Source organism: Hydrogenophaga sp. GW456-12-10-14-TSB4 (assembly GCF_059424305.1).
In genome coordinates this window covers 1-54010 of the sequence record NZ_JBWKZH010000001.1, presented here as the reverse complement: position 1 = coordinate 54010, position 54010 = coordinate 1, and the positions used below count along the sequence as shown (strand labels likewise).

Sequence of the window (54010 nt, the reverse complement as noted above, 5' to 3'; positions counted from 1 at the left end):
ACGCCGCCGAGTTGGCGATGTTCTGGCAATGCACTGGAAACAGCATGCGCTTGCGCGGGTTCTCGATCATGCCCGCACCATGGCCGTCTTCGAGCGCTGGCGAGCCCGGACCCCAGCGCGGCTCGGCATCCCAGATGTAGCTCATCGCCACCGCGTTGACGCGAATGCCGTCGCGCCCCTGTTCACGTGCCAGCACGCGGCACATTTGCATCATGCCGCCTGTGGCACCGCCAATGAAAGATTCGCCGACCGTGGCCACGCGGCCCGCGGCGGTACCCACCGCGACGATCTTGCCGCGACCGTGCAGTGCCATGACGCGGGCGGCCGCCTGGATCGCATACACGCGGGTGAGCCAGTGGGCGCGGATGTAGTTGTCGAAGCCGCCGTCGCGCATTTCCTTGAAAAGGCGAAAGAACGGCAAGTCGGCACTGGCATCTGCGCCGCTGGCCACCAGGATGTCAAGGCGACCGTGGCGCTCGGCAACTCGATCCACCATGGCATGAACCGCATCGCTATTGGTCAGGTCGGCTTGTTCAAACGTGGCGCTGTAGCCGTTCGCAGCGATCTCGTTGATCACCGCCTGCCCGGCTTCGGGATTGCGGCCGTTGACGACCACGTGCGCGCCGCGCCGCGCCAACTCCAGCGCTATGGCACGACCGATGAAGGCCGTGGCACCGGTGACGAGGGCGATCTGGCCCTGAAGTGGACCGCCAGTCAAGGGTGCTGGGTTCATCCGCTGTTCTCCGGCGCTGGATACATAAAAACCCGACTTTGTCAAAACAGCGGGACAGGCCGATCGAGGGATTGCCCGCAGAGGACCACTTTCATCCATCACCACCCCCCATCCATCACCGGACTTCAAAATGACCAAGCTGACCGACAGTGCCAAGTCGCATCATTTCAAGACGCACCGGCGCACCATCAGCGAAACCGACATCGTCACCTTCGTCAATGTGGTCGGCTTGCATGAACCATTTTTCATCGACATGGAGTACATCCGGGAGAACATGACCGGATCGCATCGCAGCCGCTTTGCGCCCGGCCCGATGGTCATCTCGCTAGGCATGGGGCTGCTGGCGACTTACGTGGCGGGCATCATCAAGGGCACGCTCAAAGGCCACGAAGTCGGCCCGTTCGGCGGTATGACCGGCGTACAGGCGCGCCTGCGCGGTGCGCTGTTTCCGGGCGACACCATTCATGTCGAAGGGGAGGCCCGGTTGCTCCCCACGACCTCGCGCGGCTACACCCTGATGGAGTTGCAACATTTGGTGATCAATCAGCGTGGCGAGACCATTGCCGACTTCACTGAAACCATTACTTTTTTGCCTGCTGCTCCGGCTCCATGAATTTTGAACTTTCGTGAGTCGTTTGCCTGTGGCAGCCCGTCTACGACTCGCGACGTCAAAGGGCCGGATCAACAGTACAGACCGGGTGGACCGGGATATTCAACACTAGGAAACTTCCAACTATGACAAAACGAGAAGCTGTGATCGTCGGCGTTGCCGACCTGCCACTGAAGGACGGCAAGGTCCTTGCGCCCATGTCGGTCCTGCAGGCCCAGGCGCTGGTCGCCCGCGACGCCTTGAAGGACGCCGGCATCGCCATGCACGAAGTCGATGGGTTGCTGACCGCCGGTATGTGGGGGGTGCCCGGTCCGGGCCAGTTGCCGACCGTGACGCTGTCGGAGTACCTGGGGATTACGCCGCGCTTCGTCGACGGCACCAACATCGGCGGCTCGGCCTTCGAGGCGCATGTGGCGCATGCCGCCACCGCCATCGAGGCTGGCCGCTGCGAGGTGGCGCTGATCACTTACGGTAGCCTGCAGAAGAGCGAGATGAGCCGCAACCTCGCCGGGCGCCCGGCGGTGCTGACCATGCAGTACGAGACGCCTTGGGGCATGCCCACGCCGGTGGGCGGCTATGCGATGGCGGCCAAGCGCCACATGCACGAATATGGCACCACCTCCGAGAACCTGGCCGAGATCGCGGTGGCCACGCGCAAGTGGGCGGCGCTCAATCCGGCGGCCACCATGCGCGAGCCGCTGTCGATCGAGGATGTGCTCCAGAGCACGATGATCTCCGACCCGCTGCACCTGCTCGATATCTGTCTGGTCACCGACGGTGGTGGCGCGTTGGTCATGACCACCGCCGAGCACGCCAAGGCGCTCGGTCGCAAGCCGGTGTTCGTGCGCGGTTACGGCGAATCACACACCCACTGGACCATCGCCGCCATGCCCGACCTAGCGCGCCTGACGGCCGCCGAAGTGGCCGGTCGGGACGCCTTTGCCATGGCGGGCATCCGGCATGACGCCATTGACGTGGTTGAGGTCTATGACTCGTTCACCATCACCGTGCTGCTGACGCTCGAAGCGCTGGGCTTTTGCAAGCGTGGCGAGGGTGGAGCCTTTGTCGCCAACCAGCGCACCGCGCCGGGCGGTGTATTCCCGCTTAACACCAACGGCGGCGGTCTGTCTTACGCACACCCCGGCATGTACGGCATCTTCCTGCTGATCGAGGCGGTGCGCCAGTTGCGCGGTGAATGCGGCCCGCGCCAGATCCAGGACGCCGTGACCGCGCTGGTCCACGGCACCGGCGGCACGCTCTCCAGCGGTGCCACTTGCATTCTCTCCACCCGGTGAACACCATGTACGACAAACCCCTGCCCGTCATCGATGGCGAGAGCCGCTCCTATTGGGACGCCCTGAAACAACATCGCCTGACACTCAAGCGCTGCCATGACTGTGGCAAGCACCATTTCTATCCGCGCGTCCTGTGCCCGCACTGCCATTCCGACGCCGTCGAATGGGTCGATGCGCGCGGCACCGGCACCATTTACAGCTACACCATCGCGCGCCGGCCGGCCGGTCCGGCCTTCAAGGCCGACACCCCCTACGTGGTGGCGGTGATCGACCTCGACGAGGGCGCGCGCATGATGACCAACATCGTCACCGACGATGTGGAGGCGGTGCGCATCGGCCAGCGTGTGACGGTGCAGTACGACGACGTGACCGACGAGGTCACGCTGCCGAAGTTCCGGCTGTTGTAGCGCCGAGGTTTCCCATATGGACTTCACCATCGATCCCGATACCGTGGCGATTGCCGAGGCAGTGCTGCGCTTCGTGGAGCGCGAAGTGCTGCCACTGCAGCAGCGCCACCACGATCTGCTGGGCAGCGAACGCACTTTGTTCGACGCCAGCGGCCGTTATGTGCCCGAGGCGCTGGCGCTGCGCCAGCAGGTGCGCAAGCGCTCCGCGGAACTGGGCTTCTACACCTTGTTCGGCGACGAAAAACTGGGTGGTGGCGGGCAGGGCGCGCAGGTCATGGCCCATGTGCAGGAGAGCCTCAACCACTGCGTGGGTCCGGCCCAGCCGCTGGTGCAGACGGTGGTGCTGCCCTCGCCCTTCACCAACGGTCTGTCGCCTGTGCTGCGGCATCTGAAGCCGGACATCTTCGCGCAGTACCGCGACGACATCGCCAGCGGCGACAAGACCCTGTGTTTTGGTCTGAGCGAGCCCGATGCGGGCTCCGATGTATTCGGCATGCAAACCCGCGCCGTGCGCGACGGTGACGAATGGGTGCTCACCGGCACCAAGCAGTGGATAACCAACTCGCCCTACGCCGATTACGCCATGGTGTTCGCGCTGACCGACCCCGAAGCCGCAGCGCGCCACAAGGGTGGTGTCACCGGTTTCTTCGTCGACACGCGCGCGTCAGGTTTTTCAGTGCCGCGCATCATCAACACCATGGGTCACCTAGGCGGCGACACCGGCGTCATCGTGCTCGACGGCGTGCGTGTGCGCGACGACCACCGGCTCGGCGACGTCGGGCACGGCTTGGCGGTGGCCATGGACGGCGTCAACGCCGGGCGCATGGGCATGGCTGCATCCTGCCTGGGCTTGGCCCGCTGGGCGCTGGACCAGGCGGTGGACTACGCCAAGGTGCGAAAAACCTTTGGCGTGCCCATTGCCGAGCACCAGGCCATCCAGCTCATGCTGGCCGACAGCGCGATGGACATCTACGCTGCCAAGACCATGATTCAGAACTGTGCCTGGCGCCTGGACAGCGGCCGCTCAGCCAACGCACAGGTCAGTATGGTCAAGGCATTTTCGACCGAGATGCTGGGGCGCGTGATGGACCGCAGCATCCAGATCCACGGCGGCATGGGCCTGACCAACGAACTGCGCCTGGAAGAGGGCTACCGCTTCGCCCGCGTGATGCGTATACCCGACGGTACGGGCGAAATCCAGCGCCGCACCGTCGCGCGCCAACTGCTGACTGGACAGGCCGACCTGTAGGCTGTGTGGATCCTCTGCAATGCCCAACCCGGAGGCAGATTGACATGATGAAAAAGAACGAAATGAAGGAACACGAACTGTTTGCGGGAGGCCATCGGCTGGCCGCCACCACCTGGGGTGATGTGGGCAACGGGCAGCCGACCATCGTGATGATGCATGGCGGTCTGGACTGCATCACCACCTGGAAAGACCTGCCTCAGGTGTTGGCCGAAGCCAGCGGCTGGCCGGTGCTGGCCTATGACCGGTATGGTTATGGGCGATCCGAGAGTCTGGTGGGTGGGCGCGAGCCCAGCTACCGGCGTGAAGAGGCTGGGCCGGTGCTTGGCGAGGTGTTGCGCCACTTTGGAATCCACAAGGCGTTGATGTTCGGCCACAGTGATGGAGGAGCCATGTCGGTGCTGGCTGCGGCGGCGCATCCTGAGCTGGTATGCGGCGTTTTTGCCTGCTCGCCAACCATGGCTGTGGATCAGTTCATGGTGGACGCCATGGCCGTCGCGCGGCGCGCGTTTGAGCAAGACGGCTTGCGCGAAAAACTTCGTCGCCACCATGGCGACAACACCGACACCATGTTCTGGGGCTGGTACGAGCCCTGGGCCAGCCCGCAGGCACTTCAATGGGACATGAGCGTCGAGCTTGCCGCAGTGCGTTGTCCGGTCTCCGTGTTGTTCGGCAATGACGATGAATATGGCTGGCGGCCCAGCGCGATTGCATTGTTTCGCCACGGTCTGATGCCGCTTGAAGTGACGGCGCTGCCTGGAGTTGGTCACCATCCGCAGCAGCTGGCCCGTGGGGAGACCAGGAGCATGTTGCAGCGCTTGTTTTGCCGCATTGGGCGCAGCCCTTCCGCGGAGAGCAAAAACGCCGACCAATGAGGGGTATTGCACGTCTCTTTTTTTTCCGCACGCCAGCCTGCCCGCACCAATAAACGCTGTTAGTGTCGATCAGCGCACGCTTGGCGAGCCAGCATGCCTGCCAGCGGCGAGAGGTCGGTCAGTTCGTCGAGCCGTGCCACCAGGTCTATCAGCTCGTCGCACTCGTCAGGTATGAGCACAGACTTGACCAGCAGGCGAAACTTTTCCTCCAGGCGCTGCTGCTGCTCCAGCAGGTCGCTGGCTGGGCGCCCACTGTCGTAGCGTTGGCGCAGCACTGTGCCGCTCTGAGTCTCGATCACCACCTCGCTGAGGGTGAGGTCCGGGCATTGAGGTGCGAGCAAAACCTGCACCCGATCACGCAGCGCCACCACCTCGGGCGCGTATACGGCTTCGTCACTGAACGCGTCCAATCCGGCGGTGTCGACCCCGGCCAGCGCCATCGCTACCGTGTGACGGAGACTGAACTTGGCCTCCAGCCCGGTGCGCGGCTCCGCGATGTTGCATACACCCTCGCAGGCGGAACTGGCACGCACCGTCACGCGGCACACGTCATCAACCCGCAGTGCGTGTTGCAGGCGCAAGTGGCTCGCGGCCTCAATGGCGGCATGTGTGCCATAACAGGCGGCGTGGAACTTGAACAGGTTGTGGCGCAGATGCCAGCCGCCGTTCGGCGTGGCCACCGCAGCTCCCAGCGACGCGGTACCACCGTGCGTGGCGATGAGGCCTTGCGGACATTCAATCGCATCGGCACGGCTGGTGAAGCCGCGTGCGGCCAACTGGGCCGCCTGCAGGCCGTCGGCACTGGCCCGCCCGGCATGCAAGGGTTTGCACATGGTGCCGAACATCGATTTCAGCCCAGCCGCCATGGTGCTGGCGATGCCCAGCGCGGTCGCGGTGTCGTCGGCATCGAGTTGCAGCAAGCGTGCGCAGGCGGCGGCCGCACCGAGCGTGCCTAGCGTGGCTGTGGTGTGGAAGCCGTTGGAATACTGTGCGTCGCCGCACACCAACCCCAACTGGCACATGGTTTCGTAGCCGGCGGCGAAGGCCGTCATGAAGTCGCGTCCGCTGGCGCCGCGCGATTCGGCCAGGGCGAGCAAGGCCGGGATCAGGACCACCGAGGGGTGGCCGGTGCAGGCCATGTTGACGTCGTCATAGTCGAGTGCGTGCGAGGCCGAGCCATTGATCAATGCCGCCTGCCGGCTGGAGGTCGTCATGGCGTGCCCGACGACGGTGGCCTGGGCATGCCCACCCTGTTCACGGGCTTCTTCGGCCAGCATGTGAACCAGTGGCTCGCACGCGCCAGCCAGCGTCACCCCGATCCAGTCGAGCAGGCATTGCCGGACCCGCAGGCGCACGTCCTCCGGGAGATCGGTGTAGCACAGGTCAGCGCAGCGCGCGGCCAGTTCCCGCGTGATGTCAGCGATTTGGATAGCGGACGACGGTGCGGGTTTTCTGGTTGTGGTCATGCTCATTTCAGTGCCCCTTCCAGACCGGTTTGCGCTTTTCCCGGAAAGATTGCGGGCCTTCCAGGGCATCTTCACTGAGGTAGACGGCATCAAACGCTCGGTTGGAGGCGCGCAGCGCGGCGGTGCGGCCCATCTCGGTGGACAGGCGCACCATTTCTTTGGCCGCGCGCACCGTCAGTGGCGCATTGGCCATGAGCCGGGTCGCCAGCTCTTTGGCCCCTTGCAATGCTTGCCCCTTGGGCATCAGGCGGTTGATGTAGCCGAGTTCGTAGGCGCGCTGCGCTGACAGCGGGTCGCCGGTCATCGCGACTTCCATCAGAATGCGCTGCGGCAGCATGTGGATGACCGGCGAGGCCCACGGCATGCCGCGCCCGACCTTGGCCTCCGTGATGGCGAATTTGGCGGTTTGGTCGGCCACGCACAGGTCGCACATCTGCGAGAGCAGCCAACCGCCTGCATAGGCATAGCCCTGCACGGCAGCGATGACGGGCTTGGTGACCTCGATGTTGTCGCCGAGCACGGCGATGAAGCCCGCTGGCGGGATGCGCAGTTGAGTGTCTGCGGCTTCCACCAGGTCCATGCCGGCGCAGAAATTGTCACCGGCGCCGGTGAGGATGGCCACCTGCGCCTGCCCGTCAGCTTCGAAGCGGCGCCAGACCTCAAAAAAGCCTTCGCGCACGGCGCGATTCAGCGCATTGCGGCGCTCGGGCCGGTTGATGGTGATGACGGCAATGCCGTCGTTCACTTCGTAAAGCAGTTCATTGTTCATGGGGGTGTCTCCTTTTGAAGTTTGTGCCTGTTACCGCGAGCGGCGGGTCTGGGGCATTGGTCTGGCTTGATTCGTTGCCACCTCACGCGATTCCGGTCCCGCACGGTAGCCGAGTGCCCCCGAGATGCTTGCGGCGAGTTCCATCACCAGGTGCTGCAGCGCATCGGCGACGGCGCGACCGCGCTCGATCGGCGCGGCGATGATCAGCGCTGCGTTCACGCGCCCGTCAGGTTCGAAGATCGGGGCCGAAAAGCCGGCAACGTCAGGTGTCACTTCTCCGAATGTGACCGCCACCCCTCTCACCCGGGCTTCCTCGATGATCCGCGCCAGTTGCGCCGGGTCGGTGACCGAGTGCTCGGTCATGGCCCGCAGATCGGCCCGGCGCAGGTAGTCACGCCGCCATGCCTCTTCCTGGAACGCGAGCAGCACGCGCCCGGCGGACGAGGCAAACAGCGGCCGTGTCGTGCCGACTGGCACGGCGTATCGAATCGTCCGGGTGCTCTCGAAGATCGGGTTGTAGACGAGCCGATCTGCGGTGCGGTCGATTCTGGCGATCAGGGCGGTCTCGCCGGATCGCGCCACTGCCTCCCGCAGGAAGGGCAGGGCCACAACGTCGAGCGAGCGGGCCGACACCAGAGATGCCCCTAGTGAGAACGCCTCGGGGCCCAGTTCATACAGGTCATTGCTGCGCTGCAGGTAGCCATGCGCCGTGAGGCCGCGCAACAGCGAGAGTACGCTGGTTTTTGGTGCATTCAACGCCAAGCACAACGGGGTCAGGGCCAAGCCAGCAGGGCGGTCGGCCAGTATCCGCAGCAGCCGCAGCACGCGGGTCACGGCCATGGGAGAAGCCTCCGCGCGGGTATTGATGCCTGTGCATTCGCGCAAGCTGGCCGTGGGCATGTTCATAGAATCGAAGCCTCCTTGTGTTCTGATATGGGAACATTTGTTTGGTAATCAGAATATCGTTAGGATGGACGGTCGTCAATCCGGTTTTTCCTCAGCACTCGGCGCTGAGGCAGCCTGGCATCGAGAAATCAGAGGAGACACAGATGACAAGCCAACACAAGCAGGCAGCACCCGCCGGGCCACTCGAGGGCGTGCGGGTGATCGACCTCAGCGCGGTGCTGATGGGGCCCTACGCCACCCAGATCTTTGGCGACCATGGCGCGGACGTGATCAAGATTGAATCCCCTGAGGGCGACTCGACACGCTGGATCGGCCCCGGACGCCATCCCGGCATGGGTCCGCTGTTCCTGCACCTGAACCGCAACAAGCGCAGCGTGGCGCTTGACCTCAAATCGCCGGAGGGCGCGGCTGCGATGCGGCGCCTGATCGAAGGCGCCGATGTCTTCGTGCACAACCTCCGCCCGGCCTCCATCGCCCGGCTCGGGCTGGACTACGAGAGCATCTCGATGATCAATCCACGCATCATCTGGTGCGGCGTGTACGGTTACGGCGAGGACGGTCCCTACGCCGGCCGCCCGGCCTATGACGACCTGATCCAGGGCGCGGTCGGCATCGCCGCCTTACAGCAGCAAAGCGGGGCGAGCGAGCCGCGCTACGTGCCGCTGACGATTGCCGACCGCATGGTCGGCCTGCATGCAGCGCACAGCGTGGCCATGGCGCTGTACGGGCGCGAGCGCAACGGACGCGGCTGCCGTATCGATGTGCCGATGTTCGAAACCATGGCCAGCGTGGTGCTTTCGGACCACCTATATGGGCGCACCTTCGAGCCGCCCAGTGGTGACGCTGGCTACGTGCGGCTGTTGTCGCCCGGGCGCCGGCCATACGAAACCAGCGACGGCTACATCTGCGCGCTGGTATACAACGACGGCCACTGGCAGCGTTTTCTGCATGCCATCGAGCGCGACGATTTGCGGGTCGATCCGCGCTTCGCCGACTTGGCCAGCCGCACCCGCCACATTGACGAGGTGTACGGCTTTCTGGGCCAGACGCTATGCGTGCAAAGCACCGCGCACTGGTTGGAGCTGTTCGAAGACATCGACGTGCCGGCGGTGCCTCTGAACACCGTCGAATCACTGTTGGATGACCCACACTTGGCGGCGGTGGGCTTCTTCCGTCAGGTCGAGCACCCGAGCGAAGGAGCGATGCGTACCTTTGGCGCGCCAGCGCGCTGGGTGGGTTACGACGTCAGCAAGCTGGCGCCCGCGCCGCGATTGGGGGAGCACACCGAATCGGTGCTGCGCGAATGCGGCTTTGATGCAGTTGCGCTGGCGTCCTTGCTGGTCGGTGGCGCAGCGGTTCCACTCCTCGCCGATGCGGAGGTGTCAGAATGAGGCTTCCGGCATCAAACGCGACTCGACTGGTCAGCGCGTTGGGCCCCAATTCCGTGGATGGGCAAATGCATGGATAGCGTTGATGAAGCGGGCTGGAAGATGTTTTTTTGACCATTGATGACCCTGCCCGTATCGCGTTCATCGACATCCACCCCGACCAGAAGGCGCTCAACGCGGTGCAGTTCTCGTGCAACGCCCACGCCTACTACGCCAGTCTGGGTGTGCGCATCTAGCTCCCGCTCATCGACAACGGAGCGGCCTTCCGCTTAAGAGACTTCGCACAGGCCTGCCAAGATTTGGGTATTTGTGACCGATTCCCAGCTCGTGGCGGTCCCAAACCAGCGGCAAGGTCGAGCGCTTCATCCAGTCGGATCTGAGCGAATGGGCCTATGGCTTCGCTTACCAGAACTCCAGCGAGCACACCGCTGCGTCGGACCATTGGAATCACCACCACAACTGGCACCTTGGAGTTGGAGTTGACCCGATTTCGTGACCTGCTCGGCGGTGTGTTCAAACCGGCCAAGCGCGCAACCTATCCAAACAACACCGGTCTTAGAGATCCAGTACCAACAAATTGGAACGACAACCCGACACACAGATCATCATCGACTTGTTGGCTGCTCGCTCTTGCTGTGTCAGGATGCTGTCCCGGTGATCCACCTCGCCAGCCAGAACTTTGGTTTCGCAGGCACCGCAGATCCCCTCCTTGCAGCTGTAGCTAGGAATGATGCCCGCATCCATCATGGCGTCGAGAATGGTCGAACCAGCCGGCACTTGAATGATCCTCTGACTTCGGCGCAGTTCTACGGTGCAGCCATTGGCGTTGAAGGGCGGCGTCCCCACAGGTTCCACGGCGGCGAACCGTTCCAGATGCACGTGGGTGTATCCCAGACCGTCGCACGCCTTCTGGAACGCGTCCAGCATGGGGCCGGGGCCGCAGCCATAGAAATGGGTATCGGCCGGATACGCTGCCAGCAGTGTTGGCAGGTCGGGAGACGCACCGACTTCGTCATCGAAGTGGTACCGCACTTTGAGCTGGCCTGACTCCATCGATTCCAGCACTTGCAAGAACGCAGCATCCCGGCGGGAACGAGCGAAATAGAGCAGCTCGGCAGATCGACCCAGCGAAGCCAGTCGATTGAGCATGCACAGCATAGGTGTGATGCCGATGCCACCTGCAACCAGCACGGACTGCTGAGCACGTTCTTCCATCGGAAAATTGTTGCGAGGCACCGAGATGTCCAGAACATCGCCCACGCGAACCTTCTCGTGGACATACTTCGACCCCCCACGGCTCTGACGATCCTTGAGAACGCCCACCACGTAGCGTTGCTTATCGGTGATCGGGTTCATCAGCGAGTAGCTGCGAACCAAGCCGTTTCCCAGATGAAGGTCGATATGTGAGCCAGCGGCATGAGGTGGGAAGACAGTGTCTGGTGTGGCTGGCCTAAATTCGACACTAACAACGCCGGGGGCTTCAAGCCTCATGTTGTAGACAAGTGCAGAAAGCTTGGATGCTGACATTGCGGAGTTGTAGACAAGAACCTTGGGGAACATGTCCCCAATAGCTACATGATGTGCAAGCCACCGTCGACCATCAGCGTGGTACCGGTGATGAAGGAGGCCTCGCTGGACGCTAGCCACACGATGGGCCAGGCAATCTCTTCCGGCGAGGCCCAGCGCCCGATCAGCGAAGTATCCTTGCGCTCGGTCCTGAGCTGCTCGACGCTCTTGCCCGAGCCCTGCGCGCGGCCGACGTGAAAATCCGTCAGCGTGGAACCGGGGCACACCGCGTTGGCGCGCACGCCGTGCGACGACTCCTCAAACGCGAGGCTGCGCGTGTAGGCCAGTTGCGCGGCCTTGGTCGCGTCGTACAGCGCCATGCCCTTGCGGCCGGTGACCGCGTAACACGACGAGACGTTGACGATGCTGCCCGCGCCCGATTGCCGCAGCGCCGGCAAGGCCGCGGCGCAGTAGTTGGACATGCCCACCAGGTTCACGCCCACCATGGCCTGCCACTCGGCGGGCGTGGCGTCGGCGGCGGCCGAGTAGTTGCGCATGGCGGCGTTGTTTACCAGGATGTCCAGGCCACCGAGCTGCGCGTTGCATTGCTGCACGGCGGCGCGCGCGGCGACCTCGTCGGCCACGTTGGCCGCCACGCACAGCACGCGCGCGCCGGGCAGGGCCTGCACGATGGCTTGGCGGGTGCGCTCCAGCGCCTGGGCGTCGGCATCCACCAGCAGCACGGCCGCGCCTTCGCGACAGAACAGCGTGGCCGCCGCGGCGCCAATGCCGGCACCGCCGCCCGTGATCAGCGCGGTCTTCTCAGCGAGTCGGGGTGCGCTCATGTCGGCTCACTCCGCCTTGGCGCCGGTGTCCTTGATGACCTTGCCCCAGCGCACGATCTCGGTGCCGATCCAGTCGCTGAACTGCTTGGGCGAGCTCGCGACGATTTCGAACTCCATCTCGTGCAGGCGCTTCTGGATGTCGGGCGAGTTGAGAATGCGCACCATCTCCTCGTGGTAGCGGTTGATGATGGCCGGCGGCGTGCCGGCCGGCGCGAGCAGACCGATCCACGAGGTGGCCTCGAAGTCCTTCAGCCCCGACTCGCTGAGAGTCGGGATGTCCGGTGTACTCGGAAAACGTTTCGGGCCGGTGGAGGCCAGCAGCTTGAGACGCCCCTCCTTCACGAAGCCCTGCACGTTGCCGGGCACGAAGAAGCCGGCCTGGATGTTGCCCGCGATCAGATCGGCCACGGCTGGCCCGGCGCCGCGGTAGGGAATGTGCGTCATGCGGAAGTTCGCCCCCGACTTCATCATTTCCATGGTGAGGTGCGAGGCGCTGCCCATGGCCACCGAGCCGTAGGCATACTTGGTCGGGTTGGCCCTGGCCTTGGCGATGAAGTCCTTCACATCGGTGATGCCGGTGGCCGGGTTCACCACCAGGTATTGCGGCGACTTCACCGCCAGCGTGATGGGCGCGAGATCCTTGGTAGGGTCGTACGGCATCTTGTCGAACAGGGTGACGTTGATCGCCAGCGGCCCGTTGTAGCCGATCAGCAGGGTGTGGCCGTCCGGCGCGGCGCGGCTCACCTCGTATGCACCGATGTTGCCCCCCGCACCAGGTTTGTTCTCGACCACAAATGGCTGGCCGAGCGCCTCCTGCAGCTTCGGCCCGATCAGGCGAGCGAGCACGTCGTTGGTGCTGCCGACGATGGGCACGATGATGCGCACCGGCTTGCTGGGCTTCCAGTCGGACGCGCCTTGCGCCCAGGCGGCAGTGGCCGCGCAGGCCGCGAGCGCGACAGCCGCCGCGAGTTTCAGGTGGGTTTTCATAGGTGTCTCCGGTGCTGTCTGTCGTGGGGTGGAAAAGTGAAGTCGCTCAAAGGCTGAAGACCGGTTTTTTCGTCGCGTCGGCGAGCTGCTCGCGTGCCCACGCAACGGGGTCCTGTTCCTTGGGCAGCAGCACTCCGGCGGGGCGCACGTGCTGTGCGCTTGGGTCCAGCGCGGGCGGGGTCTGGCCATCTGCCAAGCCGAGCGCGGCCTCATGCAACATGCGGCGCGCCATCACGATAGCCTTGTCAGTGGGCAGTAGCTTTTCGGCCTCGTGATTCTGGATCGTGCCCATGCTTTCCTGCAGCGAATAGTCCTGCGCGGAGAAGCCGAACACGCCGCTGTAAGAGCGGTCTTCGCGTTGCGCCACGCGGTCCATGCAGTAGTCGTTGTCGCGGTTTTGCTTGGGGATGAAGCTGCCGGGCGCTTCGTATTCGACATGAATGCCCTTACCTTCTTCCATCGCGGTGCGTTCTTCGTCGGTGAGGGGATGGGCAGGCTGCCAGTTGATGCTCCAAGCCCAGCAGCTATGGTCGTCGATCGGCACCCACACATGCCCGCCCAGCGCATGCTCGCCAAACGGCGCGATCAGCGTGAACCAGGGGAACAGCCACTGCGTGATGCGCCAGTAATACGAATCGGGTTCGCCGTTGCGGCGGCCGAACAGACTCAGGCCGAAGGGCGTCTGCTCGATCTCGAACTTCACGTTGCCGTCGGCCTTGATGTAGTCCAGCGCCTTCACTCCCTGGTGCATCGGGTCGGTATCCACCTCGTAGCGGTGCACGTAAGAGACGTGTGCGGTGTCGATGCCGCCTTCCATGGCCTGCAGCCAGTTGCTGTACTGCAGGCGCTTGGAGACATACACATGTTCGGGCGGCAGCGTGCACCACTCCAGCTCGGGCGGTGCGGGCTGCTGATCGGCCGGGCCCATATAGGTCCACACGATGCCACCGCGCTCCACGCAAGGGTAGCCCTTTATGTGCATGCGCGCGCAAGCCTGAGGCGCGGACGGCACGTCCACACATTGCCCCATGCCGTCGAACTTCACGCCGTGGTAGGCGCAGCGGATGCCGTTGTGCTCGTTGCGGCCGAAGTACAGCGACACGCCTCGGTGCGAGCAGAATTCGCCGATCAGGCAAGCCTTGCCATCGCTATTGCGAAAGGCGAGCAGCTTCTCGCCCAGCAGTTGCACGCGCACCTGCGGCCCGTCGGCTTCGGGGATTTCGCTCGATGCCAGTGCCGGCACCCAGTAGCGGCGCATCAGGTTGCCCATGCGCGTGCCGGGACCGACGCGGGTGAGCGCTTCAGACATTTCCTTGTTCATAGACAGGTCTCCAAAATTGATCGGCATGTCCACTGCATGACATTACAGTCCATTTTACGGACCGATTGAGCTCTGTCAAGTTTTGAATAGTCAGTCCATCAAGTGGACTGGTTGGCGGGTACCATGATAGAAGTGCAACCTTGGGTGGAGTTATGGGACCAACTGAAAAACCGGGCGAGAGTGTCCGGGCCGTGGACAGAGCGCTGGAAATCCTCATGGCGTTCACGGCAACCGACCACCAACTGACAGCGGGTGAGCTGCTCAAGCGGGTGGACCTGAGCCGTCCAACCCTGTACAGGCTGTTGCGCACGCTGGAACACAGCGGGTTCATCGTGTCGTCCGGTGATCCTCAGCGCTTCGAATTAGGTCCCTCGGTGGCGCACCTTGCACACGTGTGGAGCTCCAGTCTTGACATAGCGACCCTGGCGCAACCGATGCTGCGCCGCTTGTGGGACCAGACGGGCGAGACTGTTGCCTTGCTTGTTCACCAGGGCAACAGTCGAATCTGTGTGGCCGAATTGCCCAGCGCACAGCCGCTCAGTTTCAAACGCGGCTTGGGCTATCGGGAAGACGTGACGTTGGGCGCTAGCGGGCGTGCCATCCTTGCCCATGTTCCCACACCCGAAAGCTATCTGAACAAGAGCGGAGAAGCCGTCAATGTATCGGCCTATCTCGACAGGCTGCAGCAGATCCGGGAACAGGGGTATGCGATAAGCCGGGACGAATTGATCCAGGGCGCGGTGGCGGTTGCTGTGCCGTTTTTTCTGGGGAACGACAAAGTCATGGGGTCTTTGGCCGTTTTCGGTCCTGGTGTGCGCGTGGACCAAGCGCGTGTCAGCGTATTTGTTACGCTCCTCAAGGAAGAAGCACGGAAACTCTCGCAAGCACTTGGGCAGCGCTAGCTAGCTTCAAGGGGCCGGCCGGGGCGACACTGATTCTCATACACCCAAGTGCTGCTCCAGCAGTTCGGGCTTCGACAGGAGCTCTTCGGAACTGCCTTCAAAAACCACCTCGCCCTTGACCAGGATCACGTTGCGGTCGGTGATCTGGGTGACGTGTTTCCAGTTCTTGTCCACGATGATGCTGCTGATGCCGCTCTCGCGGATCAGGCCGCAAATGCGCCAGATCTCGCGCGCGATCAGCGGCGCAAGGCCTTCGGTGGCTTCGTCGAGGATCAGCAGGTCGGGGTTGGTCATGAGCGCACGGCCGATGGTGAGCATCTGCTGCTCGCCGCCGCTGAGTTGTTGCCCGCCGTGGTTGAGGCGTTCGGCCAGGCGCGGAAAGGTTTCGAGCACCCTGTCATAGGTCCAGTCGCGTTGACCCTTGGTGCCGGCACGCGCCGACATCACCAGGTTTTCCCTCACGCTCAGGTTGCCGAAGATGCCACGGCCCTCGGGCACGTAGGCCAGGCCCATGCGGGCGATCTCGAACGTGGGTGCGCCGGTCATGTCGCGGCCTTTCACATGCACCTGGCCGCCACTGGGCTTGACGATGCCCATGATGGATTTGAGCAGCGTGGACTTGCCCATGCCGTTGCGCCCCATGAGGCCGATCGTCTGGCCCTGGCCCACGGTGAAGTCGATGCCGCGCAGGATGTGGCTGGCGCCGTAGTGGGTGTGCAGGCCGGTGGCCTCAACCAATGCGTTCGTCAAAGCGCTCATCAGTGTTCCTCACCCAGGTAAGCCGCTTGCACCGACGCATCACCGCGCACCTGAGCCGGCGTGCCGCTGGCGATCACCTGGCCGTTCACCATCACGGTGAGCTGGTCGGCCAGGGTGAACACGGCGTCCATGTCGTGCTCCACCAGCATGATGGCGTGGTCCTTTTTCAACCGCAGCAGCAGCGCCACCATGCTCTCGGCCTCGGCTTGGCCCATGCCGGCCAGCGGTTCGTCGAGCAACAGCACGGTGGGTTCGGTGGCCAGGGTCATGGCGATCTCCAGTTGGCGCTGTTCGCCGTGGCTGGTGGTGCCGGCCACCACGTCGGCGCGCTCTGTGAGGCCGGCGAGTTCCAGCGCACGTTCGCAGCGCTGGTTCACGGCACCCATGGCGCTGGCCGAGGACACCCAGCGCAGCGGGTTCCACGGCACATGCCGTTCGCGCGATTGGGCCGCCAGTCGCACGTTGTCCCACACGGTGAAGGGCAGGAAGATGTTGGTTTTCTGGTAGCTGCGGCCCAGGCCCAGGCGCGAGATTTTTTCGGGGCTTTTGCCCGCCGTCTCGACCCCGTTGAGCGTGATGCGGCCCGAGGTGGGAGGCAGGTCGCCCGAGAGCAGGTTGGTCAGCGTGGACTTGCCCGCGCCGTTGGGGCCGATCACCGCGTGGATGCGACCGCGGTGCAGGTCCACCGACACATCGTTGACCGCGGCCAGACCCCCGAAGCGCTTGGTCAGGTTGCGGGCGGAGAGCAGCAGTTCGTTCATGGGCGCTCCTTCGGGCTGGCGAAGCGCTGCACCAGACCCAGCAAGCCGCGCGGCGCCAGCACCACCACCAGCACGATGAACGTGCCCATGAGCAGCTGCCAGTGTTTGGTGAGGTCCTTGAAGAAGTGCATCACGTACTCGAACGCGAAGGCCCCCACGATGGCGCCAGCGAAATTGCCCATGCCCCCGAGGATGACCATCATGATGGCGTGTGCACTCATGTGGAAACCCATCAACTCGGGGTTCACATAACCGGTCTGCGCGGCCCACAGGAAGCCCGCCACGCCGGCCAGCGCCCCTGCTAGCGTGAAGGCCGTGAGTTTGTAGCCGAAGGTCCCAAAGCCCACCGCGCGCATGCGGTGCTCGTTCACGCGAATGCCCGCGAGCACCCGGCCAAAAGGAGAGAACAACAGGCGGCGCAGGAAGGCATAGACCAGCACGAGCAGCAGGAGCGTGAAGTAGAAGAAGGTTGTCTTGTTCTCGAGGTCGATGCCGCTCCAGCCGAACACCGAGGCGGTGGGGCGGAAGTTCACGTACACGCCGTCCGACCCCCCGAGCGCCTTGTTGTCGAAGAACAGGAAGAACACCATCTGCGCGAAGGCCATGGTGACCATGATGAAGTAAATACCGTGGGTGCGAACCAAGAAGAAGCCGATGACGAGCGCGGCCAGTCCCGCGCCCAGCGCCGAGGCGGGCAGGGACCACCACAGGCTGATGGGAGTGTCCGCCGGGGTGAGGAAAGCCAGCGCGTAGCCGGCAAGACCAAAGTAAGCCGCGTGTCCGAGCGACACAAGACCGGTAACGCCCTGCAGCAGATCCAGGCTCATGGCGAAGATCGCCAGGATCATCATCTGCGAGAGCATCTGCAGGTAGAAGTCGCTACCGGTGACGGGGATGAGTGGAAACGCGGCGAGCGCGATGGCTCCCAGCACCAGGATGGCCTGGATGCTGCGCGGCAGCTTTTCGAGTTGGGCTTTGGGGGAGCTCATTGTTTGAAGAGCCCTTCGGGCTTGTAGAGCAGCACGGCGGCCATGAGCATGTAGACGGCCATGCCGGCAATCTGCGGCACCAGCACCTTGCCGAAGGTATCGACCAGGCCCACGAGCAGGGCGGCCACGAGCGCGCCACGCACTGAGCCGATGCCACCGATGACCACCACCACAAAACACATGATCAGCACCGAACTGCCCATGCCGGGGTAAACGCTCGCGATGGGCGAGGCGATCATGCCGGCGATGGCGGCCAGCGCCACGCCCAGCGCGAACACCACGCCGTGGATCAGGCGGATGTTGATGCCCAGCGATTCGGTCATCTCGCGGTTGAACGCACCGGCGCGGATCTTCATGCCCAGGCGGGTCTTGGAAATGAGCAGGTACAGACCGAGCGCCAGCGCGATGCACACGCCCGACATCACCAGCCGGTAGACCGGGTAGGAGAGGTTCTCGGTCAGCGGGATCGACCAGTTCAGCACCTCGGGCACCTGCACCGCGTGCACGTCGTCGCCCCAGAGGATGGAGCGCACCTCTTCAAAGATGTAGATCAGACCGAAGGTCAGCAGCACCTGGTCGAGGTGGTCGCGGTGGTAGAAGTGCCGGAACAGGGTCCACTCCAGCACCCAGCCCAGCGCCACGGCGATCACCGTGCCCACCACGATGGCGAGCACCAGACTGTCGAACTGGCCCACCAGAAACCAGGCCAGGTAAGCGCCCAGCATGTAGAAGCTGCCGTGCGCCAGGTTGACCACACCCATGATCCCGAAGATCAGCGTGAGGCCCGCGGCCAGCATGAACAGCAACAGGCCGTACTGCAGGCTGTTGAGCAACTGGATGAGGAAGTTGGCGAAATCCATGAGTTAAGGAACAAAAGGACGAAGAAAAGCGGCGGAACATCTTTTGGACGAACTCCGCCGCTGGAGGACAACCGGGGCGCGAAAGACTCAACCCATGCGGCAACCCGTGGCGGGATCGGCCACAGCCTTCTGAGCAATGCCGATCACCTTGTTGTCCTTGTTGACCACCTGGCGCAGGTAGATGTCCTGGATCGGGTTGTGGGCCTTGCTCATGGTCCATTTCCCGCGCGGACTGTCGATGGTGGCGCCTTCCAGCGCTGCGTACAGTGCCGGTTTGTTCGACAAGTCGCCTTTGACTGCGTTGGCACCCTTGACGAGCAGCAAGCCCGCGTCGTATCCCTGAACGGCATACACATCGGGCTGCGCCTTGAACGCCTTTACATAGTCGAGGCGGAACTGCTTGTTGCGCGGGATATCCAGCGAGTCGCTGTAGTGCAGCGTGGTGAGAACGCCCTCGGCAGCTTCGCCTGCTGCATCGAGCACGCCCTCGGTCAGGAAGCCCGAGCCGTACAGTGGGATCGTCTTGTTCAGGCCGGCCGCAGCGTAGTCGCGCAGGAACTTGGCTGCACCGCCACCGGCGAAGAAGCAAGCCACGGCGTCGGGCTTGTAAGACGCAATCTCGGTCAACAGCGACTGAAACTCCACGTTGGGAAAGGGCAGGCCGAGCTTCTTGATGATGGTGCCACCGGCTTCGGTGTAGCTCTTTTCGAAACCCTCAAAGGCCTCGTCGCCTGCGGCGTAGTTCCAGGTGATCCACACCGCCTTCTTGTGGCCTCGGTCGACCATGGCCTTGCCCAAAGCCAGGGTAGGCTGGGCGTTGGTGAAGCTGGTTCGAAACACATTGGGCGCACACTGGGCCCGGGTGGCCACGTGCACGCCGGCATTGGGAATGATGTTGAGAACTCCTGTATCGCGTGCGACCTTGTGAATGCCCATCTGCACGCCCGAGTGCACCGAACCCACCAGCACGTCGACCTTGTCACGCATTACCAGGCGGGTCGCGTTCTCGATGCCCTTGGCCGGATTGGATTCGTCATCGACCTTGAAGAACTCCACCTCGCGGCCACCGAGCTTGCCGCCGTTTTGCGCCAGCGCCAGCCGGAAGCCGTTTTCGACGGCGATACCGGGCTGGGCAAAGGTACCTGTGAACGGCAGCATCAGGCCAACCCGCAGATTGCTGGTTTGCGCCTGCGCCCACCGGGGCAACAAAATTCCGCTGGAGGCCGCGCCGATCAGCGCGGCTCCTCGTGTCAAAACAAAGCGCCGTGAGTTCATCTGTGTCTCCTGTTGTGGTGGGATCGGGAAAACATCAGGCAGCGGATTTTTCCGCAACCAGCAACCGATCGATGATGCGGCGGGCTTGCACGCCACCGCCATCGATGTTCAGGCTCAGTAGCTTGCGCCCGGCGTTGCGCTCCAGGTTCTGCTGCTGCATCTCCAGCATCTGGAGGTCCTCGGAGAAAACTTTGCTCAGGCTGGTGCGGATCTGCTCGCTCAACGCCTGGTCCTGCGCATTGAAGTTCCTGGCCATGCCCCAAAAGTACCAGGTCGAGGACTCGGTTTCAGGTGTGATGAAGTCGATGACTGTGCTGGAGGCTTTGACCTTGGGGTCTGCATTGAAGCCGCCCTTGCCCGCGTGCGCCACACCCACATCGATCAGCACATGGCTTGGCGGATAGAAGCGGCAGATTTGCCACCGGTCCACTGGAACATCGTCGGCCAGGTTGTTTCCGCGCAAGCCCGCACGCCAGAATGGCGGCGCCATGATGCCCTCCATGTAACGCTCGGTGATGGCGCAGTCTCCATCCATCCGCGTCTTGGGCGGCGACTCATCGATTTCCTTTTGACCAATTGAGTTCGGGTGCAAGTAAGTCTCGTGAGTCAGGTCCATGAGGTTGTCGATCATGAGCCGGTAATCGCATTTGACGTGGTACAGCCCACCGCTGTAGGCCCACTCGGGGTCATCGGCCCAGGCCAGATGGTGGATCTTGGAGGGGTCGGCCTCTTGCGCATCGCCAGGCCAGACCCAGATGAACCCGTAGCGCTCCACTACGGGATACGTCCGCACGGCGGGGAAGCCGCCCACGCGTTGGCATGGCATGGCAACCGTCTTGCCATCGCAACCCATTTCCAGACCGTGGTAGCCACAAACCAGTTTGCCGTTTTCAACCTTGCCCAGCGACAACGGAGCACCGCGGTGGGGGCAAAAGTCTTCGACAGCGGCCACCTTGTTGTCGGGGCCACGGAAAAACACGATGGACTCGCCGCAAATCTTGCGGCCAAGGGGCTTTCCATCGAGTTCGCTGGGCGTAGCGCCTACATACCACGTGTTTTTGGGAAACATGATTCGTTCTCTCCTATAAGTACTAAGGATTCGGGCAGGCTTGTGGAGTCAGCCCTTGGGTGGATCAAGCACACCTACGTTCTGATAGATGTGTTTGATCTCGGTGAAATCGATCAACGCGTCAAAGCCGTGGAGACGGCCCAAGCCACTGCGGCGATAGCCGCCGGTCTCCGCTTCAGCGCACAGCTTGTTGTGGTCGTTGATCCAAACGGTGCCGTTGCGCAGCGCTCGAGCGATACGCCAGGCGCGCGCGCCCTGCTCGGTCCAGACACTCGCGGACAACCCGAACTCGGTGTGATTGGCCCGCGCCACCGCTTCGGTTTCGGTTTCAAACTTTTCCAGCACGACCAAGGGGCCGAAAATCTCCTCTTGGACAAAAGATGCACTGGCATCCCGGTGCGCGACCAAGGTGGGCGAGACAAACCCGCCAAGCCGCAGGTTTCCGCCGATACGCTGACCGCGCAGGATCACTTCGTCTGCGTCGTCCATCGCCTGCTCGATGCGACGTTGCACCAACTCAGTGGTAGAGAGATCGATCAAGGGACCCATCTGGGCGCCCGGGGTATTTCCGGGCGCCACTTTGATTGCCGCCAGTGCATTGGCCAGCGCTTTTTTCATCGCCTCATAGCGTGACGCGTGAACCAACACCCGGCGCGCCGCCGTGCATTGCTGACCAGAGATGACCGTCGCAGCGGCAGCCAGTTGAGGCGCGATGTGGTCGATATCGGCATCTTCAAAAACCAGGCAGCATGACTTGCCACCCAGTTCGAGCGACAGTTTCTTCATAGTGGGAGCAGCGGCGGCCATGATGCGCTGCCCCGTCAGGTTGGAGCCCGTGAAGCTGACCACATCCACCTCTGGCGAGGAGGTGAGCAACTGCGCCACGTCGTGGCCTTGCTCACTCACCAGGTTCACCACACCGGGCGGCAGTCCAGTCACGTCGGCCAGTTCCCTGATCACCGCAGCGGTGATGAGTGCGGACTGCGGTGCAGGCTTGATCACGCAAGTACAGCCAGCGGCCAACGCGGGGGTGATCGACCGGATAAGCAGGATCACGGGAGCGTTCCAAGGGACGATGATGCCGGCGACGCCGGCCGGCTCTTTCAGCATCGTGGAAAATACGCCGGGTTCCACCTCGAGCACGTGGCCTGGTATGTGCCGGGCCAGACCCGCGTAGTAACGGATCTCCGAGATGGCTCCCATCAGCTCACCCCGCGATTGCGCGATCACCTTGCCATTCTCTTGCGTTAGCAGTTGGGCCAGTGCTTCAGCCTTGTGCTCTAGCCGGCTTGCCCATTCGTTCATCACGTTCTGCCGCAGCCGCGGCGACTGGGCCCACGTGGGCTTTTCAAAGGCTCTGCGTGCAGCCGAAATGGCCGCCTCTGCGTCTGCCCGGGTGGCAGCGCTGAAGCAACCGATCTGGCTGCCGTTGGCCGGGTCCAGGCTGGGCACTTCGAGGCCCTGGCTGGCGGGCATCCACCGGCCATCGATCAAGAGTTCTGCTGTGGCGTGCATAGGAGTGCTCAATGTGTGACCGATCCGCCATCAACCACAATCACCTGACCGGTGACAAAGTCACTGTCGGCGCTGGCGAGGTAGATCAAGGTGCCGGTCAGGTCGTCGGGTACCTGATCACGCTTGATGCAGCGGGACGAAACGATGCCTGAAGCGATTGAGCCCTGCCAGTCGGGATTTGCGCTGACATTGGCGCTCAGGGTCAGGCCCGGCGCCAGTGTATTGACGCAGATATTGTCGTTACCCAATTCACGCGCCAGACAGCGCGCCATCGCCACCACGGCGCCCTTGGAGGTGACGTAGTGCAGGAAGAGCGGCGTGCCCTTGAAAACCGTGCCGGAGGCGATGTTGATGATCTTGCCGTAGCGCTGCTGACGCATCACGGGGCTGACCGCTCTGGCGCACTCGAAGGAGCCGCGCACGTTGACGGACATCACCTTGTCCCACTCGGTCGACTCGATCTGCTCGAACGGCTTGAGGGCAAGGTTGCCGAAAATTGCGGCGTTGTTGACCAGCACGTCAATGCGGCCGAACGCCTGAAGTGCGGACCCAACCATCTTCTCCACCGATTCGCGGGACGTCACGTCTGTGTGGACAAACACCGCCCGGCCACCCTTCTCAATGATCTGGTTGACCACCCCGGTGGCGTCCAGCACATCGGCACAGACCACGGAGGCACCTTCTTGAGCCAATGCACGAGCGTATGTCTCTCCGATACCTTGCGCCGCGCCGGTCACGATCGCAACCCGGTTGGCCAGCCGTGGGGTGTTTTCTTTGGGCAGTTGATTCATGGAGTGTCTTTATGTCTTGGTAGTTTTTGTGTGTTTTTCGATCAAGGCCCGGGCTGTTGACAAAAGATCGCGACCATCGAAGCCGCGGCTCTCCATGTCCTTGACCCATTCGACCTCTACCTGGCTTGCTGCGCGCCTGAACTCTTGGGCTTCGACCTGCCCGAAGTTATGGGTCACGTTGCCGCGTGCCTCCACCAACTTGCGGGCAGGGTCGTCGCCACATTGGTGGGCGCGCCCCAAGGACGCAGAAGCGGTTATGCCCGAGTTGGGGTCCAGCACCTTCCGGACATCTGGCGGCAGGGACTCGTACTTCCGTTTGTTTGTTGCCGTCACGAATGTCGTGGTGTAGAGCGCGCCACTGGCTGGATCGAACTGACTGTGAAACTTCGTTAATTCGTGCACCTTTACGGAGGGAACGACATCCCAAGGGATCACGCAACCGTCGAGAGGCCCCTTTTGCAGTGCGTCGGGAATCTTGGGCAGCGGCATGCCCAAAGCATTGGCGCCGAGGTATCCCAGCATCTTCGTAGTTTGTCTGGTTGGACCGCGCATTTTCAGGCCGCGCAAGTCGTACGGAGCCTCAAAGAGGCGGTCGCGGGTGTGGAGCATCCCCGGCCTATGAACCTGCACTGCAATGGGATGCACTTCCTTGTGTTCGTTGGACGCTTTTGTCTTGATGAACTCCCAGAAAGCCTTGGAAGTAGCCTCGGCGTTGGTCGTCATGAACGGCAGGACAAACACCTCGCTGCAAGGAAAGCCTCCAGGTGAATAGCCGGTCAGTGTCCAAACGATGTCAGCCACGCCATCCCGTGCCTGGTCGTATGGCTGCACATGCGCGCCATCAAGCTGCATCGCGGGGTACGCCTCAAACCGGATGCGCCCATCTGATTCCCGTTGCACCTTTTCCATCCATACCTTGTTCATGCTGACCCATACGTTGGACATGGGAGACATGAAAGTGTGAAATCGCAAAGTGATCGACTGCTGAGCAAAGCCTGTCAGCGAGGGAGCGCCCAAGGCCATCCCTACTGCCAACTGAACGATGGTTCTGCGGTTGATCATTTGGTGAATTGAGGAGAAGGCGTGAGTACCTAGGAAGTGAGACTTGATCCAGTTCGCAATCCGGATTGTCCGTCTGGTGATTATGTTGTTCATTCTACGGTTATGTTCACTCCACGAAATCAGGGTAAACACTGGGGGCGTCGTGAGCGGTTACCTAAATGACCTTCGATGTTGTTAGGCTGGGTCGGCACGAAACATCCGGCGCTATCGCCAAATCCACAAGATCACGACGAGAACCGCAAGGACCGAGTCCTCATGTTCGCCACAGCCAAGCACCAGCGTGCAGGCCGTGGGATGTGTGGAGTCCTCGGACCTGCTCGTGCTAGATGACCAGTCTCTGGCCCGGCGCATCGCCGACATCAGCGACGAACTCCTCTATGCCATCGTTCACCAGCGCTACAACCTGCGCCGCGCCATCGTCATCACCTCAAATCTTTTGGTGCAGGACCTGAGCAAGTACCTGGCCGACGTCACCATGGCCACCACCATCCTTGATCGACTGATACACCGCTGCTCGACGCTGGGGTTCGAAGGCAAGAGCTACCGTCTGAAGCAGTCCGCCTCACGAATCGCGATCGCACCCGAACAGTCGGAATTCGAACGACTTTGTTAGCGCAGTTTGGGTTGACCATAGGAGGAGACTGTCAAATTTAGGAAGTCACTCGCTCAGCGTGGAGTTCAGCAGGTAAATCGTGCGAAGCAAGGCCTCGGGACTGGCAATTCCCTTGCCGGCGATGTCCATGGCACTTCCATGCCCGACACTGGACAGCACGACGTTGCCTCCCACGCTGAGGGCACTTGCGGCGTGGGGCGCCAGCAACTTGATTGGAATGTGACCCTGGTCGTGGAAGACGGCCACATAGAGATCGTGCTGCCTGTTTGCCAACAGCGTGTCTGCACCTGTGGGCCCACTGACATGGTGGCCTGCTGAGCGCAGCTGCGCCACCGCAGGCACCATCAAGCGAGCGTCCTCCGGTCCGAAAAGCTCACCTTCGGATGCGTGTGGATTGATACCGAACATGCCGATGCGAGGCGTTTCCACGCCCAGCCGCTGACACGCGACGATGCCTGCCTGAGTGGCGCGCACGATCAGGTCGGTGCTCAGACGATCAAGTGCTGTTTGAACGCTCTCGTGGAGCGTGACGTGCACGATGCGTAAGCCCGCCCCCACCAGCATCAAGAAAACGGAGTCGGCAGATTGGCCGCACACACGCGCCACAAGAGAGGGGTACCCGCTGAACGCTATACCTGCCTGCGTGATCGCTGTCTCGTGGTGAGGACAGGCGATCACGGCGTCGAACTCGCCAGCCTGCGCAGCCTGAATGGCCGCCGTAGCGCTGGCCACCGACGAGGCGCCAGCGGCCGCGTCGATGCGACCAGGTACAGCTGCAGCCGGATCGAGGGCGCCTACCTCGTTGCAACGAACACCATCTAGCATCCCGCTAAGGTTCAATTGCTCGGCGCAGCGGCGCAGCACCGAATTCGGGCCGAACAGCGTAATACGGTCGCGCTCAGACTCTGTCAGAGTGGCAAGTGCCTTTAGCGTGATCTCCGGTCCGATGCCGTTCGGATCGCCGATCGAGATGGCCAGGCGCGCAAGGCCGCTCATGCAGCCTTTGGTTTATGTTTGGCAATGAGCGCCTTTGCGCCAGCCAAGAGCTTGGCACCGTCCTGCCCGCGCTTGTCCATCTCCTGGACCCATTCGCTGGCGATGGTGCCAGTCAGTTTGACAAACTCGCTGGTTTCCGATTCGCTGAACACGTGTACCTTGTTGCCTCGATCGGTCGCCATCTTGCGACTGATGGGGTCATGATCTTGTTGCACCTTGCCGAACCAAGCCGAGGTTTCCAGGCCCGAGTTGTCGTCGATCACCTTTTTGATATCCGGAGGCAACGATGTATATTTTCTTTTGTTCATCACCATCACAAACGCCGTGTTGTAAAGAGCTGGCTTGCCGGGCGCGAACTCGCTGTGGTGCTGAACAAGCTCATGCACCTTGACCGAAGGAATCACTTCCCAAGGCAAGGCTGCGCCGTCAATGACGCCTTTGGACAGCGCGTCTGGAATCTGTGGCAGCGGCATGCCTACCGCGGATGCTCCTGCTGCTGCGAGCAACTTAGTCGCTTGGCGGGTCGGCCCTCGCATCTTCAGGCCGCGCAGGTCGGAAGCGCTGTTGATGGCCTTGCTTTTCGAGTGCAGCACTCCTGGACCATGGGTATGAAAAGCGAGTGGTTGGACGTCCTTGAACTCATCGCTGGCGTGGGTTTCGAGGTACTCCCAGGCGGCACGCGACGCTCCGATGCCGTCCATGGTCATGAACGGCAGTTCGAACACTTCGGTCCGAGGGAATCGACCGGGGGTAAGTCCAGCCAAAGTCCATACGATATCGACAACACCATCCCGTGCCTGGTCGAAAAGTTGACTTGGTGAGCCCCCCAGCTGCATGGCAGGAAAGCCCTCGAAGCGGATACGTCCGCCCGAGTCGTTCTCCACTTTCGACATCCATGCCTTGTGTGCATTGAGATAGACATTCGAGGTCGGCGCCATGAAGGTATGGAACTTCAGGGTTACCACTTGCTGGGCGAAGACGCCAAGGGTGGGGGCTCCAAGGGAAGCGGCTGCCGCCGCCGATTTGATGAGGGTTCTGCGTTGCATCATGAGGTTGTCTCCTGGATTGAAGGGAAAGGCGGGTCCGGCCCCCTGGGCGGTGCTGGCTTCTTGTAGTACTGGTGATCAAGCAGGGCTTGCCTGCGAAACGAATTTAGTGACGAGGTAGCCGTCGAAGGTTTCGCTGCCGCCTTCGCTGCCGATGCCGCTGTCCTTCACGCCACCGAACGGCGTCTCGGCCAGCGTGATGCCGAAATGGTTCACGTTGACCATGCCCACCTCGAGGCCGTTGACCATGCGCTCCGAGGTGTTGATGGAGCCGGTGAAAACGAAACCGGTGAGGCCGAAGGGCAGGGCGTTGGCGCGCTTCAATACCTCGTCGGTGTCCTTGAAGCGCGTGATCGGCGCGACCGGACCGAAGGGTTCTTCGACCATCAGGCGCGCGTCGTCGGGAATGTCGGTGAGGATGGTGGGCGGGTAGAAGTAGCCAGGGCCAGCGAGCCGCGTGCCGCCGCTGGCCAGCTTCGCGCCACGCTCCAGCGCATCGGCCACCAAGCCTTCCATGGCATCGACCCTGCGCAGGTGCGCCAGGGGGCCCATCTGCGTGTCCTTGTCCATGCCGTCGCCCACCTTCAAGCCACCGTAGGCTTTCGTGAAGGTGTCGAGAAAGCGGTCGTACACCTTCTCCTGCACGAAGAAGCGGCTGGGTGCAATGCACAGCTGCCCCGCGTTGCGCGCCTTGAAACGCGCCAGCAGATGGGCCGCGTCGTCCACGTCGGCGTCGTCGAACACCACCACCGGCGAGTGCCCGCCCAGCTCCATGCTGATGCGCTTCATGTGCAGGCCGGCGAGCGACGCCAGCTGCTTGCCCACCGGCACCGAGCCGGTGAACGATACCTTGCGCGAGATCGGCGAGCGGATCAGGTGGTCCGACACCTCGGCCGGCACACCCCACACCACGTTGAGCACGCCCGGGGGCAGACCCGCGTCGTGGAACATGCGCGCGAGCGCGATCACCGCGCCCGGCGAATCCTCTGGCCCCTTCAGCACAAGCGTGCAACCCGCGCCGATCGCCGCCACCATCTTGCGGATGGCCTGGTTAAACGGAAAGTTCCAGGGCGTGAAGGCCACGCACACGCCCACGGGCTCGCGCAGCACCAGCTGGCGCACGTGGGGCAGGCGTGCGGGGATCACGCGGCCATAGATGCGGCGGCATTCTTCGGCGTGCCACTCTGCGTGTTCGGCACAGGTGGTCACCTCCAGCAGCGCCTCGCTCAGCGGCTTGCCCTGGTCGAGAGTGATCTGGCGGGCGACCTGCGGTGCGCGTTCGCGCGTGAGCTCGGCCACGCGGCGCAGCACCTTCGAGCGCTCGAGCGGCGAACTCTTGCGCCAGCTCTCGAAGGCGCGTTGCGCCGCGTTCAGTGCGCGGTCAAGGTCGTCGCGGCGCGCGTGCGGCAACGAGCCGATCACCTCGCCGTTGGCGGGGTTGATGATGTCCTGGTGTTGGCGGTCGCCGCCTTCGATGAATTCGCCATCGATGTAGAGGAAAGGCTTGCCGTATGCGGTGTCGGTCATGGTGAGTCAACCGATCAGATGAATACCGAGCCACCGTCGACGGCGATGGTCTGGCCGGTGATGAAGCCCGCGCCGTCGCTGGCTAGGAAGAGCAGGGCGCCCACCAGGTCTTCAGGCACCTGGTCGCGCTGCAGCGAGCGGCTGGTCTTGCGCACCACGTCGCCCATCTTGCTGTGCAGGTCGTTGTCGAGCACACCGTCGCTCAGCGTGAAGCCCGGGGCAATGGCGTTGACGGTGATGTCGTCCTTGCCGAGTTCGCGGGCTAGCGAGCGCGTGAACGCGATCACCGCGCCCTTGCTGGCCACGTAGTGCAGCATGTTGGGCGTGCCCTTGATCGGCGTGGTGGACGCGATGTTCACGATGCGGCCGAACCCGTTCTTGCGCATTTCGGGCACGACCGCTTTGGCGCACACGAAAGGCCCCAGGGTGTTGACCTCCATCACCCGCATCCACTCGGCGTCGCTGATCTGGTCGAACGGTTTGAGCGTGAGCGTGGTGAACAGGCCGGCGTTGTTCACCAGCACGTCGAGCCGGCCGAACGCCTTCACGGCCTGTTCGACCATGCCCGCCACGTCGGCGGGCTTGACCACATCGGTCTGCGTGCCGATGGCCTTCAGGCCCTGGGCACTGAGGCGTTCGGCCGCTTCGACGGCACCGCGCAGGTCGGCGATGACGACCTGGTGGCCCGCGCGCGCGAGGGCTTCGGAGAAGGCGAAACCGATGCCGCTGGCGCCGCCAGTGACCGCGATGACCCGGGATGCTGCTGTCATGTGTTGTCTCTTTCTGTGGGAAGGTGTGGATGTCGAATGGGACTGAGGGAGCTCAGGTCGGTGCTAGCACCGGCGCGAGGGCCGTGCGCGCGCGCATGTAGGCGGCAGGGTCGTTGAGGGATTCGACGGCGCTGAGTTGATCGCCGCGGTAGCGCAGCACCGAAAAGCGGCCGCTGGCCGGATCGCCCTCGATGTCGCTGCGGTCGCCCGGCGCGGCCAGGCCGGCCATCTGCAGCCGGCAAGGGCCTTGCTCGCTCCAGAACCAGGGCACCTTGGCGTACGGCAGGGGTTGACCGCACAGGCGCGCGGCGATGCAGCGCGCCTGGTCAACGGCGTTCTGTACCGACTCGATGCGCACGCGGGAGCCGCCATCGGCCGCGAACGGAAAGTTCGCGCAGTCGCCGAGCGCGGAGATGGCGGCGTCGCTGGTGAGCAGCAGCTCGTCGACCTCGATGCCATTGCCCACCGCCAGCCCGGCGTCGCGCGCCAGCTGGTCGTTGGGCGTGACGCCTACCGCGATCACGATGAGGTCGGCGACGATGCGGCCACCGCCGTGCAGGCGCAGGCCGGTGGCGCGGCCGTCCTCGCCTTCGATGGCGTCGAGCTGCGTGTTCAGGTGGAATTGCGTGCCCTGGGCTTCGTGGAAGGCTTGCAGGTGTCGCGCCATGGGCTCGGAGAGGGCGCGCAGCAGGGGCCGTGCCGTGGCCTCGATCACGTGCATCGGCAGGCCCTGGCCGCGCGCCACGGCCGCGAGTTCCAAGCCAATGAAGCCGGCGCCGACCACGGCCACCGAGCGCGCGCGGGCCAGTTGCTCTCGGATGCGCCGCGCGTCCTCCAGACCGCGCAGCACGTGCACGCCGGACAACCCCGCTCCGGGCACGCACAGGGTGCGCGCGGTCGCGCCGGTGGCCAGCACCAGGTGGTCGTAGGGCAGGGTCTGGCCGCTGGAGAGGTGCACGCCACGCGCCGCGCGGTCGATGCGCGCCACGCGCGTGCCGCCGAGCACGCGGGCATCGATGCGCTGGTAGAACGGGGGCGGGCGCAGCAGCAGGCCGGTGTCGTCCACCTTGCCTTGAAGGAAGGCCTTGGACAGCGGGGGGCGCTGGTAAGGCAGGCCGGGCTCGTCGCCGACCAGGGTGATGGGATCGGCATAACCCGAATCGCGCAGCGAGGCCGCGAGCTGGAAGCCGCCCTGCCCGGTGCCGACGATGACGGTGCCGTGGGCCATCAGACCTGCCGCTCCGGGATGTGCACGATCAGCTGGTCCACGCCGGGCGCCAGCGCGAGCTGGCAGCCCAACCGGCTGTGTTCGCGGCGCTCGCCCGCGGCGCTGGCCAGCATTTCGTCCTCGACGTCGCTGATGGGCGGCAGGAAGCCGATCGAGGCCGGGTCCACGTACACGTGGCAGGTGGCGCACATGGCGGAGCCGCCGCACTCGGCGACGATGCCGGGAATGCCGTGGCCGACAGCGGTCATCATGACGGTAGCGCCGGGACTGGCGGGCACGGCTTCTCGGGAGCCGTCGGGTTGTACGTAGACGATCTGGGGCATCGTGGGTTTCTCTCTTCTAGTTCGAATGGGGCGGGATGTCAGTGCACGGCGGCCAGCAGCGGCTCGACCGTCACGGGCATGCTCTTGAGCCCGCGCACCGTGTTGTTGAAGTGCTGGACCGGTTCGCCGTCGAGGCGGATCGAGGCCACGCGGCGGGCCAGTGCGGTGAGCACGATCTCGCCTTCGAGGCGCGCCATCATCTGGCCGGCGCAGCCATGAATGCCCGTGCCGAAGGCCATGTGGCCGGTGGCGCGGCGGGTGATGTCGAAGCGGTCGGCTTCGGGCCAGCGGCGCGGGTCGCGGTTGGCCGAGGCGATGAACACCACGATCTTCTGGCCCTGCTTCACGGTGATGCCGCCGAGTTCCACGTCCTGGGTGCTGGTGCGGTAGAAAGAGTGGAAGGTGCTGTCGTAGCGCAGTACCTCTTCGAGTGCCTGGCGCGCCAGCGAGGGGTCGTCGCGCAGCAGGGCCCATTGACCGGGGTTGCGCGCGAAGCTGGTGAAGGCGTTGCACAGGGTGAACACGGTGGTGTCCAGCCCGGCGGAGAGCAGGGTGCGAACCAGCATGCCGGCCTCGTCGTGGCCTATCTCGCCCGCGTCGGCGGCGGCGAACAGCTGGGCGCCCAGGCCGTCGGGCGTGAGCGCGTCGCGCTGGCAGACCTTGGCGATCCAGTTCACCGCTTCGCCCGAGCTGTTCATTCGGTCTTGGAAACGCTCGTTGATCGGGCCGAAGCCATTGAACACCATGTCACCGTAGGGCAGCAGGTGCTCGCGCCCCTCGGCGGGCAGGCCCACCGCGTCGCCGAAGGCCTTAATGGGAAAGGCCTCGCACAGTTCTTTGGCGGCGTCGAACGAGCCGCGTTCCACGAGCTCGTCGACCATGCGCGCGGCCACGTCCTCGAAAGTGGCGCGCAGGCGTCCGATCGATGCGGGCGAGAGCACGCGCGCCACCACCTTGCGGGTGCGGCTGTGGTGGGGCGGGTCTGCTTCGAGAATGATGCTGGGCTTGCGCCAGGGCGTCTCGGTGTGGAAGTTGGCAAGGCCCACGCCCGCGCTGGAACAGAAGATGTCGGGCTGAGACAGGATGCGCTGCACTTCGTCGTGGCGTGCGACCGCAAGCACGCCGTAGCGCTCCAGCCAGGCCCAGGGGCCGAGTTCGCGCAGCTGCTCGTAGTGGGGATAGGGGTTGGCCAGCACCTCGGTGGCGTACGGGTCGAAGTCGCTGGTGGGAACGTTGTCGTAGGGGTTGGGATGGGTCATGGAATGGCTCTTCTTCGGGTGTGCTTCAGTCGGTCAGCGCGGAGGTGCGGGGCTGGGCCACCACGAACGCGTCGCAGAAGAACGCATCGGGCGGCAGGCCGCGGGTTTCGACGAAATCGCTGCGCGCCGCGCTCACCATGGCAGGCGCGCCGCAGGCGTAGACCTGGTGGCCGGCAAGACTGTCGTGGTCTTGCAGCACGGCCTGGTGCACGAAGCCGGTGCGACCGCTCCAGCCGGCCTCGGGTTCGGAGAGCACGGGCACGAAGCGCAGGCCGGCCTGCTCTCCCCAGCCGCGCGCCAGCTCGAGCAGGTACAGGTCCTTCTCGGTGCGCGCGCCCCAGTAGAGTGCGATCTCGCGTGCCTGGCCCCGGCGCAGGCCGTCCTCGACCATCGACTTGATGGGTGCGAAGCCGGTGCCGCTGGCGAGCATCACGATGGGCGCGGTGCTGCCCTCGCGCAGGTGAAAGTCGCCATGCGGCAGTTCGACCCGGAGGTGGTCACCCACCTTGAGGTCGTGCGCGAGCCAATGCGAGAACGCGCCGCCTTCCAGCATGCGGATATGCAGCTCGGCGCCATCGTTCTGGTGCGGCGGGTTGGCCATGGAGAAGCTGCGGCGCTGGCCGTCGGGCAGCAGCACCTGCAGGTACTGGCCGGCCTTGAACTTCACCTTCTCGCCCGCCGGAAAACGCAGCTTGAGGCGCGCCACGTCGCTGGCCAGAAAGTCGATGCGCATGACCCTGGCGGCGAGCTGGCGGCGCGCGTTCGGATCGGTTTTCTCGATCTGGCGCGGTTCGATCTCGATGTCGGTGAGCGGGCGCGCCTGGCAGAACAGCACCTGTCCGTGCGCGATCTCGTCCGCCGTGAGCGTATGCTCACCCGCCGCGCCGGGGTTCACCCGGCCCGAGACGACGCGGCCCTTGCAGCTCGCGCACACGCCCGAGTTGCACGAGAACGGCATCTCGTAGCCGGCCTGTCGCACTGCGTCGAGCACTGTCTGACCAGCGGCGCAGGGGATGGCGGTGGCCATCCCGGCGATGCGTATGAGGTGCGGGGTGCTCACGGCTTGCTCACAGGGGAATGGCCAGCAGCGTGTCGATGTTGTGGCTGTCGCAGACCACCACACGGCTGGCCAGGCGCAGGGTATCGCCTCCATCGATCACCAGCTCGTCGAGGTAGCGCCCGGTGGCGAAGAGGCTGGTCTCGCCGCCACGCATGATGCGCACCACCACAAACGGGGTTTCGCTGCGGCGCCCGCGCGGCGTGTCCTCCAGCAGGGAGGGCAGGCCCACCAGGTGGCGGTAACGTTGTTTCTCGTAGACGTTGGCGGTGCGCAGTGAGAGCACGCGGTCGTTGAGCATGGCGCGCGAGTCGGCGTAGATCAGGCTGGCTTCCATGCCTTGCGCATGGTTGTCGGCGGTGGTCACGCGGTAGAGGCAGTGTTCGGTGAAGAACTGCGTCCAGGCTTCGAGCTCGTCGTTGTCGATGCAGCGCGCGCAATGCGCGTTGAGCGCCAACGCGCTCGCGGTGTCGATCACCGCGTTCATGCATCCGCTCCCATGTGCAGGCGGTAGGCTTTCCAGAAGCCGCGCACGGACGCTTCCGTGGTGCGGCTGCTCTGCGAGCGCACGCTGTCGCCGCCCATCTCGACGATGGCTTCCTGCGCGCCAGCGGAGGCAATGCCGCGTTGCACAAAGCCGCCCACAGCGCCGTCCTCCATCGATACGAAGCCGGCCGGCCCGATCAGGTTGGACTGCTTGTGACGCATGGTGCGCAGCTCGGGTGTGTCGTCCTGGAAGCCGAGGTACACCCAATTCAGGGCGGTGGTCTCCAGGCCTTCGGGCAGCACCTGGCGTACCGCGATGGTGTTCTGTATCTGCGCCAGCACGAAGCCCGGAAATACCGAGAGGATCTGCAGCGTCACGCCATCGCCGAACTCGTCTATTCCTTTCAACAGCGTGGCGTCCTCGAGCTTGAAGTCGTCCTTCTCCGAACGCAGTTCCTCGGTCTTGTAGTCCTCGCTATTTTCGGCGATGGGGTCGATGGCGGAGAAGCTGATGTGGTTGCCGCCACATTCGCTCACCACCACGCCGCCCTTCTGCGAAAGGCGGTTGAGCCGGAACGTGGTGAAGAACACGTGCAGCAGGCTCGCGTGGTACGTGTCGCGCACGTTCTCCACGTAGAGCTTCCAGTTGTTGGGCAGCGTCTGCTTGAAGCGGCCGAGGATCTGCACCGGCTTGTGCAGCACGCGCGAGATGCCGCGTGCGATTTCCGGGCCGAGGTAGTCCTCCAGGTCGGGCACGTCGTCGCTCAGGCTGCCAAATACCAGGCCACAAAACACACTCGTTCTCAATTTGCGCGGACCATGACTCTTCATGCAGAAAGCAGGGTCCATGCCGCCTTCTCCGTTTACGCCGTTCTGGAACGCGATGCCCTTGAGGTTGCCCTGGCGGTCATAACGCCATGCGTGGTACACGCACTGGAAGTCACGCGCGGTGCCGCCGTCGTCCAGGACGATCAGTGCGCCGCGGTGCGAGCAGCGGTTCTCGAACGCGTACACCTCGCCGTCGCTGTCGCGCGCCACCACCACCGGCATGCGGCCGAGGAACGTCGTGCGGTAGCCGCCGGGTTGTGGCAACTCGGCTTCGAGACACAGGTAGTTCCAGGTCGCGCCTTCGAAGATGCGCTGTTGCTCGGCGTCGAGCACGGCCGGTTCCTGGTACAGGTGGTATGGCACGCGGGTGAGGTTCCCAGGTGGCCAGAAGGTGAGGGGTGCGCTATTCGCAGGGGCGGTGACGCTCATGATGCAGTGGGGTTCTTGCCTTGGAAGAATTCGGATAACGAACTTTTGACCGTTTGGTGAACCGCGACTGTATTTTTTGAGTTGATGAAGGACAACAAAATCCGGCAAAATGTTCGAATACCGAACTTATTCAACTTCGAGTGGGGCCGCAAATGGACGATGAAGCGCGTGCAGTTGACAAGGAATACGTCATGGGTCTGGAGAAGGGCCTACTCCTGATCGAGGCCTTCGGCGTCAGCAATTCGCCTCTGACGCTGACTGAAGCGGCCGATATCACAGGCCACAGCAAGGCCTCGACTCGCCGCGCCCTGCTTACCCTCGTCAAGCTAGGCTACGCGCGAGCATCGGGGCGGCATTTTTTTCTCGAGCCGCGCACCTTGCGGCTGGTGCACGCCTACGTGAACTCTACGCCCCTGACCAAGGTGGCGCAGCCCATCCTGGAGATCACGAGTGAGCGCACGCGCGAGTCCGCGTCGCTGGCGGTGCTGGACTCGCAGTTTGTCGTTTTCGTTGCACGCTCAACTCAGCGGCGCAGCTTGTCTTTCGGTCTCGGTATCGGCGCGCGATTGCCCGCCTATTGTTCTGCAACCGGGCGAGTGCTTCTCGCGGGTATGTCAGACGAGGAGGTTGAATTCCGCCTTCAGCGAATGAGTCGCCAGGCGATTACGCCGAAAACAAAGACTGACGTGGCGGCACTGATGAAGGAGGTGCAGGCTGCGCGCGAGTGCGGTTATTCGATGAGTGACGAAGAGCTGGAAATTGGCTTGCGTTCCATTGCCGTGCCGGTGCGCAATGGAAAGGGTGAGTTGCTGGGGGCTATGAGTCTTTCCGTGGCCACTTCGCGCATGTCACGCGACGATGTCGTGAACAAGTTGATGCCAGAACTTGAAGTGGCACGAAGGACGTTTGCACTGCAGTTGTAGAGCCGCCTGTTGGCTTCCGTTGAAAACTGACGCCCTGTAGAGCGGCAGAGATCAGTCGAACTCAACACGACGTATCCAGATCGTCCAAATGGAATGATCAACTTGCGCAGAAAGGGGCTCTGACCGACCTTGCGGCACGTGAATGGTGAAGTCTTCAAGGTGGCGGCGCCGGCGCGGATCCGCGACCGAGGTGCGTGCGCACGCGCTCGATCGTGGGCCGCTCGCGTTGGGCGAGCACGCCGTCGGCCACGGCCCAAACGTCATCGACTTGGACGCCCCGGGAGGCTCTCGTACTTTTCGTTGGCATCGCCCTGCTCCGTGCTGTAAATTACTCACGATAAGATATATTTATCGACACCTATCTCCCTGACAGCTCCGAAGGAGCGGGCGCAGTTTTGTCGCTTCACAACACTCACCGGGCGCCTGCTCACGCTACAGAAAAAGTTTGCGCCCCGGTCTCAGAAACTGATCGATGCTACTTCGCACGCAATTTCTCTGCGGGACTTTTGCGGGACTGGGCTCTGAAATACATGTCTAAACAGGGTAGTTTTGGTACAATGAGCGGTCACAGAATCTATATAAATCAACAACTTACAGATGATCTGGTAGCTACGAACCAAGGGGTCGTGGGTTCAATTCCTGCCAGCCGCACCATATGAAAGCCCGCAGCCAAAAGCTGCGGGCTTTTTCATTTTTTGCCCGGGATTTCCCGTCATGAGCAAAGCCTTCACCCGTGAAACCGATTCGGACGACGAAGACGATCTGCCCGACGCTTCGCCCGTGCCCGGTGGCAAGAACTACATCACGCGCGCCGGCTATGACCGGCTGCGGGGCGAGCTGTTCTCGCTGATCGACGACGAGCGGCCCAAGATCGTGGAGATCGTCCATTGGGCGGCCAGCAACGGCGACCGCTCGGAGAATGGCGACTACCTCTATGGCAAGAAGCGCCTGCGCGAGATCGACCGGCGCATCCGCTTTCTGACCCGGCGACTCGAAATCGCCGAAGTCGTCGACCCTTCATTGCACTTCGGTGGCGATCAGGTGTTTTTTGGCGCCACTGTGACCTACGCCGATGAGGCGGGGCAGGAGACCACGGTGACGATCCGTGGCGTGGATGAGGCGGACAGCGCTCAGGCTCAGGTGAGCTGGGTCTCGCCCGTGGCGCGCTCCCTGCTCAAGGCCAAGGTCGGCGACGTGGTGCGCCTGGTGGTGCCCGGCGGCGTGCAGGAGCTGGAAGTGCTCGAGGTGCAGTACCCGGCACCGCAGGCCTGATTCAGGGCTTGTAGCGCTGGGCCTTGATGACCGAGGTGGTGCGCTTGAGGCTGCGCAGCACATCGGCCAGGTGCTGACGGTCGCGCACGGCCACCGAGAAGCGGATGTCCGTCGCGGTCTGGGCGGGCTCGTCGCCCATGTCCACGTGGGTAATGTCGGCTTCGGCCGCCGCGATGGCGGATGCCACGCGAGCCAGCACGCCCTTGCCGTTGGTCACGGTCACGATCACCGTGGTGTCGAACGAGCGCACTGGCTCATCGGCCCACTCGACTTCCAGGAACCGCTCCCCGTCGCGCAACAGCAGGCGCTTGCCGGTGGGGCAGTCGTCCGCATGCACCACCAGGCCTTCACCGCGCCCCAGGTACCCGACGATGCGGTCCCCTGGGATCGGCTTGCAGCAGGGCGCGTACTGCACCGACAGGCCTTCGCTGCCGTCCAGCGTGACCACGCCTTGCGAGACCGATTCGTCCCGGCCGCTGGCATAGCGCTCGGTGCTGATCAGCAAGGCGTCGGGTTTGAGGCCGGTTTCGGCCAGCAGCACGGCCAGCTTCTTGCCCACCATGTTGGCAATGCGCTTGCCCATGCCGATGTCCGACAGCAGCTCGTCGCGCGACTTGTTGCCGGTGAATCGAAGGAGTTTTTCCCAGGTGGCCTGGTATTCGCCGACTTCGGAGGGCAGGGTGGCGATGCCTTCGGAGCGCAGGGCCTGGCCAAGCATGCGCTCGCCCAGTTCGTGCGACTTCTCCTGGGCCACCGTCTTGAGGTGGTGCCGGATCTTCGAGCGTGCGCGGCCCGTCTTGACGAAGGACAGCCAGGTCGGGTTGGGCTCGGCCTTCTCGGCCGTGACGATCTCGACCACATCGCCGTTCGCCAGTTCGGTGCGCAAGGGGCGCTGCTCGCCGTTGATGCGAGCCGACACCGTGTGGTTGCCCACATCGCTGTGGATGGCGTAGGCGAAGTCCATCACGGTGGCGCCGCGTGGCAGCGCCATGATCTTGCTCTTGGGCGTGAACACGTAGACCGCATCGGGGAAGAGGTCGATCTTGATGTGGTCCCAGAACTCCGTCGCATCGCGCGTTTCCTGCTGGATGTCCAGCAAGGATTGCAGCCACTGGGTGCCCAGCCGCTGCGACGTGTCGCTGTTGGGTTCGCTGGCCTTGTAGAGCCAGTGCGCGGCCACGCCCGATTCGGCCACCACGTCCATGGCATGGGTGCGCAACTGGAACTCGATGTTGGTGCCGAAGGGGCCGATCAGTGTGGTGTGCAGCGACTGGTAGCCATTGATCTTGGGAATGGCCACGTAATCGCGGAACTTGCCCGGCAGCGGCTTGTAGAGCTGGTGCAGCACGCCCAGCCCGGTGTAGCAATCGGTCAACTCGGGAACGATGATGCGAAAGCCGTAGATGTCGGTGACCTGCGAAAACGACAGGTGCTTGTTGTCCATCTTGCGATAGACCGAGTAGAGCGTCTTCTCCCGCCCCATGATGCGCACGCCCATGCCGTGCCGCACGAAGTCCGCCTCCACCTCGCGCTGGACCCGGGTGATGAGGTCGCGGCGGCGGTTGCGCGATTTGTTGAGGGCTTTTGAAAGCACCTCGTAGCGCCAGGGGTGCAGGAACCGGAAGGCCAGGTCCTGCAGCTCGCGGTAGGTGAAGTTCAGGCCCAGCCGGTGCGCGATGGGCGCATAGATTTCCAGCGTTTCACTGCTGATGCGCTGCCATTTCGAGCGCGGCATGTCGCCCATGGTCCGCATGTTGTGGGTGCGGTCGGCGAGCTTGATCAGGATGACCCGCACGTCCTTGGCCATCGCCAGCAGCATCTTGCGGAACGACTCGGCCTGGTTCTGCTCGCGCGTGTCGAATTCCAGCTTTTCCAGCTTCGTGAGCCCGTCCACCAGGTCGGCTACCGGGGCGCCGAAGCGCTCCACCAGGTCCTCCTTGGTCACGCCGCAGTCCTCGATCGCATCGTGCATCAGCGCCGCCATCAGGGCCTGGGCGTCCAGCTTCCATTCGGCGCATTGGGCGGCGACGGCGATCGGGTGGGTGATGTAGGGATCACCGTTCTTGCGCAGCTGGCCCAGGTGGGCTTCGTCGGCAAACCGGTAGGCCTGGCGGATGCTCTCGATGTCCGTCGGACCGAGGTAATCCAGCTTGCCCAGCAGCGCGGCGAAGCTGGCCGCGGCCGCGCTCGCGGCCGGGTGTGCCTGCTCCGCAGGGGACTGGAGGGTGCCGTTGTCGGCCTCGGTGATCATCCGCATACTTTAGCGCGAGACGATGGATCCCGCTGAGTCCATGCACAGATCCTGTGCGCCTGGCATGCGTACACCCTGTGCAGGGGCGAAAAAAAACACCGCAGGGCGGTGTTTTTCACGAGAGCTCAGAAGCGGCTCAGAGAGGCACTTTCTTGAGCATTTCCAGGCCGACCTTGCCGTCGGCGATTTCGCGCAGGGCGGTCACGCCGGGCTTGTTCTTGCTCTCGATCTTGGGGGCGTGGCCCTGGCTCAGCATGCGGGCGCGGTAGGTCGCGGCCAGCACGAGCTGAAAGCGGTTGGGGATCTGTTCCAGACAGTCTTCGACGGTGATGCGTGCCATGGGCGGGCTCCGGGAAATGGGCGTAAATCAGTGGATGTTGAGCGCTTGGAAGGTATCGCTGCGGGCGATACGCTGGGCGGAAAACTTGAGCCGCTGGGCATGGACGATGGCCTTGAGGTCAAACAGGGCCCGCTCGAACAACTCATTGATTATAACGAAATCGAACTCCTTGGCGTGGGCCATCTCGGTGGCGGCGTTCTGCAGGCGCAGATCGATCACCTCGGCGGTGTCCTCTGCCCGGCGCTCCAACCGCGAGCGCAATTCTTCCCAGCTGGGCGGCAGGATGAAGATCAGCACGGCGTTCGGGAAGATGCGCTTGACCTGGATGGCGCCCTGGAAGTCGATCTCCAGCACCACGTCCGCGCCCTGGTTGATGCGCTGCTCGATCGCCATTTTCGAGGTGCCGTAGCGGTTGCCATGCACCAGGGCCCATTCGAGGAAAGCCCCCTGAATGACCATCTGGTCGAAGGTTTCCTTGCTCACAAAGTAGTACTCGCGACCGTGCAGTTCCTGCCCTCGGGGCGGGCGCGTGGTGTGCGAGACCGAGGGCACGACGCGCGAGTCGAGCTCCATCAAGGCCTTGACGAGGCTGGACTTGCCGGCCCCGCTGGGGGCCGCGACGACAAACAGGTTTCCGGGGTATTCCATGGTTATTCGATGTTCTGGACCTGAAGCGCGAGATGCGCTGCAAGCTGTTGATTCTTATGGAGCTTCACGCGGCAATACCTTTTGAACCCGCCTATAAACCCGCCATCAAACATGCGGCCGTTTGGCACTGCATGAAACTGGCTCATTACGTGTTCCCAGACAGAACTTGCATCACAATTTTAGCAAGCGCCCGGTCTGCGGTTAGCGGGTCATGACGAAAACTTCCGCGAGGAAGAATCGCTTTGACAAGCACGACCTGAGAGGGGTGATGCTTCAAAAATTTTGAGGAAACCCAGAAAGGGAACCGGGGAGGAACCACAGATGAAATCTCGGGCCAGCTATAGGCGAGGTCTGGGGTCCGAGATCAAGGATCTGATTTGATGGTGGTGGATGCCTCAACGATTTTGGGGGACACCGCTGAGGGAACCGGAGATGGAGCCCGGGGTGATAGGGCGCTTTGAAGCCCAAGGATCTGGTGGCGTCAGCGTGGACAACCATTCCGACGCTGTAGCCGCTCAAGCGCTGAGCGCCGAGGGATGGTTGCGCGCTCCGAACTCACCACGTAGGACACGCTCGAACCAGTCGCGGATCTGCTCTCCCAGACCATTGCATGGGGTGTTGAACTGGGCGACGAGGCTGACATGGTTGTGAGCCATGAGCTGGATGACGCGGGGCATGGGGCCTTTTTGCCGGTCTGCCACAGCCGCCAGCCGGTACGCAAGTTCGAGTGCGTAAAAGTCCAGCAATGGGTTCTCGTATTGGGCCAGGGCGATCAGGGTGGGCGGCGCGTCCGGCCGCACCAGGCCCATGGGCTCGCGCCCGGCGTAAAGAGCCTGGTCTTCACCGTAGTAGGCGCGCACGCCGTGTGCGTTGGGGTTCTCGGCACGGGTGTCGGCCACCACGCGCGGGCTCACCAGCACGAGGTCGGCAACGGGCAACCCCTCCGGCGGCAGTACCCGGTCGTCCCAGACCGCGCTGGCGCAGTGGGCGCAGGCCGCGGAGTGCCCCATCAGGAGGATCCGATTCGGGTCGCCGCCCCACTTCCCGGCATGCTGGGCGATCCACAGGAGCGCATCCCGGACGTCTTGCGCTCCGGCCGGCCAACTGGCCTGCGGCGCGAGGCGGTATTCGACATTGAACGCCAGAAAACCGTGTCTGGAGAATTCCGCCGGGACGTTGGCGTGGACCCAGGGAGTCTGGTCTTTTTCTCCGCGCACGAACGCACCGCCGTGAACGAAGACCAGGATGGGCAGGTCGTTCGCGCCCTCTGGTGCGAACACATCGAGCACCTGGCGCGCGTGCTGCCCATGGGGCACATCCCTCAAGGTTGGCTCGATGGCGTTGGCGCGCAGGAGAGGTGCCCACGCTTCGAACATGGCGTCCCGCCCGGCGGAAATGTCCAGGAGGGCCGAGCGATTGGAAGAACTGGATGGTTCCCGGGATAATGAAGACCCGCCACTTCAGCATCGCGTGCGCGATGAACATCGCGCCCAGACACAGGCGCAGCAGAAGCGCGGCATAGGGCGCGGTGGCGGAGTCAATCATGAGATCTCCTCCGGGCTGGATCAGGCGCTGCGCGGCAACACGGTCAGCACGCGCACGATGAAAGCGTGCAGCTCCGTCATGTAGTTGCGCAGGAACTCCGACGTGCCTTCATCCGTGACCTCGCCTTCCGCGGTGATGAGCCCGGGCTTGAACTGGATATAGGCCTCGACGGTGTTCATGAGCGGCGAATTGCAGAAACACAGCACACCGCGCAGGCTCTGCTGCGCCACCGCCGTGCCAATGGCACCCGGTGACGTGCCGATGACCCCCGAAGGTTTGCGCGCGAAAGAGTTCTGGCCCCAGGGACGGCTGGCCCAGTCAATGGCATTCTTCAGCCCGCCGGGGATCGAGCGGTTGTACTCGGGCGAGACGAAGAGCACCGCATCGACATCGGCGATCGACTTCTTGAATGCACGCGCCACCGGCGGGTAGTCGGCGTCGTAGTCGGAGCTGTAGAGCGGCAGGTCCCTGATCGGAATCTCGATCAGCTCCAGTTCAGGAGGTGCCAGTCGCACCAGCGCCTTGGCGAGCAGGCGATTGATCGAATTCGACGCGAGGCTGCCGACGAAATAACCGACTTTGTATTTGGTCATTTGGATCTCCTTGTTGTGCGAGCGAGGTTGAACCCTGTCACTGCCATTTCGGCAGCGCGTGGGCGAGGATGTGGTCGCTGCGACTGAGCGACGGTTTGGGCGCTCCCCGCGTTGACCACGATGGATTTGCGTCCCTCTTCGGGACGTTGCGGCCAGTCCACCAGACACTCGATGGCTGGCGTGATGTCTTGCGCGGGTCTAAAGACCTTCGCTGCGCAGCCGTCCAGCATGGCGGGACTCCATGCTCTCCCGGCAAGCACGGTGCGACCAATGCCGGACTGGAGCTTTAAGCGTCCCATACTCGCCTGCATTGCGCTTGACATGCCCGATGCCAACGCTGCACGCAGGTCAACCAGCGCCGCCTCGGTTGCCGAGGCTGGCGAGTCCGGGCCCCAGGGACGCGACCACCAACATGCCGCCTGCGACGGCGATGTTCTTCATGAACAGCAGTTGCTGGACCATCTGCTGGTCGGCAGGCAGGGACCAGTAGCGGTGGTAGATCAGACTCGCTCCCAGTGTGAAGAGCGCCAATACCAGCGCTGCCCAGCGCGCCTGGAATCCCGTGGCGACGGCCAGTCCACCAAGCAGTTCAATGAGCCCGACCAGCACCGTCAGCGGCGACCAGGCCGGCAGACCGCCGCTGGCCATATACGCCGTGTTGCCCTCGATTTGCATCAGCTTGTCCACGCCGGACAGGATGAACATCAGGGCAAGAAAAACGCGACCAACCAGCACCAGCGGCACCTTGAAATTGTCAAGCATGATTTTCTCCATGGCAGCATGACCGGGGGAAGGTCATTTGTTGTTCGGTCGGCGCAAACCTAGAATAGGCGCGTGGCAACCAAATGGCAAGCAGGTACCGTTTGGTAACTAGGTTCTGAGCAACCGCCATGGCGCAACGAAGCAATCCGCTACCACCACCGCCGGACGACTGTCCGCTCGAACGCTATCTGCACGTGGTGTCGGGCACCTGGGTGCCGCGCATCGTCTGGTACCTGCGCTTCGGCAAATTGCGGCGCGACCTGGACCCGATCTCGTCGAAGGTGCTGACCACAAAATTGTGTGCGCTGGAGGCTGACGGCTTGGTCGTGCGCTGGGTGATTGAAGTATGGCCGCTTCAGGTGGAGTACTGCCTGAGCACACGCGGCCGCGCGTTCGATCCGGTCTATGAGGCCATGGTCGCCGTGGCGGCCAAGCTCGAAAAACTTGATGCGGCCGAACTGGCGCGGCGACGCAAGACACGAACAGTTCAACGAGGCTGACAGGGTCCACAGCGTTGAAGTGCGACACGGGTGAACGGACAAAGCCCTGCCGCCAACAGAGTGCGCTCAGTCCGCAAAGGCCCCAAGGTAGCTTGCCAGCCAAAGTGTCTCTGACACCGTCGCCAATAGCGAAGTTTTTGACTACCAATTGGCGCAGTCAACGGATTGAGGCGCGCTGTCCTCGGGCCACGATCCAACTGGAATTCGGCATGTGAACACCTTGAGCTGGGTGGCTTTTGGCCGGACAGGCCGCAGCTTTGCGCAAGCACCGCTGGATTGATCTGGATCAAGTTCCATTGCAATTCGCCACTCAAGCGCCTGCAGCGGGCGCCGAAGCCATGGACATCCTCATCACCCCATTCGAGATATCCCTTGCGCACAAACAGCCCCATCACCCAGCGTGAACACGAATTCCCCGACAACGCGACCCTGATGTCGACCACCGACACGCAGAGCCATATCACCTACGCCAACGCGGCATTCGTGAACGTGAGCGGCTTCTCGCTCGAAGAGATCCAGCAGCAGCCGCACAACCTGGTGCGCCACCCGGACATGCCCAGGGAAGCCTTCGGCGACATGTGGGCCACGCTCAAAGGGGGTGAACCCTGGACCGCGCTGGTGAAGAACCGCCGCAAGAATGGTGACCACTATTGGGTGCGCGCCAATGCCACGCCCGTCATCCGCGATGGCAAGACCATGGGCTACATGTCGGTGCGAACGAAGGCCACGCGCGAGGAAATCGCTGGCGCCGAGCGGCTGTATGCGGACATGCGCGAAGGCCGCGCCAAGCACCTGAAACTGCACAAGGGCCTGCTGCTGCGCATCGGGCTGATGGGCATCACGACCGTGTTCAAAACCATGCGTGTGCGCAGCCGCATTCGCCTGTCGCTGGCGGTGCTGCTGGCCGGCCTCGTCGGAGGTGCGTGGGCGCTGGGTCTGCAAGGTCTGCACTGGGCCCCGTTCGCCGGCCTTTGTGCGGTGGGCGTGGGTCTGGCGGGCTGGTTTCTCGAATCGCAGTTGGCTGGCCCGCTCGAAGCCCTGCGCGAGCAGGCGTTGCGCGTGGCCACCGGCGACACGCGTAATGTGGCGCGGATGGACCGGGTGGATGAAATCGGCATGGCGATGCGCAGCATCAGCCAGTTGGGTCTGATGTTCCGCTGGCTGATCGACGACGTGAGCCAGCAGGTGTTGACGGTGCAGTCGGCGGTGAGCGAGATCGCCCAGGGCAACAACGACCTGAGCCAACGCACCGAGCAGGCCGCCGCCAGCCTGCAGCAGACCGCCGCGTCGATGGAGCAGATGACGGCCAGCGTGCGGCAGAACGCCGAAACCTCCCGCCAGGCCAATCAACTCGCTGGCACCGCCAGCGATGCCGCCGCGCGCGGCGGGCAGGCGGTGTCCCAGGTGGTGCAGACCATGGGCGAGATCACCGAGCGTTCGCGCAAGATCCACGACATCATCGGCGTGATCGATGGCATCGCGTTCCAGACCAACATCCTCGCGTTGAATGCCGCCGTGGAGGCGGCGCGCGCGGGCGAGCAGGGGCGTGGCTTCGCCGTGGTGGCCGGCGAGGTCCGCGGCCTGGCCCGGCGCAGCGCCGAAGCGGCCAAGGAAATCAAGGCGCTGATCGGCGCCAGTGTGGACAAGGTGGAAGCCGGCACGCGCTTGGTCGACGATGCGGGCAAGACCATGGACGAGATCGTGCACCAGGTCCAGCGCGTGTCAGACCTCATCAGCGAAATCAGCTCGGCCACCATCGAGCAGAGTGGCGGCATTCAGCAAGTGAGCCAGGCCGTGGGCCACCTGGACGAGGTGACGCAGCAGAACTCCGCGCTGGTGGAGCAGGGCGCCGCCGCGTCGCAAAGCCTGCAGCAGCAGACACAGCGTCTGGTGGAAGCGGTGAGCGTGTTCCGCTGAACCGAAGGCCGCACCAGGGCCGGCACGTCGCCGACGCCGAGTTTGGCCATGAGGCGGCTGCGGTAGGACTCGACCGTCTTGGGCGACAGGTGCAACTGTTGCCCAATAGCCGCGCTGGTGAAGCCGCGCACGCGTTTCGTTGTCGTCATCGTGAATGTGGTCGTACGGGCTGTAACGAGCTGGCCAGCTTCAGAATGTCGTTGGCATTGCGAAGCTCTTTGTTCTCTCGTTCGAGTTCCTTCAGGCGCTACATGTCGGTCGTGGTGATACCGGCTCTGGGGCCCGTGTCGCTTTCATCGCGCTTGACCTGTTCGTGCAGTGTCTGCGGCACGCACCAATCTAAAAGCGGAGGTCTATGACCGGCGCAGCGCACGCGTGAAGCTCGAGGAGCTGGACAGCCCGGTGTGCTACTCAGCGAGATCAGGGAACGTCTCGCCAAGAGGACTTCATGGATAAGCGGTTTTGCGCCAAGGTTATTTTTTCGTTCAGGCTTCGGTGAATCTGGAAAGCAAGTTGTCGTCTGAAGTGACGGGCTCGGTTTGATGATTTTCAGTGGTTTGAATCGCGTTCTGCGTCTACCCGAAAAAGACTACAGCTCGGCGCCTGGAGGTACAGGCGTCGGCGGGCGCGTCAGGCGCCAGCCCACCTGCGCCAGCCAGAGCGCGGCGAGGGCACTGGCCACCCAGGTCAGGGCGCTGCCGACAAACTGTTGTTCGTCCAGCCGATACGCATTGCACACGCGCGCGGGCGCCTCCAGATACAGCGTGCCTGCGATGGCCATCATGGGAAGCGTATTGCCCAGAAAGAAGCCCTGCACCACCGCCCCCGCAGCCTGCCAGGACAAGCGCAGCGCGGCACCGCACAGCAGCAGGGCGGCAATCTTGAGGGCTTCAACGCGCGCATCAACCAGTACCAGATCGAGCAGGCGCGGGACCATGGCCAGTGCCAATACCAGGCCTGCAAAAAACAGCCCGGTGATGCCATGGGCATTCCACGCCAGCAGGCGCTGGCGCCAGGTGAACGAAATGCGGTGGACGAGCAGGCCACCCGCCATGATCAGACCGGGAAACTGCAGCAGCATGTGCGTGGACATACGCGATTCCAGCGCGCCCCTGAGCGACGGCGCGAGCAAGGCAATCAGCAGCAGTCCGCCAAGGAGGACCTGGTGGCGCGTCAGCCAGCGGCCTGCGGTGTGCAGCGCACTCATCCGGCGATTCCTTCGGCCTTTGCCGCTTTGGGTTGTGTGGCCGCAAGATGCTGCGCCCAAGCCAGGGCGGTGTCCATGTCGGCGTAGTCAAAGATGCGCACAAGCCGGCCTCTGCCATCGACCACCAGCAGTGCGGCGTTGTGCTCGAAGCCGCCCATGCCATCCGGAATCACCACCACCTGAAAGCGTTCCAGCAAAGGGCGCAGCGCGGTTTCATCGTGCGCCGTGGCAAAACGCCAGATGCGCGGGTCGGCTTTCAGTCGATGGGCATAGGCGGCCAGTGCGGCGGGCTTGTCGTGCGCGGGGTCAAAGCTGATGGACAGCAGCCTGACGTCTGGCGCGTTCTTTGCGTCCGCGGGGCCTTTGCGCAGGCCTTCCTGAATGTGGGCCTGCATCTGCTGAAAGCTGCTGCCCAGCGCCAGACAGATCGTCTGGCAGCGGGTGTAGAAAAAGTCGACGATGGTGACCCCACCGTCTGCCGCGAGCAGCAGCGGCAATGCCGTGTCCGCCATGTCCGGGCCGTGCAGCGGGGTATGGGGTGCGGACACAGGCGCGCGCGCCACGTCCAGCCGGCGCGAACCTTCGGCCGTCCAGACTTGAAAGTCATGCGTGAGCCAGGCGCCGGCCGCGTAGGCGAGCAGGGCGATCAGCACGCTCAGGGCCGTTGTGCGTCCCATCATGGCGCGGCGGGCAAGGCCTTGAGTTCAGCACCGCCGGCAAAGGGCTCGGTGCGGGGGATGTTCTTGCGTTCCGCGGCGAATTGCTCTGGCGCGATGGCCGCGGCCTTGTTCGACCACTCCGAACGGATGGTGCTGGCAATCGCGGCCAGTTCGGCATCGTCCAGCTGTTTGAAGGCCGGCATCATGCCCTTGTAGACGGTGCCGGCCACTTCGATGTCGCCGTTGATGCCGTGCAATAGAAGGTTGATCAGCACACGCGGATCGCCCAGCACCCACTCGGAACCGTCCAGCGGCGGAAACACACCCGGCAGGCCCTTGCCGGTGGCTTGGTGGCAGGCCACGCAGTGGCCCGCGTAGAGCGCCTTGCCATCCACCGCCTGGCCCGCGGCGCCGGGTGCGCCTGGCGCCTTGGCGGTGAGGTCGGCGAGGGTTCGCCGGTCGCCCAGTTCGGCGTTGCCAAATGGGTCGGAAAAAAATATGTAGGCAGCACCCAGCAGCACCATCACCAGGGTGAAGGCCGCCGCCAGCAGAGGCATGGGTTGCACCTGCTCGGAGGGGTCTCCCGTTTCGCGTTGTTGCGCCGAGGGCGGGGGCGGTGGAACAGAGGTCACCATGAAAATCTCCTCGGATGCCTCAAGGCGCCGCCGGTGCCGGCAGGATGGGGTAGGTGCGGTTCAGCGCCTGCAGGTACTTGACCAGATCCAGCGCCTCCGGCCGGGCCACCACGACCTTGCCGAACGGCGCGTGGGCGGGCGGCAGCGCCACCACCTGGTCGCCTTCTTCGGCCGCGTCCTTGACCAGAAACATGTAGGGGTAAGCCGGCATGATGGAGTCGGGCACGTAGGCGCGTGGCTGGTACAGGTGGCCGAGATGCCAGTCCTTGCTGGGCTGGCGCGCGCCAATGTTGAGGAGGTCCGGCCCGGTGCGCATGCTGCCCAGCAGGTGCGGCTTGTCATACACATAGTCGGCCGGCACCGAGGGGCGGCCCCAGCCGCGTGTGTGGTCGGGCGCCAGATTGCGGTCGCGCGGCTGCTGGCTGTGGCAATACACGCAGCCGTTGGCGATATACACCTCACGCCCGCGCAACTGCTGGTCGGTGTAGGGCTTGAGGCCCGGCGGCGCCTTGATGTCGCGCACCTGCACATAGGGCATCACCACCAGCGCGGCGGTCGCCACGGCCAGCGCCACCATGGCGCCGGCGGCGAGCTTGACTTCATTTTCCATGAGCGATCCCCCCGGGCTGAGAGAACAGCGCCGCACCGGCCCGGTCGGGGCCGAAACGCAGCGCCATGGCCAGAAAGTGGCCCACGAACACCAGATGCCCCAGGGTCATCACCAGCCCACCGACGGTTCTGGATTTGAGCCAGGGCAAGGTCACGGCGACCGATTCCCCGAACGGCCGGGCCGCGTCCAGCATGGCCACGCCCTGCAGCCAGCCGCCGATGGTCAGGCCAACGACGTAAATACCGATGCCCAGGGCGGCCAGCCAGAAGTGCAGCGTGATCAGCCAGGGGTAGGGCCACTCCCACTCCAGCACGCGCGGCATCATGAAGTAGATCGCCCCGAAAAACACCATCGTCACGAAGGCGTACATGCCTAGGTGTGCGTGTGCCACCGTGAAGTGGGTGAAGTGCGTCACCGCGTTGATGTTGCGCAGTGCCTCCAGCGAGCCCTGCACCGAAGACGCGAAGTACATCAGACCGCCGAACATCATGAAGCGCAGCGTGGGCGAATAGCGCGCCAAGTGCATCTGGCCTTTGAGGGTGCCTTTCATGTTGATGGTGAAGGCCAGCACCGGGATGATCATCATCACGCTTTGTACGATCGACAGCGTGGTGAGCCAGCCCGGTATCGGGCCGCCAATCAGATGGTGGCCGCCGACCTGTCCGTAAAAAAAGGCGAGCGTCCAGAAGCCCAGCAGCGACAGGTTGTAGGACACCACGGGGCGGCCAATGATTTTCGGCAGGAAGTAGTAAATAGCGCCCACGGCCACCGGCGTGAACCACAAGCCCAGCGCGTTGTGGCCGTACCACCAGTTGGTGGTGGCTTGCTGCACCCCGGTGTGCACGCCCGGCAGATTGGCCACCAGAAACAGCACCGCGATCCAGAGCAGGGCGGCCGTGAAATACCAGACGCTGACATACAGATGTTCAACGCGTCGGTTGACCAGGGTGTAGAGCGCCGGCAGGATGGTCAGCGCAAAGCCGGCAAAAATGAAGATGTCGATTTGCCAGGGGATTTCAAGAAACTCCATGCCGTCAGACCAGCCCACCGCGATCGCGCCAATCCCCGCGGCAATGCCGGTGTTGATCAATGAGCCGCCCATCATGGCCCAGATGCCGCCATGCAGCGGCGTGCGCAGCATGCGTGGCAGCAGCCACAAGATCACCGCCAGCGCGGCATTGGACGACCAGCCGTAGATCACCGCGTTCAGGTGCACCGTGCGGATGCGCCCGAACGTCAGCCAGGCTTGCTGCACCAGCCAGTCGGGCTCGTGCAGTTTGTAGGAGGCGATCAATCCCGCCACGGAGCCCACCAGCAGCCAGAGACAGGCGAACGCGATGAACATGAACACCGGGAATGCGCTGGAGCGGTCGGCCTCGATGTGGTCACTGATTTCGCCCTGGGCGACCGTCGCCGCTTCTGCCGCAGGTGGTGCGGCGGCCTGCATGGCGCCCTGCGTGGTGTCGTCCAGTGCGGGGTCGTCCACACGGCCAATTTCGCCGCGCGCAAAAATCACCGAAGCCGCGCGCGGGTTTTCTACCAACAAACCTTTGCGCAGCGACCAGATGAAGGCAAACAGGCCAATGATGGACAACAGAAAAGCGCCCAGCAGGCTCAAGATCGCACTGTCCATCATGGCCTCCGTGTGTTCAGGGCGCGCGGGGGCATCAGGGTCTCGGTCGTCATGGTTCCCTCCAGATCTTTCCGCGAAGCGGGCCGCGACAGCTTGGGCATGCCCGGGAGCTGTCCGCCATCACGTGCCAGCCATCCGCTGTCCCTGTCAAACAGGCTTTTGGAGCCCAGCAGCACGATTGCCACCATAAGAGCGAGCACACTGAAATGCAAGCGTCGCGAACACGCAGGTCATGCAGGATCAGCACGTAAAAAAACGAACCCCGTAAAAACCAGCGCGGCAAAACGGCGCAGCTGGTGTCCAGAGCCCTCTACGAAAAACAGTGTTTGCGTGAGGCAATTTCAACGGCCGCTTGAGCCAAGCTGCCTTCACGAAACCAGGGTGGCTCACTCTATAAGATACATTTAAAATGAATCTTATAATGTCTTGCCTTCGGCGAGTCAAGGAGCATGAATTTATGGTCACCGAGTTGTGCACCGAGAATGAGGTCTCGAGCCTGGTCCACGGCTTCTACGCGCGGGTGCGGGAGGATGAGGTGCTAGGTCCGGTTTTTGATGCACGCATCGACGACTGGGACCACCATCTGGCGAAGTTGGTGGACTTCTGGTCTTCCATCTTGCGCCGCACCGGGCGTTTCACGGGCGCACCCATGCCCAAGCATGCCGCGCTGCCCGGATTGACTGCGGAACTGTTCCAGCGTTGGCTGCGCCTGTTTCGCGAGAACGCGGCCGCGCAGCCCAATCGGGTGATGGGGGAGCAGGCCTGCGTCATGGCCGAGCGCATCGCGCAAAGCCTGTGGATGGGATACCAGATGAGCCGCGATCCGGACGCCATGCCGACCGCGCTGTCGCATGGCTGATTTGCTGCGAATCGACGAGCCGGGGCAGGCGAGGGCGCTTGCGCCGCGGTGGTCTTCCTTCCTCGAGTTGGGCTTCCGGCCGCTGTACCTGGCCGGCTGCTTCTGGGCTGCCGTATCGGTGGTGCTTTGGGTCTTCGCGCCAGACCTGCTGCGCGGACAGCTCGTCGGCGTGGTCTGGCATGCGCACGAGATGCTCTGGGGGTTTATTGCCACCATTGCAGTCGGGTTCCTGCTCACGGCGGGCAGCAACTGGACGGGGATCAACCCGCTCAAGGGTCGAGCGCTGGGTGCCTTGAGCCTGCTGTGGGTGCTGACGCGCGTGGGCTACCTCGTTCCCGCAGAGTCCTCCTTCTGGTTGGCCGTGGGTTGCGAGCTCCTGTTCTTTGCCTGGGCGGCTGCAGCGCTGGGCCGCGCTATCTACGGCGCACGCAACCAGCGCAACTACGGCGTACCGTTGCTTGTACTGGCGCTGGGTGTGGCCGATGCCTTGTTCCTGCTCGCCGCGTGGCAGGGCGACCATGCGCTGCTGATGCAGCGCTTCAACGCGGGACTGCTGTGCATGGCCATGGTTGCACTGCTGGTGGCACGGCGGGTGATTCCATTCTTCGCCATGCGAGCGGTGCCGGCGCTGACGATTCCCATGCATACGCGCAGCGGCCATTGGCAACTGGGCGCGAGCGGCCTGGCCATCGGCCTCGAGCTGCTGGGGTGGAGGCCGGCCATGGCCGCGTTCCTGGCCGCAGCCGGCGTGATTGCACTGGTCCAGGTGCTGGCCTGGAAGCCGTGGGCGGTGCGGCGCGTGCCGCTGCTCTGGATTCTCTACCTCGGTTATGCCGCGCTCGGTGTGGGCCTGCTGGTGACGGCAGCACATGCGGTGGGCTGGGTGTTGCGCGCTGCGTGGTCGGTCCATGTGATCGGCGTGGTGGGGTTTTCGGTGCTGATCATCGGAATGGTGACACGCACGGCGCTGGGCCACCTGGGGCGACCGCTGCGCTCCGACCGCCTTATCGTGTGGTGCTACGCCCTGGTGATGGCAGCGGCGGCGTTGCGCCTGCTGGCCTTGCTGCCGACCAGTCTGGCGCTCGGCGCGCTGCACGCCTCGGCCGGTGCCTGGGTGCTGGCGTTCGGGCTGTATCTGTGGCGGTTCTTCCCGATGATGATTCGCCCGCGCATCGATCAGGCAACGACGCCAGTGCTCAAACCAGGGAAGCTTCCCAAGCGGCAGCGCACGCCCCAATGATCGGAGTTCGTTTATGCGCCTGACCACGATGACCGACTATGCGTTGCGCCTGTTGATGTACGTGGCGCAGCAACCGGAGCGCCTGTGCACCATCTCGGAGGTCGCACAAGCCTACGAAATCTCAGAGGCTCACCTGATGAAAGTCACGCACCAACTCGGCCAGCAGGGCTGGATCGAGACCGTGCGAGGCAAGGGAGGAGGGATGCGCCTGGCCCATGCACCCCAAGCCATCAACCTCGGCGCCGTGGTGCGCAGCATCGAACCGGATTTCGCTCTGGTGGAATGCTTCGCCACCGGGAGTCAGTGCACGTTGACAGGTCAGTGCCGGCTCGCTGGCGTGCTCGAAGGTGCCTTGCAGGGCTTCATGGCGCACCTGGACGGCTTTACGCTGGCCGATCTGTTGCCGGGCACGGATCTTCCGCTGGCAGCGGGACGGCGCATGCGCATCGAGCGGAGGCGCCCTGCATGAGCTACGGCTTGCTGTTGGCACTGCACCTGCTCGCGGCCATCGCCTTTGTCGGCACGGTGTTTTTCGAGGTGGTGATGCTTGAAGGTGTGCGCAGGCATTTGCCGCACGAAACGATGCGGGAGGTCGAGCGGGTCATCGGCAACCGTGCCACAGCCGTGATGCCCTGGGTGTTGCTGACGCTCTACGCCGCCGGCATTGGGTTGGCCTCGCAGCACCGCGCCGCGTTGATGCAACCGCTGGCCAGCAGCTTCGGGTTGTTGCTGGCCCTCAAGATTGCACTGGCGTTGAGCGTGCTCGGCCATTTCATGACCGCCATGGTGTGGCGCAGGCGCGGGGTGCTGGGCGGTCGACGCTCGCGCCGTCTGCACCGGAGTGTGTTCTGCCATGTGATGGTCATCGTGCTATTGGCCAAGGCCATGCTCTATTTGCAATGGTGAGGCATGTCGCTGGCCGAGTTCTATCCCCTGATCAAGGCGACCCACGTCGGGCTGGTGCTGCTCAGTGGCGGACTGTTCGCCGGGCGTGGCGTGGGCGTTCTGATGGGAGCGACCGGACCCATGGCGCCGCCGGTGCGCCGTTTGAGCCAGGTTATAGACACCGCCTTGTTGGCGGCGGCACTGTTGTTGCTGGCGATACTGCGGCTCAATCCTTTCGCAACGCCGTGGCTGCTGGCCAAGCTCACACTGTTGGTGGCTTACATCGTGTTCGGAACGCTGGCGCTCAAACGGGCGCCGACCAGAACCGGCAAGGCGCTGGCGTTCACAGCCGCATTGTCATGCTTCGTGATGATGGTTGCCATTGCCCGCACGCACGATCCGTTGGGACTGCGGGTGGAAGTGAGCCGCGTCGTGTCTGTCGGATTCAGTTGCAAGGCTGCCATCCATCCTTACAAAATATCCACAGACAATGTTGACCGTCAGGTTCACGTTGCGGAACGCGATGATCGCTGCGGCGATGTGGTTGAATGCGATAAAGCCGCGTTCGAGTTTCTCGTATCGCACGAGCCGCTTGCGCAAGCGGCTGAACCAACGGTGGCAAACCTCGACCA

55 protein-coding genes and 6 pseudogenes (1 of these 61 cut by a window edge) are annotated in these 54010 nt (G+C 63.6%); 18 read left to right on the top strand and 43 right to left on the bottom strand.

What is annotated here, in order from left to right:
* A protein-coding gene (locus tag AC07ZS_RS00305; RefSeq protein WP_056278154.1) for an SDR family NAD(P)-dependent oxidoreductase crosses the window boundary here: on the bottom strand, positions 1-733 show its 5' portion. The gene continues 77 nt to the left of window position 1, outside the view; the window shows 733 of its 810 coding nt (coding positions 1-733); it begins with the start codon at positions 731-733; its stop codon lies beyond the left edge, outside the window.
* Between the two features lie 130 nt (positions 734-863).
* On the opposite strand from AC07ZS_RS00305, the gene AC07ZS_RS00300 reads away from it, so the two are divergent.
* The 5 genes from AC07ZS_RS00300 (at position 864) to AC07ZS_RS00280 (ending at position 5166) form a co-directional block, all read left to right on the top strand.
* A complete protein-coding gene (locus AC07ZS_RS00300) occupies positions 864-1346 on the top strand; it encodes a MaoC family dehydratase (RefSeq protein WP_056278151.1) in 483 nt (160 codons plus the stop codon).
* Between the two features lie 122 nt (positions 1347-1468).
* Positions 1469-2638, top strand: coding sequence for an acetyl-CoA acetyltransferase (locus AC07ZS_RS00295; protein WP_056278147.1), 1170 nt, complete (start codon positions 1469-1471; stop codon positions 2636-2638).
* A gap of 5 nt (positions 2639-2643) precedes the next feature.
* The gene (locus AC07ZS_RS00290) at positions 2644-3045 is read left to right on the top strand and encodes a Zn-ribbon domain-containing OB-fold protein (protein ID WP_034694630.1); all 402 of its coding nucleotides are present in this window, start codon (positions 2644-2646) and stop codon (positions 3043-3045) included.
* A 16-nt stretch (positions 3046-3061) separates the two neighbouring features.
* A complete protein-coding gene (locus tag AC07ZS_RS00285; RefSeq protein WP_056278144.1) occupies positions 3062-4294 on the top strand; it encodes an acyl-CoA dehydrogenase family protein in 1233 nt (410 codons plus the stop codon).
* Between the two features lie 44 nt (positions 4295-4338).
* On the top strand, positions 4339-5166 hold the full coding sequence (locus tag AC07ZS_RS00280; RefSeq protein ID WP_082586005.1) for an alpha/beta fold hydrolase: 828 nt from the start codon (positions 4339-4341) through the stop codon (positions 5164-5166).
* 59 nt (positions 5167-5225) lie between these two features.
* On the opposite strand, the gene AC07ZS_RS00275 is transcribed toward AC07ZS_RS00280, so the two are convergent.
* The 3 genes from AC07ZS_RS00275 to AC07ZS_RS00265 are packed head-to-tail and all read right to left on the bottom strand — an operon-like array spanning position 5226 to position 8241.
* Positions 5226-6638, bottom strand: a complete 1413-nt coding sequence (locus AC07ZS_RS00275; RefSeq protein ID WP_179190209.1) for an MmgE/PrpD family protein — start codon at positions 6636-6638, stop codon at positions 5226-5228.
* Between the two features lies 1 nt (position 6639).
* The gene (locus AC07ZS_RS00270) at positions 6640-7401 is read right to left on the bottom strand and encodes an enoyl-CoA hydratase-related protein (RefSeq protein ID WP_492437724.1); all 762 of its coding nucleotides are present in this window, start codon (positions 7399-7401) and stop codon (positions 6640-6642) included.
* Positions 7402-7431: 30 nt separating this feature from the next.
* Positions 7432-8241, bottom strand: coding sequence for an IclR family transcriptional regulator (locus tag AC07ZS_RS00265; protein WP_056272261.1), 810 nt, complete (start codon positions 8239-8241; stop codon positions 7432-7434).
* Between the two features lie 209 nt (positions 8242-8450).
* On the opposite strand from AC07ZS_RS00265, the gene AC07ZS_RS00260 reads away from it, so the two are divergent.
* Positions 8451-9698 (top strand): CaiB/BaiF CoA transferase family protein, encoded by a 1248-nt coding sequence (locus AC07ZS_RS00260; protein ID WP_069047275.1) that lies wholly within the window; start codon positions 8451-8453, stop codon positions 9696-9698.
* A 107-nt stretch (positions 9699-9805) separates the two neighbouring features.
* On the top strand, positions 9806-9931 hold the full coding sequence (locus AC07ZS_RS00255; protein WP_256926968.1) for a hypothetical protein: 126 nt from the start codon (positions 9806-9808) through the stop codon (positions 9929-9931).
* A gap of 319 nt (positions 9932-10250) precedes the next feature.
* Here AC07ZS_RS00255 and AC07ZS_RS00250 read toward each other — a convergent pair whose 3' ends face one another.
* The 4 genes from AC07ZS_RS00250 to AC07ZS_RS00235 are packed head-to-tail and all read right to left on the bottom strand — an operon-like array spanning position 10251 to position 14354.
* On the bottom strand, positions 10251-11222 hold the full coding sequence (locus tag AC07ZS_RS00250) for a PDR/VanB family oxidoreductase (protein ID WP_492437751.1): 972 nt from the start codon (positions 11220-11222) through the stop codon (positions 10251-10253).
* 44 nt (positions 11223-11266) lie between these two features.
* A complete protein-coding gene (locus AC07ZS_RS00245) occupies positions 11267-12046 on the bottom strand; it encodes an SDR family NAD(P)-dependent oxidoreductase (protein WP_056272130.1) in 780 nt (259 codons plus the stop codon).
* A gap of 6 nt (positions 12047-12052) precedes the next feature.
* Positions 12053-13033 carry a Bug family tripartite tricarboxylate transporter substrate binding protein gene (locus tag AC07ZS_RS00240; RefSeq protein WP_069047274.1) on the bottom strand — a complete coding sequence of 327 codons (981 nt, stop codon included), beginning with the start codon at positions 13031-13033 and terminating at the stop codon, positions 12053-12055.
* Positions 13034-13079: 46 nt separating this feature from the next.
* The gene (locus AC07ZS_RS00235) at positions 13080-14354 is read right to left on the bottom strand and encodes an aromatic ring-hydroxylating oxygenase subunit alpha (RefSeq protein ID WP_056272119.1); all 1275 of its coding nucleotides are present in this window, start codon (positions 14352-14354) and stop codon (positions 13080-13082) included.
* Positions 14355-14506: 152 nt separating this feature from the next.
* Here AC07ZS_RS00235 and AC07ZS_RS00230 point away from each other — a divergent pair, with 152 nt between their 5' ends.
* Positions 14507-15256: an IclR family transcriptional regulator gene (locus AC07ZS_RS00230; protein ID WP_056272116.1), complete on the top strand. Its 750-nt coding sequence runs from the start codon at positions 14507-14509 to the stop codon at positions 15254-15256.
* A gap of 36 nt (positions 15257-15292) precedes the next feature.
* On the opposite strand, the gene AC07ZS_RS00225 is transcribed toward AC07ZS_RS00230, so the two are convergent.
* From AC07ZS_RS00225 to AC07ZS_RS00185, 9 genes are all read right to left on the bottom strand, one after another.
* Positions 15293-16015 carry an ABC transporter ATP-binding protein gene (locus AC07ZS_RS00225; RefSeq protein ID WP_492437729.1) on the bottom strand — a complete coding sequence of 241 codons (723 nt, stop codon included), beginning with the start codon at positions 16013-16015 and terminating at the stop codon, positions 15293-15295.
* Positions 16015-16776, bottom strand: coding sequence for an ABC transporter ATP-binding protein (locus tag AC07ZS_RS00220; RefSeq protein ID WP_492437731.1), 762 nt, complete (start codon positions 16774-16776; stop codon positions 16015-16017). The genes AC07ZS_RS00225 and AC07ZS_RS00220 overlap by 1 nt, the downstream gene beginning before the upstream one ends.
* Complete coding sequence (locus AC07ZS_RS00215; protein ID WP_056272109.1) at positions 16773-17765, bottom strand: branched-chain amino acid ABC transporter permease; 993 nt, start codon at positions 17763-17765, stop codon at positions 16773-16775. The genes AC07ZS_RS00220 and AC07ZS_RS00215 overlap by 4 nt, the downstream gene beginning before the upstream one ends.
* A complete protein-coding gene (locus AC07ZS_RS00210; RefSeq protein ID WP_297397042.1) occupies positions 17762-18625 on the bottom strand; it encodes a branched-chain amino acid ABC transporter permease in 864 nt (287 codons plus the stop codon). The genes AC07ZS_RS00215 and AC07ZS_RS00210 overlap by 4 nt, the downstream gene beginning before the upstream one ends.
* 87 nt (positions 18626-18712) lie before the next feature.
* Positions 18713-19900 carry an ABC transporter substrate-binding protein gene (locus AC07ZS_RS00205; RefSeq protein ID WP_056272102.1) on the bottom strand — a complete coding sequence of 396 codons (1188 nt, stop codon included), beginning with the start codon at positions 19898-19900 and terminating at the stop codon, positions 18713-18715.
* 34 nt (positions 19901-19934) lie between these two features.
* Positions 19935-20969, bottom strand: a complete 1035-nt coding sequence (locus AC07ZS_RS00200; protein WP_056272099.1) for an aromatic ring-hydroxylating dioxygenase subunit alpha — start codon at positions 20967-20969, stop codon at positions 19935-19937.
* A 48-nt stretch (positions 20970-21017) separates the two neighbouring features.
* Entirely contained in the window at positions 21018-22484 is a 1467-nt protein-coding gene (locus AC07ZS_RS00195; protein ID WP_492437735.1) for an aldehyde dehydrogenase family protein, read from the bottom strand.
* Between the two features lie 8 nt (positions 22485-22492).
* Positions 22493-23275: an SDR family NAD(P)-dependent oxidoreductase gene (locus AC07ZS_RS00190; RefSeq protein WP_056272093.1), complete on the bottom strand. Its 783-nt coding sequence runs from the start codon at positions 23273-23275 to the stop codon at positions 22493-22495.
* Between the two features lie 9 nt (positions 23276-23284).
* Positions 23285-24430: a TRAP transporter substrate-binding protein gene (locus AC07ZS_RS00185; RefSeq protein ID WP_492437737.1), complete on the bottom strand. Its 1146-nt coding sequence runs from the start codon at positions 24428-24430 to the stop codon at positions 23285-23287.
* A 217-nt stretch (positions 24431-24647) separates the two neighbouring features.
* Between AC07ZS_RS00185 and AC07ZS_RS00180 the strand changes: the two are divergent.
* A pseudogene (locus AC07ZS_RS00180) lies at positions 24648-24950 on the top strand (ATP-binding protein); the annotation flags it as partial.
* A gap of 45 nt (positions 24951-24995) precedes the next feature.
* Here AC07ZS_RS00180 and AC07ZS_RS00175 read toward each other — a convergent pair.
* The 10 genes from AC07ZS_RS00175 to AC07ZS_RS00130 form a co-directional block, all read right to left on the bottom strand.
* Positions 24996-25946 (bottom strand): PdxA family dehydrogenase, encoded by a 951-nt coding sequence (locus tag AC07ZS_RS00175; RefSeq protein ID WP_056272090.1) that lies wholly within the window; start codon positions 25944-25946, stop codon positions 24996-24998.
* Positions 25943-26995, bottom strand: a complete 1053-nt coding sequence (locus tag AC07ZS_RS00170) for a TRAP transporter substrate-binding protein (RefSeq protein WP_056272088.1) — start codon at positions 26993-26995, stop codon at positions 25943-25945. Before AC07ZS_RS00170 ends, AC07ZS_RS00175 begins: the two co-directional genes overlap by 4 nt.
* A gap of 75 nt (positions 26996-27070) precedes the next feature.
* A complete protein-coding gene (locus tag AC07ZS_RS00165; protein WP_492437740.1) occupies positions 27071-28519 on the bottom strand; it encodes an NAD-dependent succinate-semialdehyde dehydrogenase in 1449 nt (482 codons plus the stop codon).
* A gap of 14 nt (positions 28520-28533) precedes the next feature.
* The gene (locus AC07ZS_RS00160) at positions 28534-29289 is read right to left on the bottom strand and encodes an SDR family NAD(P)-dependent oxidoreductase (protein ID WP_056272082.1); all 756 of its coding nucleotides are present in this window, start codon (positions 29287-29289) and stop codon (positions 28534-28536) included.
* Positions 29290-29341: 52 nt separating this feature from the next.
* Positions 29342-30517 carry an NAD(P)/FAD-dependent oxidoreductase gene (locus AC07ZS_RS00155; RefSeq protein WP_492437741.1) on the bottom strand — a complete coding sequence of 392 codons (1176 nt, stop codon included), beginning with the start codon at positions 30515-30517 and terminating at the stop codon, positions 29342-29344.
* On the bottom strand, positions 30517-30840 hold the full coding sequence (locus AC07ZS_RS00150; RefSeq protein WP_056272074.1) for a 2Fe-2S iron-sulfur cluster-binding protein: 324 nt from the start codon (positions 30838-30840) through the stop codon (positions 30517-30519). Before AC07ZS_RS00150 ends, AC07ZS_RS00155 begins: the two co-directional genes overlap by 1 nt.
* A 38-nt stretch (positions 30841-30878) precedes the next feature.
* The gene (locus AC07ZS_RS00145; RefSeq protein ID WP_056272071.1) at positions 30879-32099 is read right to left on the bottom strand and encodes a cytochrome P450; all 1221 of its coding nucleotides are present in this window, start codon (positions 32097-32099) and stop codon (positions 30879-30881) included.
* 25 nt (positions 32100-32124) lie between these two features.
* The gene (locus AC07ZS_RS00140; protein ID WP_492437743.1) at positions 32125-33159 is read right to left on the bottom strand and encodes a 2Fe-2S iron-sulfur cluster-binding protein; all 1035 of its coding nucleotides are present in this window, start codon (positions 33157-33159) and stop codon (positions 32125-32127) included.
* Positions 33160-33166: 7 nt separating this feature from the next.
* Entirely contained in the window at positions 33167-33643 is a 477-nt protein-coding gene (locus AC07ZS_RS00135) for an aromatic-ring-hydroxylating dioxygenase subunit beta (protein WP_056272065.1), read from the bottom strand.
* On the bottom strand, positions 33640-34899 hold the full coding sequence (locus tag AC07ZS_RS00130) for an aromatic ring-hydroxylating oxygenase subunit alpha (protein ID WP_056272063.1): 1260 nt from the start codon (positions 34897-34899) through the stop codon (positions 33640-33642). The genes AC07ZS_RS00135 and AC07ZS_RS00130 overlap by 4 nt, the downstream gene beginning before the upstream one ends.
* 152 nt (positions 34900-35051) lie before the next feature.
* On the opposite strand from AC07ZS_RS00130, the gene AC07ZS_RS00125 reads away from it, so the two are divergent.
* Positions 35052-35822 (top strand): IclR family transcriptional regulator domain-containing protein, encoded by a 771-nt coding sequence (locus AC07ZS_RS00125; RefSeq protein WP_056272060.1) that lies wholly within the window; start codon positions 35052-35054, stop codon positions 35820-35822.
* Between the two features lie 154 nt (positions 35823-35976).
* Here AC07ZS_RS00125 and AC07ZS_RS00120 read toward each other — a convergent pair whose 3' ends face one another.
* Positions 35977-36129 (bottom strand): DNA-binding protein, encoded by a 153-nt coding sequence (locus AC07ZS_RS00120; RefSeq protein ID WP_159604300.1) that lies wholly within the window; start codon positions 36127-36129, stop codon positions 35977-35979.
* 407 nt (positions 36130-36536) lie between these two features.
* On the opposite strand from AC07ZS_RS00120, the gene greB reads away from it, so the two are divergent.
* Positions 36537-37094: a transcription elongation factor GreB gene (gene greB / locus AC07ZS_RS00115; RefSeq protein ID WP_494796806.1), complete on the top strand. Its 558-nt coding sequence runs from the start codon at positions 36537-36539 to the stop codon at positions 37092-37094.
* A 1-nt stretch (position 37095) separates the two neighbouring features.
* On the opposite strand, the gene AC07ZS_RS00110 is transcribed toward greB, so the two are convergent.
* The 7 genes and pseudogenes from AC07ZS_RS00110 to AC07ZS_RS00080 form a co-directional block, all read right to left on the bottom strand.
* Positions 37096-39345 (bottom strand): RelA/SpoT family protein, encoded by a 2250-nt coding sequence (locus tag AC07ZS_RS00110; protein WP_494796832.1) that lies wholly within the window; start codon positions 39343-39345, stop codon positions 37096-37098.
* Between the two features lie 136 nt (positions 39346-39481).
* Positions 39482-39685 (bottom strand): DNA-directed RNA polymerase subunit omega, encoded by a 204-nt coding sequence (rpoZ, locus tag AC07ZS_RS00105; RefSeq protein WP_494796805.1) that lies wholly within the window; start codon positions 39683-39685, stop codon positions 39482-39484.
* Between the two features lie 27 nt (positions 39686-39712).
* Positions 39713-40333 carry a guanylate kinase gene (gmk, locus tag AC07ZS_RS00100; protein ID WP_494796804.1) on the bottom strand — a complete coding sequence of 207 codons (621 nt, stop codon included), beginning with the start codon at positions 40331-40333 and terminating at the stop codon, positions 39713-39715.
* Between the two features lie 515 nt (positions 40334-40848).
* Positions 40849-41709, bottom strand: coding sequence for an alpha/beta hydrolase (locus AC07ZS_RS00095; RefSeq protein WP_494796803.1), 861 nt, complete (start codon positions 41707-41709; stop codon positions 40849-40851).
* A gap of 37 nt (positions 41710-41746) precedes the next feature.
* A pseudogene (locus tag AC07ZS_RS00090) lies at positions 41747-41878 on the bottom strand (DoxX family membrane protein); the annotation flags it as partial.
* A gap of 20 nt (positions 41879-41898) precedes the next feature.
* Entirely contained in the window at positions 41899-42471 is a 573-nt protein-coding gene (locus AC07ZS_RS00085) for an NADPH-dependent FMN reductase (protein WP_494796802.1), read from the bottom strand.
* Between the two features lie 348 nt (positions 42472-42819).
* On the bottom strand, positions 42820-43233 hold the full coding sequence (locus tag AC07ZS_RS00080) for a DoxX family protein (RefSeq protein ID WP_494796801.1): 414 nt from the start codon (positions 43231-43233) through the stop codon (positions 42820-42822).
* Positions 43234-43361: 128 nt separating this feature from the next.
* Between AC07ZS_RS00080 and AC07ZS_RS00075 the strand changes: the two genes are divergently transcribed.
* Together AC07ZS_RS00075 and AC07ZS_RS00070 are read left to right on the top strand one after the other, a co-directional pair.
* Positions 43362-43733, top strand: coding sequence for a winged helix-turn-helix transcriptional regulator (locus tag AC07ZS_RS00075; RefSeq protein ID WP_494796800.1), 372 nt, complete (start codon positions 43362-43364; stop codon positions 43731-43733).
* A gap of 372 nt (positions 43734-44105) precedes the next feature.
* Entirely contained in the window at positions 44106-45650 is a 1545-nt protein-coding gene (locus AC07ZS_RS00070) for a methyl-accepting chemotaxis protein (protein WP_494796799.1), read from the top strand.
* Between the two features lie 23 nt (positions 45651-45673).
* Here AC07ZS_RS00070 and AC07ZS_RS00065 read toward each other — a convergent pair.
* The 7 genes and pseudogenes from AC07ZS_RS00065 to AC07ZS_RS00035 form a co-directional block, all read right to left on the bottom strand.
* Positions 45674-45799: pseudogene (locus AC07ZS_RS00065) on the bottom strand (LuxR C-terminal-related transcriptional regulator); the annotation flags it as partial.
* A 26-nt stretch (positions 45800-45825) separates the two neighbouring features.
* Positions 45826-45984: pseudogene (locus AC07ZS_RS00060) on the bottom strand (IS3 family transposase); the annotation flags it as partial.
* A gap of 255 nt (positions 45985-46239) precedes the next feature.
* On the bottom strand, positions 46240-46857 hold the full coding sequence (locus AC07ZS_RS00055) for a hypothetical protein (RefSeq protein WP_494796798.1): 618 nt from the start codon (positions 46855-46857) through the stop codon (positions 46240-46242).
* On the bottom strand, positions 46854-47510 hold the full coding sequence (locus AC07ZS_RS00050; RefSeq protein WP_494796797.1) for an SCO family protein: 657 nt from the start codon (positions 47508-47510) through the stop codon (positions 46854-46856). The genes AC07ZS_RS00055 and AC07ZS_RS00050 overlap by 4 nt, the downstream gene beginning before the upstream one ends.
* Before the next feature lie 23 nt (positions 47511-47533).
* On the bottom strand, positions 47534-48151 hold the full coding sequence (locus tag AC07ZS_RS00045) for a c-type cytochrome (RefSeq protein ID WP_494796796.1): 618 nt from the start codon (positions 48149-48151) through the stop codon (positions 47534-47536).
* A 19-nt stretch (positions 48152-48170) separates the two neighbouring features.
* Positions 48171-48761, bottom strand: a complete 591-nt coding sequence (locus AC07ZS_RS00040) for a cbb3-type cytochrome c oxidase subunit II (protein WP_494796795.1) — start codon at positions 48759-48761, stop codon at positions 48171-48173.
* Positions 48751-50394 carry a cbb3-type cytochrome c oxidase subunit I gene (locus tag AC07ZS_RS00035; protein WP_494796794.1) on the bottom strand — a complete coding sequence of 548 codons (1644 nt, stop codon included), beginning with the start codon at positions 50392-50394 and terminating at the stop codon, positions 48751-48753. The genes AC07ZS_RS00040 and AC07ZS_RS00035 overlap by 11 nt, the downstream gene beginning before the upstream one ends.
* 457 nt (positions 50395-50851) lie before the next feature.
* Between AC07ZS_RS00035 and AC07ZS_RS00030 the strand changes: the two genes are divergently transcribed.
* The 5 genes and pseudogenes from AC07ZS_RS00030 to AC07ZS_RS00010 all read left to right on the top strand — a co-directional run.
* A complete protein-coding gene (locus AC07ZS_RS00030; protein ID WP_494796793.1) occupies positions 50852-51253 on the top strand; it encodes a group III truncated hemoglobin in 402 nt (133 codons plus the stop codon).
* Positions 51246-52493, top strand: a complete 1248-nt coding sequence (locus AC07ZS_RS00025; RefSeq protein ID WP_494796792.1) for an NnrS family protein — start codon at positions 51246-51248, stop codon at positions 52491-52493. Before AC07ZS_RS00030 ends, AC07ZS_RS00025 begins: the two co-directional genes overlap by 8 nt.
* A gap of 13 nt (positions 52494-52506) precedes the next feature.
* Positions 52507-52962: an RrF2 family transcriptional regulator gene (locus tag AC07ZS_RS00020; protein ID WP_494796791.1), complete on the top strand. Its 456-nt coding sequence runs from the start codon at positions 52507-52509 to the stop codon at positions 52960-52962.
* Positions 52959-53399 carry a CopD family copper resistance protein gene (locus tag AC07ZS_RS00015; RefSeq protein ID WP_494796790.1) on the top strand — a complete coding sequence of 147 codons (441 nt, stop codon included), beginning with the start codon at positions 52959-52961 and terminating at the stop codon, positions 53397-53399. Before AC07ZS_RS00020 ends, AC07ZS_RS00015 begins: the two co-directional genes overlap by 4 nt.
* A 3-nt stretch (positions 53400-53402) precedes the next feature.
* Positions 53403-53720: pseudogene (locus tag AC07ZS_RS00010) on the top strand (SirB2 family protein); the annotation flags it as partial.
* Positions 53721-53858: 138 nt separating this feature from the next.
* Here the strand turns inward: AC07ZS_RS00010 and AC07ZS_RS00005 are convergent.
* A pseudogene (locus AC07ZS_RS00005) lies at positions 53859-54010 on the bottom strand (IS5/IS1182 family transposase); the annotation flags it as partial.

Excerpts from the sequence above, each read along its gene's own strand:
- AC07ZS_RS00135 (WP_056272065.1), bottom strand. The coding sequence starts at position 33,643 with ATGAACGCGGTGATCGACACCGCGAGCGCGTTGGCGCTCAACGCGCAT.
- AC07ZS_RS00145 (WP_056272071.1), bottom strand. The coding sequence starts at position 32,099 with ATGACCCATCCCAACCCCTACGACAACGTTCCCACCAGCGACTTCGAC.
- AC07ZS_RS00020 (WP_494796791.1), top strand. The coding sequence starts at position 52,507 with ATGCGCCTGACCACGATGACCGACTATGCGTTGCGCCTGTTGATGTAC.
- AC07ZS_RS00285 (WP_056278144.1), top strand. The coding sequence starts at position 3,062 with ATGGACTTCACCATCGATCCCGATACCGTGGCGATTGCCGAGGCAGTG.
- AC07ZS_RS00270 (WP_492437724.1), bottom strand. The coding sequence starts at position 7,401 with ATGAACAATGAACTGCTTTACGAAGTGAACGACGGCATTGCCGTCATC.
- AC07ZS_RS00110 (WP_494796832.1), bottom strand. The coding sequence starts at position 39,345 with ATGATCACCGAGGCCGACAACGGCACCCTCCAGTCCCCTGCGGAGCAG.
- AC07ZS_RS00185 (WP_492437737.1), bottom strand. The coding sequence starts at position 24,430 with ATGAACAACATAATCACCAGACGGACAATCCGGATTGCGAACTGGATC.
- AC07ZS_RS00190 (WP_056272093.1), bottom strand. The coding sequence starts at position 23,275 with ATGAATCAACTGCCCAAAGAAAACACCCCACGGCTGGCCAACCGGGTT.
- gmk (WP_494796804.1), bottom strand. The coding sequence starts at position 40,333 with ATGGAATACCCCGGAAACCTGTTTGTCGTCGCGGCCCCCAGCGGGGCC.
- AC07ZS_RS00120 (WP_159604300.1), bottom strand. The coding sequence starts at position 36,129 with ATGCCAACGAAAAGTACGAGAGCCTCCCGGGGCGTCCAAGTCGATGAC.
- AC07ZS_RS00080 (WP_494796801.1), bottom strand. The coding sequence starts at position 43,233 with ATGCTTGACAATTTCAAGGTGCCGCTGGTGCTGGTTGGTCGCGTTTTT.
- AC07ZS_RS00235 (WP_056272119.1), bottom strand. The coding sequence starts at position 14,354 with ATGAACAAGGAAATGTCTGAAGCGCTCACCCGCGTCGGTCCCGGCACG.
- AC07ZS_RS00130 (WP_056272063.1), bottom strand. The coding sequence starts at position 34,899 with ATGAGCGTCACCGCCCCTGCGAATAGCGCACCCCTCACCTTCTGGCCA.
- AC07ZS_RS00275 (WP_179190209.1), bottom strand. The coding sequence starts at position 6,638 with ATGAGCATGACCACAACCAGAAAACCCGCACCGTCGTCCGCTATCCAA.
- AC07ZS_RS00165 (WP_492437740.1), bottom strand. The coding sequence starts at position 28,519 with ATGACCGACACCGCATACGGCAAGCCTTTCCTCTACATCGATGGCGAA.
- AC07ZS_RS00175 (WP_056272090.1), bottom strand. The coding sequence starts at position 25,946 with ATGAGCGGCCTTGCGCGCCTGGCCATCTCGATCGGCGATCCGAACGGC.
- AC07ZS_RS00160 (WP_056272082.1), bottom strand. The coding sequence starts at position 29,289 with ATGACAGCAGCATCCCGGGTCATCGCGGTCACTGGCGGCGCCAGCGGC.
- AC07ZS_RS00040 (WP_494796795.1), bottom strand. The coding sequence starts at position 48,761 with ATGGAAAATGAAGTCAAGCTCGCCGCCGGCGCCATGGTGGCGCTGGCC.
- AC07ZS_RS00015 (WP_494796790.1), top strand. The coding sequence starts at position 52,959 with ATGAGCTACGGCTTGCTGTTGGCACTGCACCTGCTCGCGGCCATCGCC.
- AC07ZS_RS00245 (WP_056272130.1), bottom strand. The coding sequence starts at position 12,046 with ATGAGCGCACCCCGACTCGCTGAGAAGACCGCGCTGATCACGGGCGGC.
- AC07ZS_RS00280 (WP_082586005.1), top strand. The coding sequence starts at position 4,339 with ATGATGAAAAAGAACGAAATGAAGGAACACGAACTGTTTGCGGGAGGC.
- AC07ZS_RS00220 (WP_492437731.1), bottom strand. The coding sequence starts at position 16,776 with ATGAACGAACTGCTGCTCTCCGCCCGCAACCTGACCAAGCGCTTCGGG.
- AC07ZS_RS00045 (WP_494796796.1), bottom strand. The coding sequence starts at position 48,151 with ATGGTGACCTCTGTTCCACCGCCCCCGCCCTCGGCGCAACAACGCGAA.
- AC07ZS_RS00200 (WP_056272099.1), bottom strand. The coding sequence starts at position 20,969 with ATGTTTCCCAAAAACACGTGGTATGTAGGCGCTACGCCCAGCGAACTC.
- AC07ZS_RS00205 (WP_056272102.1), bottom strand. The coding sequence starts at position 19,900 with ATGAACTCACGGCGCTTTGTTTTGACACGAGGAGCCGCGCTGATCGGC.
- AC07ZS_RS00290 (WP_034694630.1), top strand. The coding sequence starts at position 2,644 with ATGTACGACAAACCCCTGCCCGTCATCGATGGCGAGAGCCGCTCCTAT.
- AC07ZS_RS00295 (WP_056278147.1), top strand. The coding sequence starts at position 1,469 with ATGACAAAACGAGAAGCTGTGATCGTCGGCGTTGCCGACCTGCCACTG.
- AC07ZS_RS00300 (WP_056278151.1), top strand. The coding sequence starts at position 864 with ATGACCAAGCTGACCGACAGTGCCAAGTCGCATCATTTCAAGACGCAC.
- AC07ZS_RS00030 (WP_494796793.1), top strand. The coding sequence starts at position 50,852 with ATGGTCACCGAGTTGTGCACCGAGAATGAGGTCTCGAGCCTGGTCCAC.
- AC07ZS_RS00170 (WP_056272088.1), bottom strand. The coding sequence starts at position 26,995 with ATGATGCAACGCAGAACCCTCATCAAATCGGCGGCGGCAGCCGCTTCC.
- AC07ZS_RS00265 (WP_056272261.1), bottom strand. The coding sequence starts at position 8,241 with ATGGCCGTGACCCGCGTGCTGCGGCTGCTGCGGATACTGGCCGACCGC.
- AC07ZS_RS00210 (WP_297397042.1), bottom strand. The coding sequence starts at position 18,625 with ATGGATTTCGCCAACTTCCTCATCCAGTTGCTCAACAGCCTGCAGTAC.
- AC07ZS_RS00250 (WP_492437751.1), bottom strand. The coding sequence starts at position 11,222 with ATGTCAGCATCCAAGCTTTCTGCACTTGTCTACAACATGAGGCTTGAA.
- AC07ZS_RS00215 (WP_056272109.1), bottom strand. The coding sequence starts at position 17,765 with ATGAGCTCCCCCAAAGCCCAACTCGAAAAGCTGCCGCGCAGCATCCAG.
- AC07ZS_RS00260 (WP_069047275.1), top strand. The coding sequence starts at position 8,451 with ATGACAAGCCAACACAAGCAGGCAGCACCCGCCGGGCCACTCGAGGGC.
- greB (WP_494796806.1), top strand. The coding sequence starts at position 36,537 with ATGAGCAAAGCCTTCACCCGTGAAACCGATTCGGACGACGAAGACGAT.
- rpoZ (WP_494796805.1), bottom strand. The coding sequence starts at position 39,685 with ATGGCACGCATCACCGTCGAAGACTGTCTGGAACAGATCCCCAACCGC.
- AC07ZS_RS00075 (WP_494796800.1), top strand. The coding sequence starts at position 43,362 with ATGGCGCAACGAAGCAATCCGCTACCACCACCGCCGGACGACTGTCCG.
- AC07ZS_RS00025 (WP_494796792.1), top strand. The coding sequence starts at position 51,246 with ATGGCTGATTTGCTGCGAATCGACGAGCCGGGGCAGGCGAGGGCGCTT.
- AC07ZS_RS00085 (WP_494796802.1), bottom strand. The coding sequence starts at position 42,471 with ATGACCAAATACAAAGTCGGTTATTTCGTCGGCAGCCTCGCGTCGAAT.
- AC07ZS_RS00155 (WP_492437741.1), bottom strand. The coding sequence starts at position 30,517 with ATGGCCCACGGCACCGTCATCGTCGGCACCGGGCAGGGCGGCTTCCAG.
- AC07ZS_RS00035 (WP_494796794.1), bottom strand. The coding sequence starts at position 50,394 with ATGGACAGTGCGATCTTGAGCCTGCTGGGCGCTTTTCTGTTGTCCATC.
- AC07ZS_RS00125 (WP_056272060.1), top strand. The coding sequence starts at position 35,052 with ATGGACGATGAAGCGCGTGCAGTTGACAAGGAATACGTCATGGGTCTG.
- AC07ZS_RS00195 (WP_492437735.1), bottom strand. The coding sequence starts at position 22,484 with ATGCACGCCACAGCAGAACTCTTGATCGATGGCCGGTGGATGCCCGCC.
- AC07ZS_RS00225 (WP_492437729.1), bottom strand. The coding sequence starts at position 16,015 with ATGAGCGCTTTGACGAACGCATTGGTTGAGGCCACCGGCCTGCACACC.
- AC07ZS_RS00095 (WP_494796803.1), bottom strand. The coding sequence starts at position 41,709 with ATGTTCGAAGCGTGGGCACCTCTCCTGCGCGCCAACGCCATCGAGCCA.
- AC07ZS_RS00150 (WP_056272074.1), bottom strand. The coding sequence starts at position 30,840 with ATGCCCCAGATCGTCTACGTACAACCCGACGGCTCCCGAGAAGCCGTG.
- AC07ZS_RS00055 (WP_494796798.1), bottom strand. The coding sequence starts at position 46,857 with ATGAGTGCGCTGCACACCGCAGGCCGCTGGCTGACGCGCCACCAGGTC.
- AC07ZS_RS00230 (WP_056272116.1), top strand. The coding sequence starts at position 14,507 with ATGGGACCAACTGAAAAACCGGGCGAGAGTGTCCGGGCCGTGGACAGA.
- AC07ZS_RS00240 (WP_069047274.1), bottom strand. The coding sequence starts at position 13,033 with ATGAAAACCCACCTGAAACTCGCGGCGGCTGTCGCGCTCGCGGCCTGC.